The organism is Pseudomonas paraversuta (assembly GCF_904067025.1).
In the GTDB taxonomy this organism is placed as follows: Bacteria; Pseudomonadota; Gammaproteobacteria; order Pseudomonadales; family Pseudomonadaceae; genus Aquipseudomonas; species Aquipseudomonas paraversuta.
Window position 1 is genome coordinate 1303398 of the sequence record NZ_CAJFDA010000001.1, and the last position, 55235, is coordinate 1358632.

The following is a 55235-nucleotide window of genomic DNA, read 5'->3' on the forward strand; positions in this document are numbered from 1 at the left end:
TTGCCCTTTGGCGTCTGTGGCTGGCCGAAGGCGGCAAGCGTCCGGATTATGTTGCCGGTCACAGCCTGGGTGAATACAGCGCCCTGGTGGCTGCCGGCTGTCTGAGCCTGGCGGATGCGGTCAGGCTGGTTGAGCGTCGCGGGCAACTGATGCAGGAAGCTGTTCCGGCCGGTCAGGGCGCCATGGCGGCGATTCTGGGGCTCGAAGACGCCGTTGTGCTGCAAGCCTGTGCTGAAGCTGCCCAGGGTGAAGTGGTCAGCGCGGTTAACTTCAACTCGCCGGGTCAGGTTGTAATTGCCGGTTCCAAGGCTGCCGTCGAGCGTGCCATGGAGCTGTGCAAGGCCGCCGGAGCCAAGCGTGCGCTGCCATTGCCGGTCAGCGTACCTTCGCATTGTGAGTTGATGCGTCCTGCCGCAGAGCGCTTCGCCGAGTCGATTCAGGCGATTGATTGGCAGGCGCCACAGATTCCTCTGGTGCAGAACGTCAGTGCGGCCATTGTGCAAGATCTGGAAACCCTCAAGCGCGATCTGCTCGAGCAGCTGTACAAGCCGGTGCGCTGGGTTGAATCGGTACAGGCGCTTGCAGCCAGCGGTCCGGTTGACTTGGTTGAGTGCGGTCCGGGCAAAGTCCTGGTAGGCATCAGCAAACGTTGCGCAGAAGGCGTAACCACTCACAACTTGAATACCCCAGATGCCTTCGCCGCTGCGCGTACGGCACTGGCTTGAATTAGGAGAAGCCTGCATGAGCTTGCAAGGTAAAGTTGCACTGGTAACCGGCGCCAGCCGTGGTATTGGCCAGGCTATTGCCCTGGAATTGGGTCGTCAGGGCGCCGTTGTAATCGGCACTGCTACGTCGCAAGCCGGTGCCGAGCGCATCGCTGCCACCCTGAAAGAACACGGTGTTCAGGGTACCGGCATGGAACTTAATGTTACCAGCGATGAATCAGTTGCCGCGGTGCTGAACAGCATTCAGGAACAGTTCGGTGCGCCGGCGATCCTGGTCAATAATGCCGGCATCACCCGCGATAACCTGATGATGCGGATGAAAAATGACGAATGGCATGACGTCGTCGATACCAACTTGAACAGTCTGTTTCGCCTGTCCAAGGGTGTTTTGCGCGGCATGACCAAGGCCCGTTGGGGACGAATTATCAGTATTGGCTCTGTTGTGGGTGCCATGGGCAACGCAGGCCAAGTAAACTATGCCGCCGCCAAGGCTGGCCTGGAAGGTTTCAGCCGTGCGCTGGCACGTGAAGTGGGCTCGCGCTCGATCACTGTGAACTCGGTAGCGCCAGGGTTTATCGATACCGATATGACCCGCGAGTTGCCGCAGGCACAGCGTGAAGCCTTGCTGACACAGATTCCGCTGGGCCGTTTGGGTCAGGCACAAGAGATCGCAAACGTGGTTTCTTTTCTGGCCTCTGACGGTGCAGCCTACGTGACCGGAGCTACAATCCCGGTCAACGGCGGGATGTACATGAGTTAAATGTGACGGATTGCTTCAAAAAAATGTCATACGAGCTGTCTAAAATCCGTTATAAAGCTGCAATCTATTTATAGGCAGAGGGCCGTTGAGGGATGAGTGCAAAGCTTTCAGTTGAAAAACTGAAAAGTCTTTCGATACACTTGCCCGCTGGCCAGCTGCCTGAATTTGTCCATTAGGAGTGAAAACAAGGTATGAGCACCATCGAAGAGCGCGTCAAGAAAATCGTAGCCGAGCAACTGGGCGTTAAAGAAGAAGAAGTAGTAAACACTGCTTCCTTCGTTGAAGACCTGGGTGCCGACTCCCTTGACACCGTTGAGCTTGTGATGGCTCTTGAAGAGGAATTCGAGACTGAAATTCCTGACGAAGAAGCTGAAAAGATCACGACCGTACAAGCTGCTATCGATTACGTGACTAACCACCAGGCTTAATTGCTTGTAATCGTTGCTCGCTGTTATGGAAAAACCGCACTGCCGCTCTGGCGTGCGGTTTTTTCTTTAGGTGTGATGCAAAGTGTCGTCAATAGAATAAAGGAGAGTGCTGTGTCGCGTAGACGCGTCGTAGTCACCGGTATGGGGATGTTGTCGCCGCTGGGTGCAGATGTACCAAGCTCCTGGCAAGGCATTCTGGCAGGCCGAAGTGGCATTGGTCTGATCGAACACACGGATCTTTCTGCCTATTCCACCCGTTTTGGCGGCTCGGTACAGGGTTTTAACGTTGAGGATTACCTCTCCGTCAAAGAGTCCCGAAAACTTGACCTGTTTATTCAATACGGATTGGCAGCCGGATTTCAAGCTGTGCGTAATTCCGGCCTTGAAGTCACAGATGCCAATCGTGAGCGCATCGGTGTAGCAATGGGCTCCGGTATTGGTGGTCTGACCAATATCGAAGAAACCAGCCGTACCCTGCATGAGCAAGGCCCGCGACGGATCTCTCCGTTTTTCGTGCCTGGCTCGATCATCAATATGATTTCCGGCTTTCTGTCTATCCACCTGGGTACGCAGGGTCCGAACTACGCCATTGCCACAGCCTGTACCACGGGTACGCACTGCATCGGCATGGCGGCACGCAACATTGCTTACGGCGAAGCCGACGTAATGATTGCCGGCGGCGCCGAGATGGCCGCGTGCGGTCTGGGCATGGGCGGCTTTGGTGCCTCGCGTGCGTTGTCGACCCGTAACGACGACCCGACGCGTGCCAGCCGTCCCTGGGACAAAGGCCGTGACGGTTTTGTGCTTTCTGATGGTGCCGGTGCGCTGGTGCTTGAAGAGCTTGAGCATGCCAAGGCCCGTGGTGCGACCATCTATGCCGAACTGATAGGTTTTGGCATGAGCGGTGATGCTTATCACATGACCTCGCCTCCAGCTGACGGTGCGGGCGCTGCACGCTGCATCACCAACGCCTTGCGCGACGCCAGAATTAACGGCGATCAAGTGCAGTACATCAACGCCCATGGCACGTCGACGCCTGCGGGTGACCTGGCGGAAGTGTCGGCGATCAAGTCGGTGTTTGGCGAGCACGCCTACAACCTGGCGGTGAGCTCGACCAAATCCATGACCGGTCACTTGCTGGGTGCTGCAGGCGCGGTAGAGGCAATCTTCAGCGTGCTGGCGATCAACAGCCAGATAGCTCCGCCGACCATCAACCTCGATGAGCCGGATGAAGGCTGCGACCTCGACTTCGTGCCGCACAAGGCGCGGGAAATGCCGATCGATGTAGTGCTGTCCAACTCATTCGGTTTTGGCGGCACCAACGGCTCGTTGGTGTTCCGCCGGTTCACCGACTGATGCAAAGCTGGGTCGACGGCCAGCCAGCGAACGCCTTGGCGTCGCTTAAAGACCGTGGGCTGGCCTACGGTGATGGTCTGTTCGAGACCATTGCCGTCAAGGCCGGCAAACCGCAGCTGCTGGACCTGCACTTGCAGCGTCTGGCACTCGGTTGTACCCGACTGGCGATTGTTGCGGATCAGGCATTGATCCGCAGCGAATTGCTGGCGTATGCGCAGGCCATGGGGGAGGGCGTTCTCAAGCTCATCCTGACCCGTGGCGACAGTCTGCGCGGTTACAGCGCCAACCCCGAGGCGCAACCTCGAAGAATTCTTCAAGCCGGTCCTGCTGCTACTTACCCGCAGGCCCATGCCGAGCAGGGCATCCAGCTGTTTGACTGCGCCACCCGTCTGGCCGAGCAGCCGCTGTTGGCGGGGCTCAAGCACCTTAATCGCCTGGAACAGGTGATCGCCCGTTCTGAATGGCAAGACCCGGCCTACGCCGAGGGCTTGATGCGCGACACCTCGGGCCGGATCATCGAAGGTGTGTTCAGCAATCTGTTTCTGGTCCGCGACGGTGCCTTGCTCACCCCCGACCTGCAGCGTTGCGGTGTGGCCGGCGTGATGCGCGCAGCGCTACTGGCCGAGGTCGGACAGCTGGGCATCCCTTGTCATGTTTCTGACATCAGCCTGAAGCAATTGCAGCAGGCCGATGAACTCTTTCTCTGCAACAGCGTATATGGCATCTGGCCTGTTCGCGGGTTTGCAGAGCTGAGCTGGCCGGTGGGGCCGCTCACCCGTAAACTGCAAGGCATTGCTCGCACCCTATTGGATGTTTGATTCGTGAAACGTAAATTCTTGGTGCTGCTGGAGACAGGTCTGGTGCTGGCGGGATTGTTGCTGGGCGCTAGCGCCTGGAAGCTCAACTCGGCGCTGGAACAACCGCTTAACCTGACACAAGAGCAACTGCTCGACGTACCGGCTGGCGCCACGCCGACCGGCACCTTCAATCGGCTAGAGGCCGACGGCACGCTGGATGACGCTTTCTGGCTGCGCCTGTACTGGCGTTTCAACCTCGAGGGCCAGCCCCTGCACAGCGGTGAGTACCGCATGACTCCCGGCATGAGCGCCCAGGACCTGATTGGCCTGTGGCAGCGTGGTGAAGTGGTGCAGTACAGCTTGACCCTGGTCGAAGGCTGGAACTTCCGCCAGGTACGCAGCGCCCTGGCAAAACACGAAAAAATCGAGCAGACCCTAGACGGTTTGAGCGACAGCGAAGTCATGGCCAAACTCGGTCATCCCGGAGAATTCCCGGAAGGCCGGTTCTTTCCGGACACCTATCGCTTCGTGCGGGGCATGACTGACGCTCAATTGCTCGAAAAATCCTACAACCGTCTGGAGAAAGTGCTGGCCCAAGAGTGGGAGCAGCGAGACCCGGACGTACCCTATGCCGACCCTTACCAGGCGCTGATCATGGCCTCTCTGGTAGAGAAAGAAACCGGGGTGCCCCAGGAACGCGGGCAGATTGCCGGGGTATTCGTGCGCCGCATGAAAATCGGTATGCCGCTGCAAACCGATCCCACCGTGATCTACGGGCTGGGCGAGCGCTACAACGGCAAGCTCACCCGTAGCCATCTGCGTGAACCCACGCCGTACAACACCTACACCATTGCGGGTTTACCGCCGACACCGATTGCCATGGTCGGGCGTGAAGCGATTCATGCCGCCTTGCACCCGGTCAGTGGCAGCAGCCTGTATTTTGTTGCCAAGGGCGATGGCAGCCACACCTTTTCCGATGATCTGGATGCGCACAACAATGCCGTGCGCGAGTTCCAGATCAAGCGTCGTGCCGACTACCGTTCAAGTCCGGCGCCGACCCCGGCAGCGGAGCCGGTGAGCCCTGCGGCCGAGCCGCAAAGCCCGCAATGACATTGATTAAGGATTGCTGCCTGTGACTGGCTTGTTTATTACCCTGGAAGGCCCCGAAGGCGCGGGCAAAAGCACCAATCGCGAATACCTGGCCGAGCGCCTGCGCAGCGCCGGTATCGACGTGGTTCTGACCCGCGAGCCCGGCGGCACGCCATTGGCCGAGCGAATTCGCGAGCTGTTGCTGGCACCCAGCGATGAAGCCATGTGCGCCGACACCGAGCTGCTGCTGGTGTTTGCCGCCCGTGCCCAGCATCTGGCCGAGGTGATTCGTCCGGCACTGGCCCGTGGCGCCGTGGTGTTGTGCGATCGCTTCACCGACGCCACTTATGCCTATCAAGGTGGCGGCCGCGGTTTGTCGCAAGAGCGTATCGCCAGCCTTGAAACCTTCGTGCAAGGTTCATTGCGCCCGGACCTGACCCTGGTGTTTGATCTGCCGATTGAAGTCGGCATGGCCCGGGCCAGCGCCCGTGGGCGGCTTGACCGCTTCGAGCAGGAAGGCCGGACATTCTTTGATGCGGTGCGCAGCACCTACCTCAAGCGTGCCGGGGCTGAGCCCGGGCGTTATCGTCTGGTGGATGCCGCCCAGTCACTGGAAAACGTACAAGTGCAGCTGGATGCCTTGTTGCCAGAACTGCTGGAACTGCACCGTGGCTGAGGCTTATCCGTGGCAGGACGGCCTGTGGCAGCAAATGGCCGGGCGTGCCCAGCATGCTCACGCCTATCTGTTGCACGGGCCGGCGGGCATCGGCAAGCGCGCGCTGGCCGAACGCCTGATGGCCAGCCTGTTGTGCAAGCAGCCGGTCGGGCTGGAGGCCTGCGGGGCGTGCAAGTCCTGCTCGTTACTGGCTGCGGGCAGTCATCCCGACAACTACATCCTGGAACCCGAAGAAGCCGACAAGGCGATCAAGGTTGACCAGGTACGGGATCTGGTCAGCTTTGTGGTGCAAACCGCGCAGCTGGGCGGGCGCAAGGTGGTGCTGGTCGAGCCGGTTGAATCGATGAACATCAACGCTGCCAACGCCCTGCTCAAAAGCCTTGAAGAACCGTCCGGCAATACCATTTTGTTGTTGGTCAGCCACCAGTCCAGTCGCCTGCTGCCGACCATCCGCAGTCGTTGTGTGCAACAAGCCTGCCCACTGCCGGGTGAGGCCCTGAGCCTGGAGTGGCTGGCCGGGGCATTGCCCGAGTGCAGCAGCGAAGAGCGGGCTGAATTGCTGACGCTGGCAGCGGGCTCGCCCCTGGCCGCGGTCAAGCTGCAGGCCCAGGGTGTGCGTGAACAGCGGGCTGCGGTAGTGGCCGGGGTAAAAAAACTGTTGAAGCGCGAGCTGTCAGCGACGCAACTGGCGGAAAGCTGGAATGCCATACCATTGCTGCTGCTGTTTGACTGGTTTTGCGACTGGTCGAGTTTGATCCTGCGTTATCAGTTGACCCAGGACGAGTCCGGTCTTGGTCTGGAAGACATGCGCAAAGTACTGCAGTACCTGGCGCAGAAAACCCCGCAGGACAAAGTCCTGAATATTCAGGACTGGATTCTCGCCCAACGGCAAAAAGTGCTGAGCAAAGCCAACCTCAACCGGGTGTTGTTGCTTGAGGCACTCTTGGTGCAGTGGGCGGGTCTGCCCGGCCAGCGCTGATTTGATTGAATTGTGAAACAGGTGATTTTTGTATGCTCGTAGATTCCCATTGCCACCTCGATCGCCTTGATCTGAGTGCCCATGACGGTTCGCTGGACGCCGCCCTTGAAGCGGCACGCCAGCGCGGTGTCGGGCACTTTCTGTGCATTGGCGTGAGTGCCGACAATGCGGGCGATGTCAAAGCCCTGGCGGATCGCTATGCCGATGTCGATTGCTCGGTGGGTGTCCACCCGCTGGATGTTCAGCCAGGGGCCGCGCCAGCGCTGGACTGGTTGCTGAACGAGTTGAATCACCCGCGGGTGGTGGCCATTGGCGAGACGGGTCTGGACTATCACTACGAGCCGGAAGCCGCCGAGTTACAGCAACTGTCGTTTCGGGTTCACCTGGAGGCGGCGCAGCAGACCGGCAAACCTGTGGTGATCCATACCCGTGGAGCTCGCGCCGATACCCTGGCCATGCTGCGTGAAGCGGCGCTGCCCAATGCCGGCGTGTTGCATTGCTTCACCGAAGACTGGGACATGGCCAGGGCTGCGCTGGACATGGGCTATTACATTTCGTTGTCGGGGATTGTCACCTTCCGTAATGCCGACGCCCTGCGCGATGTGGCCAGCAAAGTCCCGGCGGATCGCCTGCTGGTTGAGACCGACTCGCCGTATCTGGCGCCGATTCCCTATCGTGGCAAGCCGAACCTGCCGCAATACGTGCGCGAAGTCGCCGAATTTCTGGCCATGTTGCGCGGCGAGTCCTACGAGCGTTTTGCCGAGCAGACCACCGAAAACTTCAAGCGCCTGTTCCCCCTGGCCCGGGTTCAGGGCTAGCCCCCAACGCCTTGCGGGAGCGAGTGGGTGAGTGGCAAAAAAAAACCCGGACTCTGGGGAATCCGGGTTAAGACCATTAGGAGTAAAACAAAGGCCTACATTCCATTGTCGCCTTGATCGGCGAAACACTTGGGGGGGATGCTGCGCCGACTCCTTAAGTATTGGTCAGCTTTGTTGAACGTCCAGTCTCTGTTGGTCATTTTTTAAACAGATTTGGAATACGCGTGATTCGTTTGAGTGCTCATAGTGTTTATATGAAATTCTCGGTAAACGTCTATACGCAGGATGGTCCGTGCAATTTAGCGTGACTAATGCATAATACTCCGCTTCGATTTTGACCCGAACAGACCTTTTCTTATGCACAAAGAACCCCGTAAGGTCCGTGAGTTTCGTCGCCGCGAGCAAGAAATTCTCGATACCGCGCTCAAGCTGTTCCTCGAACTTGGTGAAGACAGCGTCACCGTCGAGATGATTGCTGATGCCGTAGGTATCGGCAAAGGCACGATTTACAAGCACTTCAAGTCCAAGGCCGAGATCTATTTGCGCCTGATGCTCGACTACGAGCGCGATTTGAATGAATTGCTGCAATCCGCTGACGTTGATAAAGACAAAGAGGCGCTGTCGCGCGCCTACTTTGAATTTCGCATGCGTGATCCCCAGCGCTACCGCTTGTTTGACCGCCTCGAAGAAAAGGTCGTCAAAGGTAATCAGGTGCCTGAACTGGTTGAAGAGCTGCACAAGATCCGTGCTTCCAACTTCGAACGCCTGACCTTGCTGATCAAGGGTCGCATCAGCGAAGGCAAGCTCGAAGACGTGCCACCTTACTTCCACTATTGCGCGGCCTGGGCGCTGGTGCACGGCGCCGTGGCGCTGTACCACTCGCCGTTCTGGAGCAACGTGCTGGAAGACCAGGAAGGGTTCTTCCAGTTCCTGATGGACATCGGCGTGCGCATGGGCAACAAGCGCAAGCGTGATACGGACACCCCGGCTGTCGAGTAAGGCTGCAAGGCATATACTTGGATCTGGGTCTTGCCAAAACTTGATTTCTAAGTCAAGTTTTGGCGCGCTCTATATTCCCCGTGCCGGAGTCATCCATGATTGTTGATCGCCAAGGCAGACGTTTTCGCAATTTGCGTATCAGTCTGACCTCTGCCTGCAACTACGCCTGTACCTACTGCGTGCCCAACGGCAAGCGACTGGTCGCAGCGCAGGATGAACTGTCGGCCGAGGCCATGGTGCGCGGGGTGGCCTACCTGATCGAAGCCGCAGGCATCGAGCGCTTGCGTATTACCGGCGGCGAACCGCTGGTCAGTCCCAAGCTCGAAACCTTTATGCGTGAAGTTGGCCAGTTGGGCCTGGGTGATATCAGCCTGACCACCAACGGCCAACTGCTTGCGCGAAAATTGCCGCTGCTGGTGGACGCCGGTATTCGCCGCCTCAACGTATCCCTCGATACCCTTGATCCTGTTGCGTTTCGCACCATTGCCAGGGGCGGCGATCTGCCGACCGTCCTCGACGGCATGCAACAGGCCAGCGCCGCGGGGATGAAAATCAAGGTCAACATGGTGCCGTTGCGCGGGCAGAACCTGGATCAGGTCATGCCGCTGCTGGAGTACTGCCTTGAGCGCGGCTATGAGCTGCGCTTTATCGAACTGATGCGCATGGGGCATCTGGCCAGTGATGGCAACGCCTTCCTGCAACAGTTCGTCAGCCTGCAACAACTGTTGTCGCTGATTGGCGAGCGCTATGAATACCTGCAGGCCGATGCACCGGTGGATGCCACGGCGGTGCGCTACCAGATCCCGGGGTTCGGTCACTTCGGTGTGATCGCCAACGAAAGCGTCCCGTTCTGCCGTACCTGCTCGCGGTTGCGGCTGTCGTCCACGGGCTGGCTGCATGGCTGTCTTTCGTCGAGCAATCGCCACTATGTCGGCGACCTCCTGAACAAACCCCGCCACCAGGCCCTGCCAGCCCTGCAAAGCTTGTTGATGAAAGCCCTGGGCGACAAGCAGGACGTTGCCTTCTCGGGCGGCGCCACTGTGATGAAAATCATCGGCGGCTAAGCCCCCTGCGTATCAATGCCCGCAGGCGCGAGTCCTTGAACGGCCCGTGAGCCAGTTCTTACATCTAATCCCTGTATATGGGATGCAAAATTATATATTGAGACTTTTCCGTTTCCGGGTTTATAGTCGGCAGCAGCTCAACGCACTCACACTAAAAAAATAAAACAGGTGAAGTGATGCCCAGATATCCCAGGATTCCCCTGCGCGCCCGTGCGACTCCCCCATTTCCCAGATTTCTCGGCCGGCCATCGACAGATGTCCGGTTTTCGTCGTGCTTTCATTTTGGAGTCCTGATCCATGGCTGAAGCCCTTTCACTGCCGCCGGCAGTCGAGCCGCCCCGTGGCGAGCGCCTTAAAAACAAGGTGGTGCTACTGACCGGCGCCGCTCAGGGTATCGGCGAGGCCATTGTTGCCAGCTTCGTCTCGCAACAGGCGAAAATGGTCATCAGCGATATCCAGGCCGAGAAGGTCGAGAAAGTCGCAGCCCGTTGGCGTGAGCAAGGGGGCGACGTGCAGGCCATCAAGGCCGATGTGTCCTGCCAGGCCGACCTGTATGCCATGGTCGCGCTGGCCATGGAACTGCATGGCCGGGTCGATGTGTTGGTCAATTGCGCCGGGGTCAACGTGTTCCGCGATCCGTTGGAAATGACCGAGCAAGACTGGCGTCGCTGTTTCGCCATCGATCTGGACGGCGCCTGGTATGGCTGCAAGGCGGTATTGCCGCAAATGATTGCGCAGGGCATCGGCAGCATCATCAACATTGCCTCCACCCATTCGAGCCACATTATTCCGGGCTGCTTTCCGTACCCCGTGGCCAAGCATGGCCTGCTGGGGCTTACCCGCGCGCTGGGCATCGAGTACGCCGCCAAAGGCATCCGCGTCAATGCCATCGCCCCCGGTTACATCGAGACCCAGTTGAACGTCGATTACTGGAACGGTTTCGCCGACCCCCATGCCGAGCGCCAGCGCGCCCTTGATCTGCATCCGCCGCGGCGTATCGGCCAGCCGCTGGAAGTGGCAATGACGGCTGTATTCCTGGCCAGCGATGAGGCGCCGTTCATCAACGCCTCCTGCATCACCATCGATGGCGGGCGCTCGGTGCTTTACCACGACTGATCCCGCATCCGGACCTGTCAGGCTTTCAAACACCTCAAAAATAACAACAAGGAGTTTGCCATGTACCGTCGTCCCTTCATTCGTACCCTGTGCTGCGCGGCCCTGGCGGCCAGCGCATTGAGTCTGAGCAGTGCCTTGCTGGCTGGCGATCCGGTAAAGATCGGTTTTCTGGTCAAACAGGCGGAAGAACCCTGGTTCCAGACCGAATGGGTGTTCGCAGAAAAGGCCGCCAAGGACAAAGGCTTCGAGCTGATCAAAATTGCTGTGCCGGATGGTGAAAAGACCCTGTCGGCCATCGACAGCCTGGCAGCCAACGGCGCCCAGGGCTTTGTCATCTGCCCGCCGGATGTCGGTCTGGGCCCGGCGATCATGGCCAAGGCCAAGGCCAACGGTTTGAAAGTCATCGCTGTCGATGACCGCTTTGTCGATGCCAACGGCAAGTTTATGGAAGAGGTGCCGTACCTGGGAATGGCAGCCTTCGAAGTCGGCCAGAAACAGGGCAATGCGATGGTCGCCGAAGCAAAAAAACGCAACTGGGACTGGAACGACACCTACGCCGTAATCAACACCTTCAATGAACTGGACACCGGTAAGAAACGCACCGACGGCTCGGTCAAATCCCTCAAGGACGCGGGCCTTGCCGATGATCATATCCTGTACTCGGCGCTTAAAACCCTCGATGTCCCCGGCAGCATGGATGCCACCAACTCGGCACTGGTCAAACTGCCCGGCGGCGCGAAAAACCTGATTATTGGCGGCATGAACGACAGCACCGTGCTCGGCGGGGTACGGGCCACGGAAAGCGCCGGTTTCGCCGCCGCCAACGTCATCGGGATCGGCATCAACGGTACCGACGCCATTGGCGAACTGAAAAAGGCCAACAGCGGTTTCTACGGCTCCATGCTGCCGAGCCCGCATATCGAAGGCTACAAGACCGCAACCATGATGTTTGAGTGGATCACCGAAGGCAAAGAGCCGCCTCTGTACACCGCCATGGACGAAGTAACGCTGATCACCCGGGACAACTTCCAGGAAGAGCTGACCAAGATCGGTTTGTGGAATTGAGTCGAGGTCACTATGCCGCAGCCATTAGCCACTCAAGCACTGACAAGCAATACCGACAGCCTGCGCTTCAACGGCATCGGCAAGCATTTCCCCGGGGTCCAGGCGCTGGCCAATATCAGCTTTGTCGCCCATCCCGGCCAGGTGCATGCACTGATGGGCGAGAACGGTGCCGGTAAATCCACCCTGCTGAAAATCCTTGGCGGTGCCTACGCGCCAAGCAGCGGCAACCTGCAGATCGGTGAGCAGTCGCTGGTCTTCAGATCCACCGCTGAAAGCATCGCCAACCGGGTCGCGGTGATCCATCAGGAACTGCATCTGGTACCGGAAATGAGCGTGGCCGAGAACCTGTTTCTCGGCCATCTGCCGGCGCGCTTTGGTCTGATCAAGCGCGGCGAATTGCGGCACCAGGCCCTGCAGTTGCTCAAGGGGCTGGCCGATGAAATCGATCCGCAAGAGAAGGTTGCCCGCTTGTCCCTGGGCCAGCGGCAACTGGTGGAAATCGCCAAGGCGCTGTCCCGCGGGGCTCATGTCATTGCCTTCGATGAGCCCAGCAGCAGCCTCTCGGCGCGGGAAATCGATCGCCTGATGACCATCATCGGGCGCCTGCGGGATGAGGGCAAAGTGGTGCTCTACGTGTCCCACCGCATGGAAGAAGTATTCCGCATCTGCAACGCGGTCACGGTGTTCAAGGATGGCCGCTATGTTCGCACCTTCGAGCAGATGAGCGAGCTGAGCCACGACCAGCTGGTGACCTGCATGGTCGGCCGTGACATTCAGGACATCTATGACTACCGCCCCCGTGAGTGTGGTGAAGTGGTGCTCAAGGTCGACCGCCTGCTCGGGCCGGGGTTGCGCGAGCCGGTGAGTTTTGCAGTGCGCAAGGGCGAGATTCTCGGCCTGTTCGGGCTGGTGGGCGCCGGGCGTACCGAGCTGTTGCGCCTGCTCGGCGGGCTGGCCCGTCACAGTGGCGGCCAGGTAGAACTGCAAGGCGTTGCGCTCAAGCTGCGCTCGCCCCGGGATGCGATTGCTGCCGGGGTGCTGCTGTGCCCGGAGGATCGGAAAAAGGAAGGCATCATTCCTTTGGCCAGCGTCGCGGAGAACATCAACATCAGTGCCCGCGGCGCCCATTCCACCCTGGGTTGCCTGTTGCGCAGGGTATGGGAGCGCGACAACGCCGACCGGCAGATCCATGCCCTGAATGTGAAGACTCCGACGGCGTCGCAGAAAATCATGTTCCTGTCCGGCGGCAATCAGCAAAAAGCCATTCTCGGGCGCTGGCTGTCGATGCCGATGAAAGTGCTGCTGCTTGACGAGCCGACCCGGGGCATCGATATCGGCGCCAAGGCCGAGATCTACCAGATCATCCATCGTCTGGCCGCCAGCGGAATTGCGGTGATAGTGGTGTCCAGCGACCTGATGGAAGTGCTGGGGATCAGCGACCGCATTCTGGTTTTGTGCGAAGGCGTGGTCAGCGGTGAGCTGCCAAGAGCCCAGGCCAATGAATCGAACCTGTTGCAAATGGCCTTGCCCCGCCAGCGCGGCTAACGGCGTGACCCACTGAGAGGTTTGTATGACAACCCAAGATTCGACACTGGCGACACCCCGTAAAAAACTCGACATGCGCCGCTTCCTCGACGATTGGGTCATGTTGCTGGCAGCGTTTGCGATTTTCCTCCTCTGCACCTTGCTGATCGACAACTTCCTGTCGCCGCTCAACATGCGCGGCCTGGGCCTGGCCATCTCCACCACCGGGATTGCTGCCTGCACCATGCTCTATTGCCTGGCGTCGGGGCATTTCGATCTGTCCGTGGGATCGGTGATTGCCTGCTCCGGAGTCGTTGCCGCGGTGGTCATGCGTGACACCGACAGTGTGTTCCTGGGTGTCTGCGCGGCGCTGGGCATGGGCCTGATTGTCGGTCTGATCAACGGCATCGTTATCGCCAAGTTGCGGGTCAACGCGCTGATCACCACCCTGGCCACCATGCAGATCGTGCGCGGACTGGCGTATATCTTTGCCAATGGCAAGGCGGTGGGGGTGTCCCAGGAAGCGTTTTACGTCTTTGGTAACGGCCAGGTGTTCGGCGTGCCGGTGCCGATCCTGATCACCATCGTCTGCTTCCTGTTCTTTGGCTGGCTGCTCAACTACACCACCTATGGCCGCAACACCATGGCCATAGGCGGCAATCAGGAAGCGGCGCTGCTGGCCGGGGTCAATGTCGACCGCACCAAAATCATCATCTTCGCCGTACACGGGCTGATTGGCGCGCTGGCCGGGGTGATCCTGGCTTCGCGCATGACCTCGGGCCAACCCATGATCGGGCAGGGCTTCGCGCATGACCTCGGGCCAACCCATGATCGGGCAGGGCTTCGAGCTGACCGTGATCTCGGCCTGTGTACTGGGCGGGGTGTCATTGAGCGGCGGGGTGGGGATGATCCGGCATGTGATCGCCGGGGTGCTGATTCTGGCGATTATCGAGAATGCGATGAACCTGAAGAACATCGACACGTTCTACCAGTACGTGATTCGCGGTTCGATCCTGTTGCTGGCGGTGGTGATCGACCGCTTGAAGCAGCGCTGACTCTGAATACCGGCTGCCACAGGTTTTGCGCCATGGCATGCAGCAAACTGGCGCGCAAACTGCATTACGCGACTATTCGCCGGTTTTCTGTCACCGGCCATCGGGAGATCAGGATGCGTAGTCTGTTTGTGGTGCTGTCGGCGCTGGCGCTGGGTGGCTGTATGACGGTCAGCGATCTGGGGGAGGGCGCACGTTATCAAATGAGCGACGCCGGTCTGCTCGATCACAGCAATACCCGGCGCAGCAATTCACTGCGCATCCAGCCGGACTCCTATATCTACATTGCCCAGGGGCCATTCGCTCCCGTAGGCGATCCTTATGTACGGCCCAATGTGGTGGCTGAAGAAGCCTATAACGGCTTTATCGAATACTTCCCCATGGTGCGCCGCGCCAAAGCGCCGCTGGGGCTTGACCAGGCCATGACTGAAGCCCGTGGCTATGGAGCGCATTACTTGCTCTACACTCGCTTTGCACGGGCCGACGACCGTATCGGCAACAGTGACGAATGGCTGGATCAGGAAGAAATCAGCCGCCTGGGGGTTGATGGCGGCGTGATCCAGGTGATGTTGATCGAGACCAGCACCCAGTACCTGATCGATACCGCGACCATTCGCAGCCGTGGCGGCTTGCTGACGTTCCATGAGCAAAAGCCGGCGGACCTGATCGGGCCGCCGCTCGCCAAGTACGCGCGCAGCTTGATAGGCTTGAGCGACCAATAAGACCAGGAGAGCAGCATGAGTGAGCCGGTAGACGTCAGTAACCTGTTGGCGCAAATTCCCAAAGCCGACAAAGGCCTGCCTCCGGTTCATCTATGGGATACGGCATTCTGCGGTGATATCGACATGCGTATCGCCCGTGACGGCACCTGGTACTACATGGGCACGCCGATTGGCCGCAAGCCCATGGTCAAACTGTTCTCGACCATCATTCGCCGCGACGGCGATGATTATTTCCTGATCACCCCGGTGGAAAAGGTCGGGATCAAGGTCGATGACGCGCCGTTTGTGGCGGTCACGCTTGAGGTTCAAGGGCAGGGCGAGCAGCAGGTACTGCGCTTTACCACCAATGTTGAAGAACAGATCACCGCCGGCAGCGAACATCCGCTACGCATCGTGATTGACCCCGCCACCCAGGAACCCGCGCCCTACCTGCTGGTGCGGCGCAACCTTGAAGCGCTGATCCACCGCAATGTGTTCTACCAACTGATCGAGCTGGCGGTTGCCCGGCCCATCGACGGCCAGAGCTGGCTGGGGGTCTGGAGCAGCGGCGTGTTCTTCCCTATAGGCCCCGAGCCGGTCTGAATCCCTGCGCCACACCTGTAACAACCTGTGGGAGCCGGCTTGCCGGCGATTGCCTGTGCGCGGTGAACCAGACCTGCGCACTGTTGCATCGCCGGCAAGCCGGCTCCCACAAGGATTTTACTGATACATTGTCATCCCTATATATGGGAGTGCAATTTATATATTGAGATTTGGCCGCCCCAAGGTTTATAGTCGCCTGCACTGATTCACAGCATTCACTGCTAAAAACAAAACAGGTGAAGCGATGCAGGCGCAATTGATCGCCCTCGATTGGGGGACAACTTCCCTTCGTGCGTATTTACTCGGATCCACCGGCCAGGTGCTGAAAGTGCGCACCCTGGCCTGCGGCATCATGCAGTTGCCCGGCACTGCCCGACTGGTCGCAGGCCAGTGGTGCGCTGACGGCTTTGAGCTGGCGTTCGACGATGCCTGCGGCGACTGGCTGGATGCCAACCCGGGAGTGCCGGTGATTGCCTGTGGCATGGTCGGCAGTGCCCAGGGCTGGTGCGAAGCGCCTTACCGGGAAACCCCGGCCAGCCTCAATGCCCTGGGCACGGCCTTGCAGAGGGTACGCAGCGTGCGCGGTGTCGACCTGCATATCGTGCCGGGTGTCATCCAGCGTTCAGCCTTGCCCAATGTGATGCGCGGCGAAGAAACCCAGGTGCTGGGGGTAGTGCAAAGTTTCCCGCAACTCAACGACTGCTTGATCGGCTTGCCCGGCAGCCACTCCAAATGGGTGCAGGTGCAGGACGGCAATCTTGTGCACTTCGATACCTTCATGACCGGCGAGCTTTACGCCGCCGTCTGTGAACACACAATTCTGGGGCGCACCCAACAGCGCTCCGAGCAGTTTGATCCAGCAGCCTTTGATCGCGGAGTGCAGGTGGCCTTGTCACCCGACGGCAGGCTCGGGCCGCTGTCGACCCTGTTCAGCGCCCGTACTCTGGGGCTGACCGGGCAGTTGAGCCCCACCCAGCAACCCGACTATGTGTCTGGCCTGTTGATTGGCCACGAGCTGTCAGCGTTGGGCGGCGCAGTACGTGAGCGCCGAGGCGCAGCGCCGATGCCCGCGATCATCCTGATTGGCAATTCCCGACTCTGTGAACGCTACCAGCGGGCCCTGGCCGCCTGCGGGTTCGCGGATGTGCGCCTGGCTGAACAGGCCACCGAGCAAGGTTTATGGCACCTGGCCCAAGCCGCCGGGTTACTCCGTCACACGCAACTGGAGGGCTGAGATGCTCAAGCAAGCACTGGCAAAAAACGGACTGATCGCCATTCTTCGTGGGCTGCGTCCACAAGAGGCGCAGGCCATCGGCAAGGTGCTGTATGACGCGGGTTTTCGTACCCTCGAAGTGCCACTTAATTCCCCCGAGCCGTACGAAAGTATCCGCATTTTGCGCAGTACCCTGCCTGCCGACTGCCTGGTCGGTGCCGGCACGGTGCTGACCCCGGCCCAGGTCGAGCTGGTCAAGGCGGCGGGCGGGCAGGTGATTGTGATGCCCCACAGTGACCCGCAAGTGTTGCGTGCGGCCAAGGCGGCCGGTCTGTACCTGTCACCGGGAGTCGCGACACCGACCGAAGCCTTTGCTGCACTGGCCGAAGGTGCCGATGTACTGAAAATGTTCCCGGCCGAGCAAATGGGCCCGGCTGTGGTCAAGGCCTGGCTGGCGGTGTTGCCTGCAGGAACTTTGCTGATCCCGGTCGGCGGGATTACCCCGGACAACATGCAGGTATTCCTTGATGCCGGGGTGTCCGGTTTCGGGCTGGGTTCGGGGCTGTTCAAGCCCGGCATGAGTGCCGAGGACGTGGCGGTTACCGCCAAAGCTTATGTGCAGGCCTGGAATGCCCGGCGCAAGGCTGACTGAAAGGCGCTTGCGCCCCATCGAACAAGAGAGACAAGACGATGAAAATTACCAAACTGACTACCTATCTGGTCCCGCCGCGCTGGCTGTTCCTGAAAATCGAGACCGACGAAGGCGTCACCGGCTGGGGCGAGCCCGTAGTCGAAGGCCGGGCCCACACCGTGGCGACTGCGGTGGATGAATTGTCGGATTACCTGATCGGCAAAGACCCGCGCAATATCGAAGACATCTGGACAGTGCTCTATCGCGGCGGTTTTTACCGTGGCGGCGCGGTGCACATGAGCGCACTGGCCGGTATCGACCAGGCGCTGTGGGACATCAAGGGCAAGGCGCTGGGAGTGTCGGTCAGCGACCTGCTGGGCGGCCAGGTGCGGGACAAGATCCGTGTGTATTCGTGGATCGGCGGTGACCGTCCGGCCGACACGGCCAGGGCCGCCAAAGAAGCGGTCAGCCGCGGCTTTACGGCGATAAAGATGAACGGCACCGAAGAGCTGCAGTTTGTCGACAGCTTTGAAAAGGTCGATCTGGCGCTGGCCAACGTGGCCGCGGTGCGGGATGCCGTGGGCCCTAACGTGGGGATCGGCGTGGACTTCCATGGCCGGGTGCACAAGCCCATGGCCAAGGTGCTGATGAAGGAACTGGACCCGTACAAACTGATGTTTATCGAAGAGCCGGTGCTCAGCGAAAACTACGAGGCCCTCAAAGAGCTGGCGCCGTTGACCAGCACCCCGATTGCCCTGGGCGAGCGGCTGTTCTCGCGCTGGGACTTCAAGCGCGTGCTCAGTGAAGGCTATGTCGACATCATTCAGCCCGATGCTTCCCACGCCGGCGGTATTACCGAAACCCGCAAAATCGCCAACATGGCGGAAGCCTACGATGTAGCGCTGGCCTTGCACTGCCCGCTGGGGCCGATTGCGCTGGCCGCGTGCCTGCAGCTGGATGCGGTTTGCTACAACGCGTTTATCCAGGAGCAAAGCCTGGGCATCCACTACAACGAAAGCAACGACCTGCTGGATTACGTCAAGGATCCGGCGGTGTTCGACTACGACAAAGGCTTCGTCAAAATCCCCAATGGGCCGGGCCTGGGTATCGAGATCAACGAAGAATACGTGCGCGAGCGCGCGCTGGTTGGCCACCGCTGGCGCAACCCGATCTGGCGCCATGCCGATGGCAGCTTTGCCGAGTGGTAAGTCCCTGATCTGATGCAATACCTGTGGGAGCTGGCAAGCCAGCTCCCACAGGGGTGTCGGACCCTGTATTTGAAACGACCTCAATAACCATAAAAAAGAGGCATGCCCATGTCATCTTCAAGCACTGTCGCGCCTGCGTCTTTGGTGACGCCGAGCCGCAAGCGTTTTTTCATCATGGTCCTGCTGTTCATTACCGTGGTGATCAACTATCTGGACCGCAGCAACCTGTCGATTGCCGCGCCGGCACTGACCACCGATCTGGGGCTGGATCCGGTACATGTCGGGCTGATTTTTTCGGCCTTCGGCTGGACCTATGCGGCCATGCAAATCCCCGGTGGCTGGCTGGTAGACCGGGTGCCGCCGCGCATCCTGTACAGCGTGGCGCTGCTGCTGTGGTCGGTGGCCACGGTGATGCTCGGTTTCGCTGCCAGTTTTATCGCACTGTTCGTATTGCGCATGGCGGTGGGCGCCCTGGAAGCGCCGGCGTATCCGATCAACAGCCGGGTGGTGACCACCTGGTTCCCCGAGCGCGAGCGCGCCACGGCCATCGGCTTCTACACCTCGGGGCAGTTTGTCGGGCTGGCGTTCCTGACTCCGGTACTGGCCTGGCTGCAGCATCAGTGGGGTTGGCACATGGTGTTTGTCAGCACCGGTGTGGTGGGGATTATCTGGGCCGTGATCTGGTACGCGGTGTACCGCGAGCCGCGGGATTTCAAGGGTGTCAATCAGGCTGAGATCGAGCTGATCAGTGAGGGTGGCGGGCTGGTGGATATCCAGAGCCAGACCGCCAAGCGCAAGGCACCGTTCAGTTGGCTGGACCTGGGCATCGTGCTCAGCAAGCGCAAGCTGTGGGGGATTTATCTGGGGCAGTTTTGCCTGAACTCGACGCTGTGGTTTTTCCTGACCTGGTTTCCCACTTACCTGGTGAAATATCGCGGCATGGACTTTATCAAGTCCGGCTTGCTGGCTTCCTTGCCGTTTCTGGCAGCGTTTGTGGGCGTGCTGTGTTCAGGGTTCTTCTCCGACTGGCTGATTCGTCGCGGCTACTCCGTGGGCTTTGCCCGCAAGCTGCCGATCATTGGCGGGCTGCTGATTTCAACGTCAATCATCGGCGCCAACTTTGTCGACTCGACGCCGCTGGTGATTGCGTTTCTGGCGCTGGCGTTTTTCGGTAACGGCCTGGCATCGATTACCTGGTCGCTGGTTTCGACCCTGGCCCCGGCCCGCCTGCTGGGACTGACCGGCGGGGTGTTCAATTTCATCGGCAACCTGTCGGCCATCACTACCCCGATCGTGATCGGTTTTCTGGCCACCGGCGACTCGTTTGCCCCGGCCATCACCTACATCTCGGTGCTGGCGTTGCTGGGTGCGCTGTCCTACATCCTGCTGGTAGGCAAAGTTGAGCGGATCGAACTGTAGGGGCGGGGCCACAGGCAAACCTCAACGGACCCTAGCCGTCAGACAACCGGGCGACCATAATGCCGCCCGGTTCTTCTCCTTAAAGCAAAGGCTGGCTATGCAGGACGACTCCCCGAAAGTTGCACCCACCGGCACGCAAACCTTACTTCGCGGTCTGGCGGTGGTACACGCCGTGGCCAATGGTGCGCGCGACCTCAAAGACATCGCCCGGGCGATTGGCACGACGCGCAGCACGACCCATCGCCTGGCCAGTTGCCTGGTGGACGAGCGTTACCTGCGGGTGTTGCCGCAAGTGGGTTATCTGCTCGGGCCCAAGTTGATCGAACTGGGGTTTCAGGCGCGGGAAGAGGTGCCGCTGGTGACGCTGGCCGGGCCGTACCTGGATGAGTTGTCGTTGCTGACCGGCGATACCATCCATTTGGCGGTGCGCGAAGGCGACGAGGTGCTGTACCTGCATAAAAATCCGGGGCGCAATGGCCCGGAGATGCGCTCGCGGGTAGGGCACCGCATGCCGCTGGCACGTACCGGGATCGGCAAGGCGATGTTGCTGGATGCGCCGTTGGGAGAGTGGCGACGCCTGTACGAAGCCAGCCATCCTGCCGATGGCAAAAACCCGTTGTGGCCGGAACATCAGGAAGTGTCGTGGGAACAGTTTGAACAGCGCATGCGCAGTTATGTGGCGGGGGGCTATGCGTTTGACCTGGAAGACAACGAGCCTTCGATCCGTTGTGTAGCTGCACCGATACGCGATGCCAGCCGCAAAATCGTGGCTGCCATCAGTATCGCCAGCACCGTGCCGTATATGTCACTGGAGAAAATGACCGGCTTGATCCCGGTCGTTACCCAGGCCGCGCAGCAGATATCGGCGGAGCTCGGGGCTGTCGGCTGACCCGATCCCCACTGCAGCAACCGGCTTGCCAGCGATGGCAAGCCGGTTTTCTACAGACAGAAGGTGAGTCTTAAGCCTTCAGGGTTTTCATGTCGATCACGAAACGGTATTTCACGTCGCCTTTAACCACGCGTTCAAAGGCTTCGTTGATGTTTTTGATATCGAGCATTTCGATGTCGCAGGTGATGCCGTGTTCGGCACTGAAATCGAGCATTTCCTGGGTTTCAGCAATGCCGCCGATCAGGGAGCCGGCCAGTACGCGGCGCTTGAACACCAGGTTGAACGCATTCAGGGCTGGCTCAACAGGTTCGATCAGACCGACCAGAATGTGTACCCCGTCAAAGCGCAGGGTTTCCAGGTACGGGTTCAGATCGTGTGGCACCGGAATGGTGTCCAGCAGGAAGTCGAAGCTGTCAGCCGCCGCTTTCATCTGCTGCGGGTCGGTGGACACGATCACGTGGTCGGCACCTTGACGGTAGGCCTCTGCAGCCTTGGCTTCAGAACGGGTGAACAGGGTGACTTCGGCGCCCATGGCTTTGGCGAACTTGATGCCCATGTGGCCCAGGCCGCCCATGCCCAGAATGCCGACTTTATCGCCAGCTTCGACACCGTAGTGCTGCAGCGGCGAATAGGTGGTGATACCGGCGCACAACAGTGGGGCCGCGCTGGCCAGGTCGAGTTTTTCCGGGATGCGCACCACGAAGTGTTCGCTGACCACGATGCTGTCGGAGTAGCCGCCCATGGTGTTGCTGCCATCCACCCGATCGGGGGTGCAGTAGGTCATGGTCGCGCCTTCAAGGCAGTATTGTTCCAGGTCTTCTTTGCACGCTGAACACTCGCGGCACGAATCAACCATGCAGCCCACGCCGACCAGATCGCCGACCTTGTGTTTGGTGACCTTGTCGCCTACAGCCGTAACTTTGCCGACAATTTCATGGCCCGGCATTACCGGGTACACAGCAAAGCCCCAGTCGTTGCGTGCCTGGTGAATGTCGGAGTGACAAACACCGCAATACAGGATTTCGATGGCCACATCATCCGGCCGCGGATCGCGGCGGGTGAACTTCATGGGGGTCAGGGGAGCGGTAGGTGTCTGTGTGGCATAACCGATGGCGTTGTACATGGGGAACCTCGAAAAGCGTTAACGGTGAACAGGGGGCAATTTTGCGCTTACAAATCTTGCAGGACTATGACGATTCCTCCGTCTGTCATGCCTATTCCTCCGGCGACGCGGATGAACTGTCGCTTTAATGACCAGTTCTGCGAAGATGCGGGTGTCTATTCCTCTTGTGAACTTATTTCATGTTTCTGACTCGTCACCGCGATGAGAACGCCGTGCTGGTATCGCTTATCAAGCCTCTGGCGACCCGGCTGGGTTTTGTCCATACCTTGATGCCTGAGGTGAGGGTGGTCTCGGCGTGTAATACCGTGGCCCGGATGCCGCAGATCTATGAGCCTAGTCTAATGGTGATCGCCCAAGGCAGTAAGTTGGCCTATCTGGGGCAACGCACCCTGGAGTACGGTGCCGGCCACTACCTGGTACAGGCGCTGTCGGTGCCTTTCGAGTGTGAAACCTTCGCCTCCGAGGACATGCCATTGCTGGGGGTGGCGATCAGTATTGATCGTGCGGTATTGGGCGAACTGGTGCTGGCCATGGGTCTGGACCCTGAGCGCAGTTCGGTGGCGCAGACTCCGGAGTCCATGACCTCGGCAGTGCTGGATGAGGAAATGCGCCAGGCTGTGGAGCGCTTGTTGCGGTGTCTGCATGACCCGCTTGAGTGCCGGATCATGGGTCGTGCGCGATTGCGCGAGGTGCTGTTTGCCGCCTTGCGCGGTCCCCAGGCCGGAGTGTTGCGGGCGCTGGTCGAGCAACAGGGGCAATTCGCCCGTGTGGCCGCTTCGCTGAGCCACTTGCACGAGCACTTTGCCGAACCGTTGAATGTCGAGACGCTGGCCCGCTGCGCCAATATGAGCGCGTCCACCTTTCATGAGCATTTCAAGCGCAGTACCTTGCTGTCGCCGGTGCAGTACCTCAAACGCCTGCGCCTGTTGCGGGCCCAGCAGTTGCTGCTGAGCGAAGGGCTGGGAGTGGCACAGGTAGCAGAGAGGGTTGGCTATCAAAGCACCTCGCAGTTCAGTCGCGAGTACAAACGCTACTTCGAGCGCAGCCCGGGGCATGAAGGCGCGGGCTGCTGACGCGCAACTGCATATTCCTCTGTAGGAGCGAGCTTGCTCGCGAGCTCTTCCACGCCTTCAAAGCTCGCGAGACAAGCTCGCTCCTACAGGGGGGAGGGTGTCGGTTTTGATTTGTGTGGTGTTGCAGGTGGTCGAGCGGGCATGAAGATGTGGGGAGCTAAAGCGCATCTGCACATTCCTCTGTAGGAGCGAGCTTGTCTCGCGAGCTCTTCCACGCCTTCAAAGCTCGCGAGACAAGCTCGCTCCTACAGGGGGGGGCGTCGATTTTGATTTGTGTGGTGTTGCAGGTGGTCGAGCGGGCATGAAGATGTGGGGAGCTAAAGCGCATCTGCACATTCCTCTGTAGGAGCGAGCTTGCTCGCGAGCTCTTCGGCGCCCTCAAAGCTCGCTCCTACAGGGTTTTTGCTGTTTATCGCCCACTAAAAAGGCTCCCGGGGGAGCCTTTTTAGTGGGCGATAAACGACTTACATGTTCGGGTAAGTCGGGCCGCCGCCACCTTCCGGGGTGACCCAGGTGATGTTCTGCGACGGGTCTTTGATGTCGCAGGTTTTACAGTGCACACAGTTTTGCGCGTTGATCTGAAAACGCTTCTCGCCGCTTTCCTGGGTGATCACTTCATACACCCCGGCCGGGCAGTAACGCTGGGCAGGCTCGTCGTAGAGCGGCAGGTTGACGTTGATCGGAATGCTCGCATCGCGCAACTTGAGGTGGCACGGCTGCTCTTCCTCATGGTTGGTGCTGGAGATAAACACCGAGCTGAGTTTGTCGAAGCTGAGTTTGCCGTCCGGTTTCGGGTATGCGATCTGCTTGCAGTCTTTGGCCAGCTTCAGGCAGGCATAGTCCGGCTTGGTGTCGTGCAGGGTAAACGGCAGTTTGCCGCCGAAGATGTTCTGGTCGAGCCAGTTGAAACCACCCCCCACAATAGGGCCGAACTTGTGCAGTGCCGGGCCAAAGTTACGGCTGGCGAACAGTTCGTCGAACAACCAGCTGGCTTTGAAGGCTTCAACATAAGTGTTGAGTGCATCACCGCCCTCGGAGCCACCGAGCAGGGAGTCAGCCACCGCCTCGGCTGCGAGCATGCCGGACTTCATTGCGGTGTGGCTGCCCTTGATCTTGGAGAAGTTCAGGGTGCCCAGATCGCAACCAATCAGTGCGCCACCGTCAAAGACCATTTTTGGCAGCGAGTTCAGGCCGCCTTTGCAGATGGCGCGGGCGCCGTAGCTGATGCGCTTGCCGCCTTCCAGATACTGCTTGAGTACCGGGTGATGCTTGAGGCGCTGGAACTCATCGAACGGCGACAGGAAGGTGTTGCTGTAGGACAGGTCTACGATCAGACCCACCACTACTTGGTTGTTTTCCAGGTGGTACAGGAACGAACCCCCGGTGTTTTCGCTGCTGATAATGTCCAGCGGCCAGCCGGCAGTGTGAACCACCAGGCCTGGCTGGTGCTTGGCCGGGTCGATTTCCCAGATTTCCTTGAGGCCGATGCCGTAGTGCTGGGTATCGGCTTCGCTGTCGAGCTTGTAGCGCTCGATCAGTTGCTTGCCCAGGTGGCCGCGGCAGCCTTCCGCGAACAGGGTGTACTTGCCGCGCAGTTCCATGCCGGGGGTGTACAGGCCTTCTTTCGGGTTGCCTTCACGGTCAACACCCAGGTCACCGGTGATAATCCCGCGAACTACGTTGTTCTCATCGAACAGGACTTCCTGGGCAGCGAAGCCCGGGTAGATTTCCACACCCAGGTTCTCGGCTTGTTGTGCCATCCAGCGGCACAGGTTGCCCAGGGAAATAATGTAGTTGCCTTCGTTGTGCATGGTTTTAGGCACAAACAGGTCAGGCACCTTGGTTGCGGTGCTGTCACTGCGCAGTACATAAATATCGTCGCGGGTGACCGCGGTGTTGAGAGGAGCGCCCAGTTCTTTCCAGTCCGGGAACAATTCGTTCAGGGCACGGGGTTCGAACACTGCACCGGACAGAATGTGAGCACCGACTTCGGAGCCTTTTTCAACCACGCAGACGCTTATTTCTTTACCGGCTTCGGCGGCCTTCTGCTTTAAACGGCAGGCGGCGGACAAACCGGCAGGGCCGGCGCCGACGATGACCACGTCGAATTCCATGTATTCGCGTTCCACAGGTTCTCTCCTACTCAAGGCTCAACGGTATTTTTCTAATTGGAGGTTTGGCACTTCATCCATTATTCCCTGCGCCGCGTGCGGAAGAAGCAATGGATGACGCGCCGCTCTCTCTAGGGGCGGCATTATATCTACACCACTAGCAGGGTCCAATACAAACGTTTGTTTGAATCTGCTGCAGGCCAGACAAATCAAAGAAGCACGGCTCAAAAGTGGCGGATTTGCTGTATTGACCGCAAAAGGCGTTCCGGTCAAGATACGGTCGGTTTTGCGCTCGCCGTAGGCTGATTATTGGTTTCAAGAGCACCTCTAAAGACAGGGCCAGGCACGAGCCTGTAGGAGCCTGCCATTTTTTGAGCGGAGTTTACACGTCCTTTTGGTGGATGACTTGCTAGTCACCCCGCAGAGACGCTCGCAAGGGAAGAATTTGGCGCTCGTCATTCTTTCTATAAGAAGGGCACAGCAACGATCTTTGGAGGTGCCCAGGGTCTGTTGACGCTTCGTTGTGAACTATCGTCGTGGCCACAACGAAGCTTCAGCAGAACCTATGCGATGAGCATCAACCGCCAGGTTCGCCTAGGCGACTTTCTTTTCACCGGAGAGTAACGAGGAATCCATGAAGGTTCTTGTAGCTGTCAAACGAGTGGTCGATTACAACGTCAAGGTTCGCGTCAAAGCGGACAACTCCGGCGTTGACCTCGCCAACGTCAAGATGTCGATGAACCCCTTCTGCGAAATCGCTGTGGAAGAAGCCGTGCGCCTGAAAGAGAAAGGCGTTGCGACTGAAATCGTCGTCGTCTCCATCGGCCCGACCACGGCTCAGGAACAGCTGCGTACCGCGCTGGCTCTGGGTGCCGATCGCGCCATCCTCGTCGAATCTGCCGAAGACCTGACCTCGCTGGCCGTGGCCAAGTTGCTCAAGGCCGTGGTCGACAAGGAACAGCCGCAACTGGTGATCCTGGGCAAACAGGCCATCGACAGCGACAACAACCAGACCGGCCAGATGCTGGCTGCGTTGACCGGCTACGGTCAGGGCACCTTCGCTTCCAAAGTTGAAGTGGCGGGCGACAAGGTTGCCGTTACCCGTGAAGTTGACGGCGGCGCGCAAACTGTTTCGCTGAGCTTGCCGGCCATCGTCACCACCGACCTGCGTTTGAACGAGCCGCGTTATGCGTCCCTGCCAAACATCATGAAGGCCAAGAAGAAGCCGCTTGAAGTGCTGACGCCAGAGGCGTTGGGCGTTTCGACCGCTTCGACCAACAAGACCCTGAAAGTTGAAGCGCCGGCGGCACGCAGCGCCGGCATCAAGGTCAAGTCGGTGGCTGAACTGGTCGAGAAACTGAAAAACGAAGCGAAGGTAATCTAATCATGACTATCTTGGTAATCGCAGAACATGATGGCAAGGCGCTGGCTCCGGCCACGCTGAACACCGTGGCCGCTGCCGCAAAAATCGGTGGCGAGATCAACGTTCTGGTTGCAGGCCAGGGCATTGGTGCTGTGGCTGAAGCTGCTGCGCAAATCGCTGGTGTGGCTAAAGTGCTGGTGGCTGACAACGCGGCTTACGCCCATCAGTTGCCGGAAAACGTTGCTCCGCTGGTAGCCGAGCTGGGCAAGGGCTACAGCCACATCCTGGCTGGCGCTACTTCCAACGGTAAAAACATCCTGCCGCGTGTTGCTGCGCAGCTGGACGTTGACCAGATCTCCGAGATCATCTCGGTTGAAAGCGCTGACACCTTCACCCGTCCGATCTATGCCGGTAACGCCATTGCCACCGTGCAGTCCACTGCGCCAGTCAAGGTGATCACCGTGCGTGCCACCGGTTTCGACCCGGTTGCGGCCCAGGGTGGTTCGGCAGCCGTTGAAGCGGTTGCAGCAGTGCACGATGCAGGCATTTCGTCGTTCGTTGGTGAAGAGCTTGCCAAGTCGGATCGTCCGGAACTGACAGCTGCCAAAATCGTCGTTTCCGGCGGTCGTGGCATGCAGAACGGCGACAACTTCAAACTGCTGTACACCCTGGCTGACAAGCTGGGCGCTGCAGTGGGCGCTTCCCGCGCGGCAGTTGACGCAGGTTTCGTACCGAACGACATGCAGGTCGGCCAGACCGGCAAAATCGTTGCGCCACAGCTGTACATCGCGGTCGGTATCTCCGGCGCGATCCAGCATCTGGCCGGTATGAAAGACTCCAAAGTGATCGTTGCGATCAACAAGGACGAAGAAGCGCCGATCTTCCAGGTGGCCGATTACGGTCTGGTTGCGGACTTGTTCGAAGCAGTACCTGAGCTGGAGAAGCTGGTTTAATCCAGTTGCTTCACTTATAAAGAGCCCGGTCACGCGGGCTGCGGGGAAGGGCCAAGCACGCTGTGTTTGCCTGTTCTTTGCAGTCCGTGTGATCGGGTTTTTTTATGCGTCAGAATTGAGTGCGTGGAGTGCAGGGTTATGGATGTGCGTCAGATCCGCAGGTTGTTGCTCGGGTTGGTATTGTTGCCCCTGCTGTCTGAGGCCGCGGGCAAGTGTGAACGCCTGATCGTGACCGGCAGCCCGGATGCGCCGCCTTATCTGTGGCGTGATCCTGGCAACCCGGCGCACTTGATCGGTGCCAGTGCCGACCTGATGGTGCAAGCGGGCCAGGAGCTGGGGATCAAGGTTGAAGTGCTGTATGGCGGCAAGCGTTCCCAGGCTCAGGACGAAGTCAAAACCGGGCGTATGGACATGCTGCTGGATGCGCCGCTGACAGTGGCCGGGCTCTCTTCACTCGACTACATCCACCCGCCACTGATGCGTAACGATTATTTGGTCTGGACCCGTAAAGATTCGGCGCTGGCCTACGAAACGCCGGCAGACCTGAGCGGACATGCAGGGGCCATTTCGGAAAAAGCCCGTACCACAGAGGCCTTTGATACATTTGCCCTGCACCAGTTAACCCTCAAGCCCGAGCCCGGACTGACGGCGGCTTTCCAGAAGCTGCTGCTCGGGCAGGTCGAGTATGTGCTGGCCGGTCGCTATGCCGGTATGGCTACGGCTCAAACCCTGGGCATTGCCGATGACGTGATGGCGCACCCACAGCCGATCGATCAGCCGGGACTGTTTTTGGCGATATCCCATGACTCTGCCTGCAATGACCCATGGTTGCGCGGACAGCTCGCCAAAAAGATGACAGAATTGCCCGCCTCCGGCCTGGCCGAGGCTGCGCTGCAACGCAATCTGGAGCGGTGGAAAGCCCAGCTGCAACAACCGCTTAGCGCCCCAAAACAGTAGGAATTCTTAGTGACATTGCGACCTTTTTTCGTCGCCCTGGCCGTTACGGCTTTGGCGGGTTGTGCAGCCGATCCGGTGCCGAATGAACAATTGCGTCTGACCGAGCAAGCCCTTGAACAAGCCAGGGCAGTGGGGGTCAGCGCCGACGATACAGCTGAACTCAAACAGGCCGAAAGCAAGTTGGCTCAGGCCCGGGCAGACATGCTCGATGGGTCCTACAAAGATGCGCGCATGCAGGCTGAACAGGCCGAGCTTGATGCGCGATTGGCCGAAGCCCGCGTTCTGACGCAAAAAAGCCAGGAGCAGTTGAACGTGCTCAACACCCGTATCGCGCGTTTACGCAAGCAACTGGCGGAGGCCCAATGAGTCTCAAGTCCGCAGTTTTCAGTGGTGTGTTGTTGTCGGGTAGCATGGCTCTGGCCGGTTGCGCCGGGCATCACAACAGTGATCAGGCCCTGCAACAGGCCGCCAGCGATTTTCAGACAGTCAAAGAAGACAGCAACGTGCTGCGCATTGCACCCAAAGATGTGATTCGGGCCGGCGAGTCCCTGGCGCGGGCGGATCGTTTGTCTTCTTACTGGGGCAGTGGTGACGATGTGGAGCATTACGCCTACCTGAGCCAGCGTTACAGTGAAATCGCCCGCGAGCATACCCAGCAAGTACTCAACGAAGAGCGGGCTGCCAAGCTGGAACTGGAACGCCAGCGTCTGCAACTGGCACTGCGTGAGGCCAAGCTGTTGAGTGTCCAGCAGCAGGGGCAGTGGCTGGAAGAACAGATCATCAGCCTGGCCACGACTCAGACTGACCGTGGGTTGGTGATGACCCTGGGCGACGTGTTGTTCGATACCGGCGAAGCCGACCTGAAAAATTCGGCGAACCGTACAGTGCTCAAACTGGTGCAGTTTCTGCAACTGAACCCCAAGCGCGTCGTACGTATCGAGGGCTACACCGACAGCACGGGCGGCCGGGACGACAATCTCAAATTGTCCCTGGCACGGGCACAGGCGGTGGCGGATGTATTGATCGACCTGGGGATCGACGACAAACGTATCCAGGTGGAAGGCTACGGCGATCAGTATCCGGTGGACGTGAACGCCACCGAACGTGGTCGTGCACAAAATCGTCGGGTTGAAATCGTCTTCTCTGACGAAAAAGGTCAACTTGGCGCTGCCCGCTAATTCCCCGCATACCCGCTAGCCGTTGCCGCAGGCTGCGACGGCCTGCGTGGCAGCCCTGATCCTGAGGGGCCTGCGGGCCCTGTCGCAGTCCACTGCAGTGGCGAGCAATGCGATCGCACCTCCTTTCCCTTCGTCAACCTGTACCCATACAGTTAAGCCTTTAGCCCACTGTACTGCTGAGGTGGGTGACAACTGTGCCCGTACACTTCTAAACTGTTTCGGTTATTGCTCTCAAGAACATGCTCTTCATAAAAATAATGCCTGAACATCGAGTGCTGCGACATGACCAACCTTTTGCTCTATCAACGTATCGCTCAGCAGTTGGCTGAAGATATTCGGCGCGGCGTGTATCAGCCGGGCGAACGAGTACCTTCGGTGCGCAAGATGAGTTCGCAGCTCAATGTCAGTCACGCGACGGTGTTGCAGGCTTACGCCAACCTTGAAGATCAGGGCTTGATCAGGGCGCGTCCGCAATCCGGCTATTACGTACACCAGACTCCCGCCTTGACGGCGCCTACCCCCGATATAGCCCGGGTCGAACGTCCGGGGCTGGTGACGCGCAGCAGCATCATTCAGCAAGTGCTGGTCGAATCACGTCGCGAAGGGGTGTTTCCACTGGGGGCCGCGGTACCGAGTGTCGACTACTTGCCGGTACGGGCATTGCATCAGCAACTGGCCAAGGTCACGCGTTTCCACAGCCCTCGGGCGTTCAGCTACATGTTCAGTCCGGGCTTTGAGCCGCTGCGCCGCCAGGTCGCGATCCGCATGCGCGACGCCGGGGTGGTGGTTGACCCCTCGGAGGTGATCATCACCCACGGTTGTGTCGATGCCCTGCAAATGTCGCTGCGCACGCTGACCCGCCCGGGGGACCTGATTGCGGCCGAGTCACCGACCTATTACGGCTTGCTGCAGCTTGCCGATCTTTTGGGTCTGAAGGTCATCGAAATACCCAGCGATCCGGCCACCGGCATGAGCCTCGAAGCTCTGCAGCTGGCGGCCAATCAATGGTCGATCAAGGCTCTGGTCCTGACCACGCGCCTGAGCAACCCGCTGGGTGGCACCATGCCCGAAGAGCGGCAGAAGCAGTTGCTGCGCCTGGCCTCGGATTTTGATATTCAGATTGTTGAAGATGATATTTATGGCGAACTGATGTTTGAAGTCGGTCGCACCAAAGCCTTGAAGGCCTACGACCGTCTGGATCGGGTGATTTACTGCTCCAGTTTCTCTAAAACCCTGTCGCCGGGTGTGAGAATCGGCTGGATGATCGCCGGCAAATATCAACAGGAAATCCAGCGCCTGCAAACCTTCACCACTCATTCGGCGTGCAGTGTCACGCAGATGGGGGTAGCGGCCTATCTTGAAAACGGCGGTTACGATCGCCATTTGCGGTTTATCCGCCAGGAATACCGTAAGAACCTCAGCGCGTTCCAGTTGGCCGTTCAGCAGCACTTTCCGGAAGGAACACAAATGTCGCGCCCCAGTGGCGGCTTCATTTTGTGGGTCAGCTTGCCGGGCCGGGTCAATACCCAGGAGCTGCATGTCCGGGCGTTGCAACAGGGCATCAGTATTGCCCCGGGGCTGATATTCAGTAATACCGAGCAGTTCAATCACTGTATACGTCTGAACTGCGCCATACCTTGGAACCGCGAGGCCGAGCGGGCGCTGATGACCCTGGGCATGCTTGCCAGCCAGCTTTGCCTGGAAACGGCAAGCCTCTACTGAGGAGCTGAGCGACGGCGGATACAACCATTGGGATACTTTGGACTTGTCACTCTGGTGCTAAAGCGCCAGCATATGCGCCTAAACCGTTAAAGCTGTGGAGTTATGAAAGCGACATTCTGTGTGGGGCTTATATTGATGGGTGTGCTGACGGCGTTCAATGCTGGCGCTGCTACAGCCGTTCAGTCGCAGCCAGAAACAGTCACTGCCAAGTCGCACACTGCCAGTTCCAGGGAAAAACCTGTGGCTGCCAGGCAAGCTCCGGCAAAGAAACGCGCGCCCATCGCGAGCAAATCCAGCTCTGCCCACGAGATTGCGAAAAAGCCTCTGCCCTCTGCCAAACTTGACTTGAGCTTGCCTCCCGAGATGGTCCGCCAGCTGCGGCCTCTGGGTACCATTGCAATGCCTGCGCACAAGCCGCTGCTGCCGAACATGTTTGGCGAAAAGCCGGAACAGGAAAGCCCTTTTCAATTGAACGGGCGCTTGCTCAGCAATGAAATGGGTCTGCAATTGCGCAACGAAGCGCGGCAGAGCGAGATTGAGGGCGCGGCGCTGGATTTTGAATTCAAACAATAAGTGCCTGCAGCTCAACCTTCCATTCCATTGCGGCCGGCTTGCAAACTGACTGCCCGGTCACAGCCATTTCTGCTGAACGGTCAATTTCAAACGCCCGTTCCAGCGAGTAATATCCCTTGTCATCAACACACTTTGCCCCGAATCAGGAGCTACTGTCATGAACTGCCGTGAAGGCTGTGGCGCTTGCTGCATCGCCCCCTCCATCAGTACTCCGCTGCCCGGCATGCCCCATGGCAAACCTGCGGGGGAACGCTGTCTGCATCTTTCTGTCGACTACTTGTGCGGTTTGTTCGGCCAGCCCGAACGTCCGGCCGTATGTGGCGCTTTTCAGGCCGACATCGAGGTGTGTGGCAGCAATCGGGAAGAAGCGATCAAGCTGATCGGTTGGTGGGAGCGCATGACAGCGGCTTAGTGTGTTTTTGTTCAGTGAACAGACCTTCAACAATAAGGAATAAGACAATGGGTTCGTTGCATAGAGTGGCATTGGCATGCGGTTTGACTGTTTTGCTGGCGGGCGTGGCCCAGGCAGAAGACTGGAAGGTGGCGAAAAATGAAGACGGGATCAAGGTCTCGCTGAGTGAAGTTCCCGGGTCTCAATACAAGGCCTACCAAGGGGTAACCACCATCAAGGCGCCACTTGCCAAAATCAGTGCTTTGCAAGAAGACGTGGCCAGTGCCTGTGCCTGGATTCACGAGTGTAAAACGCAAAAGCTGCTCAAGCATGAGGGCGATCAGAGCTGGACCTATACCCAGTTCAATACCCCCTGGCCCGTGACCCCCCGTGACTCGGTACTGCTGGTGACCACGAATGTGGCAGCGGATGGCACCTTGACCCGCACCCTGAAGGGCTTGCCGAAGTACATTCCTGAAGAAAAGGGCTTTGTTCGGGTCGCTCAGGTCGACGGTTTCTGGAAATTGGTACCCAAAGGCGACAATCTGACAGAAGTCACCTATCAGGTGCACACCGAGCCGGGCGGCAGCGTGCCTTCATGGCTGGCCAACAAGTTTGTGGTCGATGCCCCGTTCAATACCCTCAAGGCGCTGCGTGAGCGTGCAGAGAAGTAATCAGCACTCTGATATCTGTTTGGCCCGGCATCTGGACAGCGCATCTGTCCAGCTACCGGGCCAGGTCACGCAAGTCTTTGGCAGACAAAAAAAATCTCCGATTTCACGGCTTCCCTCTTGGCAGTCATTGCGCGCTGGGGCTACTCTGCATCCAGACCAGCGAAGTAATCGACTGGCTCTGATCTTGTTCGCTACATGCTTAACACTCTCTGTCATGGCCAACCTGTTGCCGGTCAGGGAGCGCTGAATGTCTATCCATTGCGAGGAGGACGTTTCATGAGCACAGCCCATCAAGAAGACCTCAGCAGCTATGTGCTGCGCCGCATGAAAGAAGGCGGTTTTGATTTTTCCCGCATCCATCCCATCGAGTTCTACGCCATTTTCCCGGACGAGGAGCGGGCGCGCAGAGCGGCAGGCAAATTTTGTGGTGAATCCCTGAATGCCCAGATCAACGTGCGGGATGACGGTGCCTGGCATCTGGAATTGAGCAAAGTGATGTACGCCACCTATGGTGGCATTGGTGATTTTGAGCAGGACTTCGAAGCAGTGGTTGTCCCCCTGGGCGGGATCATTGAAGGCTGGGGCGTCAAGCAGGAGGTGCGTGGCCTGCTCAATTGAATCAAGTTGAAAGAGTCAACGGCTGGCCTCAGGGCCGGCCGTTCTGGTTTTTGCAGACTGTATATTCCCGGTCAGGCCTGGCCATTCACCTTGCGCGTAGCCATATGCTGCAAATAGCGGATCAACATGTCCAGCTCACTGTCGGGTAACACACTGGCCGAAAATCCGTGCATGCGTGCCTGTGGCCAGTGCCGCAGGCTTTGCGGATCGCGGATGTAGCGCTTGAGAAAGTCTGCTGCGAAGTACTCGGTGGGGTTGTACGGAATGTTCAGGTCGGGGCCGAATTGGGCATCGCCCGCGCCATTTAGACGATGGCACGCCAGGCAGTTTTTTTGAAACAGTGCAAACCCCTGATTGATCGGAGAGTCCGTGGGCAGTGCCGGGTCTGGCAGCAGGGCCGCAAAGCGTTCGGCAACCGGCGGTTGGCGTTTGAAACTGGCCACTTGAAAAGGCCATTGTTCGGGGCTGATATGGCTGGCCTGAGGGTCGGTCCATACCAGATAGAACGGTCCCGCACTCGGTTTGTCCTTACCCAGCGGTGGCCAGGGCTGAGCCGGATCTTCAATTGCCAGCCAGGCTCTGGCGCCGCTGCGGCTTAGCAGCGGTCCGGCGGCCAGCTCCGCAGCAAACCCGTCCAGAGCGATCGCTTGCAGGTGGTCATCAGGCTTGATGCCTTGGAGCAGGGTGGCCAGGGGAATAGCGCGGTAGGTCATGTTGCGTCTGTATGCAACATCATCAGTGATATGCAGGGTTTGCGTCGCCGGATGCTGCAACAGCTCGGCGGTTTGCCAGCTGCGGCTGGTGTTGCCCAGGTCGAGTGTGAGTTGGGCAGCGCCAGCCGGCAGGCTGAGTAAGTAAACCAGGAAGAGAGTCAGTAATTTCAATGGGGATGCTGTTCTGTGGTGATCGATGGCCTGGGTGCCACTGGCCCGAACTGAAGGCGATACCTTAGCCGATTACCCTGGTGAGATTGGGTAAAATCAAGAGTAAGGTCGTGGCAAAGAGAATAAGTCCGGCCTGACGTACTTTCGTATATTTAAACATGGCGGTCTGCCTTTTTTTGTTATTCCTGAGCGGCAATGTTGAAAGACCACGGCGCAAGTGCTGAACAAGGCGCCGTATCCCTCGACTGAGTTAACCTTAGAGTCCACATAACATATGGCTTAGAACCCTTTCACATCATCCAAGTGCATTAGGTTTCTAAAACGCTATTAGGCTTGCCGTACCCTCTCTGTCAGCCCATGGCTAGACGCAATGGCCCCTTGAGGCCCACTAATTATTAGTGCCCTACCGTTCGTCAGGGAGGTTGTCGGTGGCCCTATCGCTGCGCAGATTCGGCTCCGGTTTGCAGGGCGGCAGCTTTCCGGTAGTTAGCCCGCGTTCAGGGCTTGCCTTGAAATACCCTTTCAAGGCAGGCTCTATCGAGTTGCCATCACCTCTATTGCCTTTATCGTGCCAGGTACTTTTATGTCGCTACGCATCTGCATTCTGGAAACCGACATTCTGCGTCCAGAGTTTGTTGATCAATATCAAGGCTATGGGCAGATGTTCAAACACCTGTTCTCGCAACAGCCCATTGCTGCGCAATTCAGTATTTTTAACGTGATGAATGGCCAATATCCGTCTGACGATCAAAGCTTTGATGCCTATCTGGTTACCGGCAGCAAGGCGGATTCATTCGGCACCGATCCCTGGATCCAGACACTGAAAAGCTATTTGCTGAGCCGTTATGAGCGTGGCGATAAATTGCTCGGCGTCTGTTTCGGTCACCAACTGCTGGCGTTGCTGCTGGGCGGCAAGAGCGAGCGGGCCACCCAGGGCTGGGGAGTTGGCACCCATCAGTACAAGCTGGCGGCCAAAGCACCGTGGATGAGCCCGGTTGTCGAAGACCTCACATTGCTGATCAGCCATCAGGATCAGGTCACGGCCTTGCCGGAGAACGCCACGGTAATCGCCTCCAGCGATTTTTGCCCGTTTGCCGCCTATCACATCAACGATCAGGTGTTGTGCTTCCAGGGGCATCCCGAGTTCATACATGACTACTCGCGGGCATTGCTCAACTTGCGCCAGGAGAGCCTGGGCGAGCAGATCTACAGCAGCGGAATCAGCAGCCTGGAACAAGAGCATCATGGCCGAACGGTTGCCGAGTGGATGATGCGATTTGTTTCGCACAACTCTCAGGCCCAGGTGTAAACACTTGCAGGGGCGAGCCTCTCTCGCTCCTGCAGTTCAGCTCGTCTTACAGCCAGCCAGAACGCTTGAAGCTCGTCCACAGCCCTGCAACGCCCAGGGTGATAAACCCCAACACGCCGAAATAACCGTAGTGCCAGCTCAGCTCCGGCATGTTCTGGAAGTTCATCCCGTAGATACCTGCCACTGCTGTCGGGAAGGCCAGAATGGCTGCCCAGGCGGCAAATTTGCGCTGCACGATACTTTGCCGTGAAGACTCCAGCAGTACGACAATTTCAATGGTTTGTGTGGCGATGTCGTGCAGGGTGGTCAGGTCTTCCATTTGCCGGGTAACGTGGATCTGCACATCGCGAAAGTACGGACGCATGTTCTTGTCGATAAACGGAAAGGTCAGGCGCTGTAACTCTTCACTGATTTCGACCATGGGCGCCACATAGCGGCGTAAGCGCAGAACATCGCGGCGCAGTGCATGCAAATGCAGGATATCGGCTTCGTTGAGTGCATTGCCCAGGATGTTGCGTTCGAGCTGATCGATTTCAGCGTGAATGGCTTCACTGACGGGCTGATAGCTTTCAGTAACGAAATCGAGCAGGGCATACAACACAAAATCTTCGCCATGATCCAGCAGCAGCGGGCGGGCCTCACAGCGCTGGCGTACCGCCCGATAAGACGCGGAGTGACCATTGCGGCAGGTAATGATGTAGCCATTGCCGGCAAAGATATGGGTTTCGACGAAGTCCAGTTTGCCTTCATGGCGAATCGGCGAGTAGATGACGATGAACAGCGCATCGCCAAAGGTCTCTAGCTTGGGCCGACTGTGTTGTTCCAGGGCGTCTTCAATGGCCAGTTCATGCAGATGAAACTGGCGCTGCAAGTTACTCAGCTCTTGCGCGTCCGGTTGCTCAAGGCCGATCCAGACGAAGTGACCGGGCTTTTCAGCCCAGCCGCTGCCTTCGTCCAGAGTGATGTCGGTGACTTTTTTGCCTGCGCTGTAAACCGCGGCAGCAACAACTCTCCCCATAGTTCTTATCGCTTCTTCTTCAAAGGGTTATGGCACGAAGATGCAGCTTAGCGTGCAATGCCCTGCTTTGAGGCCTGAAACGTTCAGAGGTTCGGGTTGGATGCCGGTGTTTTACCCCCGGCCATGGGTGGCAGGCGGTGGTTTTGCTGTGCCAGCAGTTCACGGTCCATCGCTTCAATGCACTCGCGCATTTGTTCGCGGCACTGTTCCATCAGGGCCGGCATGTCTTCCAGGGTCAGCCCGGCAGTTGGAATCGGGGGCAATGAACGGATCTCAATATCGGCACTGTGCCAGCGATTGAGCTTCAAGTGCTGGCTATAAGTGCTGACGCACACCGGCACAATTGGCACGCCGGCACTGATCGCCATCTGGAACGCGCCTTTTTTGAAGGGCAGCAGGGCTTTGCCGAAGTTGCGCGTACCCTCTGCAAAGACCCAGATCGAAGTGTCTTTTTCTTGCAGGGTGCGGGTGGTGGTGAGCATGGACTGACGGGCTTTTTGTGCATTGCCCCGATCAATCAATACATTGCCCGCCAGCCAGAACAACTGGCCGAACAGAGGCACCCATTTCAGATTTTTTTTACCGATGCACACAGTACGCTTCGGCACCACATTGCCGAACACGAACAAGTCATAGTTGGACTGGTGGTTGGCCACTATCACGCAGCTCTGGGGTTTGTCCATCAATGGGCCAACCTCGGCCTTGAGCCTGTAGCCCAGGATCCATTTCGAAGGCCACGCATAAAGACGCGCGCACAACCGACTGTTGTCCGGGTTGAACGGGCGACAGATTCCGAGCAATACACCGAGCACGCCAGCGATCATAAAATGCAGGCTCATCAACAACATACGTATCGAAAGTAGCATTTACAGGCTCGCTAAAACAAAATTTGGCGCAGTGTACGGATGTGCACTGTATTCGGCAATTACCCCGATACACCTGGGAGATTGCTGATGTTTAAGTATTTGTTTCAGCGAGAGGGCTCAGGCGCGGGCCAGAGGTGTTGACGGGTTTTAGCGGGGGAGCCATCCCGACTGCTGGCTGCAATCGGGACCGGATTACCGGGGCAGGGTCAGAGGGGGTGAAGCTGATCTTCTTCGATCGCCTTGTCCAGAGTCTCCAGCAGTTCTTTGCGCACTTTGAGCTTGGTGTTCTTGTGCGCCTTCATGTTGATCTTCTTCAGCTGGCGCGCCATTTCCAGGGCGGCGGTCCTCAGTTCTTCGGGCTTGACTACCTGATCGAGGAAGCCTGCGTCTACCGCACTGTGGGGATTGAACATCTCACCGTTGATCACCGAACGATGGAATGCCGATTTGCGCAACCGGTCGCGTGCCAGTTCAATGCCGGCGTGATGCATGGTCATGCCGATTTGCACTTCATTCAGGCCAATGCTGAACGGGCCTTCGACGCCGATCCGGTAATCAACCGACAACAACACAAATGCGCCTTTGGCCACCGCATGGCCCGGGCAGGCAGCAATGACCGGGAAGGGATGCGCCAGTAAGCGGCGAGCCAGGGTCGAGCCCTGTCTAACCAGCTCAATCGCCTGCTCGGGGCTGGCGGTCATGACCTTCAAGTCATAGCCGGCCGACAGAATGCCCGGCTGCCCGGTAATAATCACCACTGCGCGATCCAGCTCGGCCTGATCCAGTGCCGCATTGAACGCAGTGATCACGTCCGGGGAAATAGCATTCACCTTGCCATTGCTCAAGGTCAGGGTGGCGATACCGTCTTCCAGGTGATACGAGATCAAGTCACTCATGGCGCAATTCCTTGTATAGAAGTTGGCAGACGTTACCCAGCCCCAAGGCGCAGGTAAAGCCTTGTGACTGACTGGTGAGTCAGGCAAATGGTGTGCGCCTTCTATATAGAGGGCGGCGCGCCTGTCGAACAGCCGTGGCCTGGCAAAGCTCCGGGGCCGGAATTTGCCAGATGCAGCCGGTCTGCCCGGACCTGAAAAACAGCGAATCCCGTAAGCGCATGAAAATTCTGAAAAAAACATTTGTCATATCGAAAGCTTTCGACTACATTAGCGCGCCTCGACAGACAGAACTTGTTTGAAGAGATACGGTGAAGTGTCCGAGTGGCTTAAGGAGCACGCCTGGAAAGTGTGTATACAAGAAATTGTATCGAGAGTTCGAATCTCTCCTTCACCGCCACATTAAGTAAACACAAACCCCTGATTTTCCTAGAGAAAGTCGGGGGTTTGTGGTTTCTGGCGTGTGCAAAAAGGCGATATGGAAACGAGATGGAAAGGGTAGGGGATTTTCTGTTTTTTGCGGCTGCGTGAGCATCGTCACCGGCAAGGGGGTCTACAAAGCCCGGGATATGGCCCGGGCCGAGGTCTAGGGTAGACGGGTAGTCCAGAAAACTTGACGCCGTGTCCGGAGTTAGTTGGCCACTACACAGCAACCTCTGCGCGTTACCTGAATCTCTTGATATCGAGCCGGCTTTTCTTTACGCAGTTCCTCCAGCATTGGCAGGGCTGCAGTGGGGTCATTCAGCGGCAAGTCTCGCAGAGAGTCGATCTCACAATCCCACCACTTGCTATTCAGCAATTGCGAAATCATTTCTGGTGTATGCCTGTATTTGACTACTTTCGCAGGTAAACCTGCGACTACTGCATAGGGCGGGACATCATGAGCAACCACTGACCGGGTGGCAATTATCGCTCCGGTGCCAACTGTTACGCCTTCCATGATCATCGCACTGTGACCAATCCAGACATCATGGCCAATGGTCACGTCGGATATTTCAGGATCGTAGGTCAATCCTGTGTTGGTGTACTGGAATGGATGAGAGCTGAGCCAGGTGGAAGGATGCCCGCCCTTTTCTTGCCCGATGACACACCCCGTTCCGATAGAGCAGAACCGGCCTATTGAGGAAACCGCGGTAAGGACACAATCACTTCGGATATAGGTGTGGGCGCCGATCTTCAGGTTTTTAGGCTCAATGATCATATGCCCCAGAGATACGCCTTCCTCCAGACGCAAGGTGCTTCTTTTGTGCAGTGAATGCAGGCCGCCAGAAACTTTGCATTTGTGCTTGCGAATCCAGTTCTTCCAATATCGGTTTCTGATGTAATTAATAATTATTTTCATGGCAGTGATCGCTGGCTTCTAATGCAGGACGTGTCTCACTGTGCATTTGTTTCAATGTGTTACGCAATGGAGGTAGTGATTTTTTGTCCCCGTCACGGGGCATTCAACCTCTAGGTCGGTGAAGGTATCGAATATCTGGGCAGTGTCATTGATGGGGGTCAAAAGGGGCGTAGTTGATCCTGCGCGATGCCAGTAGTGCCCGTCGGTCAGAAAAAAAGCCTTTATCTAAACCTTTGTGGTCATGGGCCTTCAGATTCAGTGCAGGGAATAAACCTGCCTTTTTCTGGAGGACGTTATGAAACACCTGATTGGCCCTAAACGCTTCGTCGCAGGCTGTGCCCTTGCATGTGCCCTGGTGGTGGCGGGTACCGCTGTAGCAGCCAGTCCGGCCAACTTCGTGGATGAGGCATCTGCGGCCGGGATAGCCGAGATTGAAACCAGCCGTATGGCGATTGGCAAAACGTCTTCAACGGATATAGAGAGCTACGCCGTGGAGATGATCAAGGACCATACGGATGCCAACCGGGACTTGAAAGAACTCGCGCAAAAGCACGATCTGCAAGTCTCGACCGACGAGCAAATCCTGGGTAAGGCCAAGAAGCTGATGCTGCAAATACAGGAAGGCGACTCATTTGATGCCGCCTATGCCGCCAATCAGGTCAAGGCCCATGAAGAGGCCATTGAGTTGTTCGAGCAGCAGATCAAGAACCCTGACTCTCCCGAATTGAAGGCTTTCGCCGAAAAATACCTGCCCAAACTCGAGATGCACCTGGTGATGGCCAAGAAGCTGGTGGACGCCCATCACAAATCTTGAGCCGCACTCCCTGAATCTTGCAAAACCCTGTGGGAGTCTGGCTTTGCAGCGATGCGGGCAACAGGTTTTGCCTGAGCCCGCGGGGTGAACCCGTCGCGGGAAAGCCAGCTCCTACAAGACCTGCTGCTGGCAATGGAGGTTCAGGGTTTTGGTGTGGTTGGCGGCGCAACCGGGTCACTGCCAATCGGGCCATTGCCATCAGTATTCATCCCGCCCTGACGTCCGGGGTCATCGCCCTGCACCCGTGGGTCAACTGATGGATGGTTAGGCACGTCGGCGTCGTTATGGATCTTGGAGTCGAGATTGATGGTGGGCTTGACGTCCTGGCCTGAGGGCGGCTCGGTCGGTTGTATCGGCACGGTCGGGCCAGTGGAGGAGTCGGCCAGGCTGGTGGCGGATACCACACAGAGTGCGGCGGCCAGCGACAGGATTTTGATCGATGAGCTAATCATGGTTGCGTCTCCAGACAGTTGGGAGTCGTACCTGATATTGGTGTGCTGGCGCGGGGGATTAGTGCGATGCAAGCGACGAGCGGTGACGGGGTGACCCTGCACCGCTGGCGAGGCTCTCAGACTGCGATGTCATTCAAGCCGCAGTATTCTTCCCAGCTCATCTCCAGGGCTTCGGCCACTTCTTGATGGACTTCAAGGCGCATGGCTTCGAGCTCCTGCGGCGAGCGGGCGATCAGTTGCAGTGCCAGCTCCCAGGCTTCAATACCCAGATCGTCGGCGGCGCTCTCGAATGCCCAGAGAATTTGTTGCTGTCGATCTTCAGCGCTGAGTTCTTTCATCTCCTCGAGCAGCTCGGGGTGCGCTTTGATGAAAGTGTCCAGGGCCAGTTCGTTACGGGATTCTTTAGGGATCATGCGGCGTCTCGAAGCAGTAAGACGGCCCGCGTGGGCGGACCGTTTTCAGGTGGGATACGCATCCTAGCGAGTTCGCCCGGTGATGAAAAGTGCCGCAACCACCCTTAGGCGACGGGCTGCAGCCTGCTTTCCTGCTGCAAGGCATAGCCCCATACCGCCAGTGCCAGAGTTGCCACCGCCGCGCCGACGATCACAATGCCGTTCCAGCCATAGACCGGATAGGTCTGCGCGCCTACCAGAGAGCCCAGTGCGCCACCAATGAAATAGCAGGTGATGTAGCCGGCGTTGAGGCGATTGCGGGCGGCCGGGCGGACTTTAAACACCGCATTCTGGTTGCTTACGTGCACCAGTTGCACGGCAAAATCGAGCACCAGTACACCAATCAGCAGTGCAAGCAATGAGTGGCCGGCAAACGCCATGGGCAACCAGCACGCCAGCAGGGCCAGCAAGCCGACGGTGGTGGCCAGTTGGCCTTTGCCGCGATCGGCCATGCGCCCGGCCCAGTTGGCGGCCACCGCCCCGACAGCGCCTGCCAGGCCGAACAGGCCAATGATCGCGTCCGAGTAGCTGTAGGGCGGCACGGCCAGCAAAAAGGCCAGCGGAGTCCAGAACAGGGCGAACAGCGAGAAGGTCAACAGCCCCAGGATCGAGCGCAGGCGCAGCACCGGTTCTTCGACAAACAGCTTGAACACCGACCCCAGCAGTTTCGGGTAGCTCAGGCCTGCGCTCTGGTGATGGTTGGGCAGCGCGCAAAACAGGGCGATGGCGCTGACTGTCATCAAGGCTGCAGCCACCAGATAAATGGTCCGCCAGTCACCCGCCGAAGACAGCGCCCCTGCTACGGTTCGGGCCAGCAATATCCCCAGCAGCAGGCCGCTCATCAAAGTACCCACTACCCGGCCCCGGCTCTGCGGGTCTGTCAGGCTGGCGGCCATTGGCACCAGCACCTGGGCGGAAACCGAAAACAGGCCGGTCATCGCCGTGCCGACCAGAAGCCAGGGCAGCGAAGGTGCGAATGCACTCAATAACAGGCCCAGGGCGCTGAGCACGGTCATGCTGACGATCAGGCGGCGTTGTTCGAACAGGTCGCCCAGCGGCACCAGCAACAACAGGCCGGCACCGTAGCTGAGTTGCGCGGTGATCACCACGGTGCCGGCGCTGCTCATGCTCAAGCCCAGTTGCTGGGCGATGGTGTGCAGCAAGGGCTGGGCGTAATAGTTACTGGCGACAGCCAGGCCGGTGGCGGTTGCCATCAACAGGATCAGGGCAGTGCTTAAAGGTTTGGTAGCAGCAGAAGAAGCGGACATTGACTGTCTCGTTGGCATGGGAAGACGATCAAGTATCGGGACTGCCTGTCATGGATGTCACTGAATATGTCCAGGATTTTGATTTTTAAACGACAAGGCACCTCAGTGAGGCAATGCTGTTCACTTCAAAAGCTGCTCTCTCAACTGCAGAAGCGAGCTTGCCTCGCGATGGTCTCGAAAGCGCCGTGTTTAACCGCTAAACACGCATTCCCGTTAACAATCATCGCGCGACAAGCTCGCTCCTGCACAGACAGGCGCCCCCTGAGGGGCTTGGTAGTTAGTTGCGACGGCCCAGCAGCAGGCCGACCACCAGCCCGAAGCCGGCCGAGATGGCCACGGTCTGCCACGGATGGCCGCCAATGTAATTTTCGGTGGCATCGACCACAGGTTTGGTGCGTTCACGCACGTTGCTCACCGAGTCGAGCGCCTGCTTGAGCTTGAGACCTACCTGGGCACGCAGGGTTTCGCCTTCCTCGCCGAGCAGGGACGCACTGTCCTTGAGCAGCTTTTCAGATTCGGTAATCAACAGTTGCAGCTCACTGAATGCCTGATCCTTGATTTGATCTTCAGCGGCTTGTACGGCGTTTTTTCGAGCCATTGCGGTACTCCTTGCAGGTGAAAAGAGAGATGAATAATGGAGTCAACCCAATGCTAAAAAGTTGCATCTGTTTTGGGGCCGATTGTGTGTCCGAGGTGAGAGCGTAGTCAAAAACCGGAGTAAGGCACTGCTTTGGAGGGTGTAAGATGTCGTCTAATTTACGCCGCAGGAAATTCCCATGAGCTTCAACCTCGCCAACAAACCCCTCGCTGAGCGTGCTGCGCTTGAAGATGAAAAGTCCCGTCTGTATGACCTTTGGCAGAGCAATCTGGGCAAGGCCAAAGGGGATGCGGCGCGTTTGTTCGGCGAGCGCGCCAAGCGCAAGGGCAAATGGGCTGAGTGGGTGCGTTCGGAGCTGGACGCGATGTCCCCGCCGGAATACGCCAACATGGTGCGCAGCGAAGTCAATCGCCTGATGGCCGCCAAGTAACGCCCGGCCGGGCTTTTGATCTTGATCTGCCGGCACCGCCACCCGGCCTCCCGTGACGGGCACCCGCGTCTCTGCGGATATCGAGTGGCAACAGTGCGGCGCTGCCTACTCGACCTCGCAGACAGTAAAGCCCTGGCTGACGCCGGCTATGTTGATGAGCACCTCATCCTCCGGCTGCTTGCCCAGCAACGCCGCGCCCAGCGGCGAGCGCGGGGTGATGACGGTAACGGTTTGCCCGTCCTGGACAAGCTTGAGCCCCGCGGCATCCGGAGCGAGAAATAGCCATTGCCCGCTGCCGTTCCCGGCCTCCAGATTGACCAGCGCCCCCACTTCAATCCCTTGTGCGGGATTGAATGGCGCGAGCACCATCGCCTGGCAGTTTTTCAACGCCTGGCGGATTTCTTCAACCCGGCGCGCCTGGCCTGTCGCCAGATAGGACGCTTCAAGCCCCAGGGTGTCGTACTTGTTCTCGGCGATATTTTCCGCGTGGGTGGCGGCTTCATAGGCGGTTTGCGCTGCCCGCTGGAGCACATCAAGATCGATTTCGAGCTTTTCCAGCATCAACAGGTACACAGCGTTCTTGTTCATAAGGGGCGGTTTTTCACGGGGGTCATGACGGCAATCGGCGATTGTCGCACGAGTACCCGGCAGATTAATCCGCCTTAAGCCTTCTGTACGCGTCGAATAATGCGGACAATCAGCCCTTTGAATGTTGGAGCCCGGAATGAAAGCCTCCTGGGATATTTTTTGCAGTGTGGTCGATAACTACGGCGACATTGGGGTGACCTGGCGTCTGGCCCGGCAATTGGTGGCCGAACATCAGCAGTCGGTGCGGCTGTGGGTCGATGATCTGTCGGCATTCGTGCCGCTGTGCCCCGAGGCCGACGCCACGGCGGCGCAACAGATGCAGCAGGGGGTCGAGGTGCTTCAGTGGCCCGCGCAATGGCAGTCGGTGGACGTCGCCGATGTGGTGCTGGAGGCCTTTGCCTGCAAGCTGCCTGAAGACTATTTGCAGGCCATGAAAGCGCGGAAAAAGCCGGCGTTGTGGATCAATCTGGAGTATTTGAGCGCGGAAGACTGGGTCAGCGGCTGTCACGGTTTACCCTCCCTGCGCCCGGATGGCTTGAAACGGATGTTCTTTTTCCCCGGGTTTGGTGAAGGTACCGGCGGTCTGTTGCGTGAGGCCGATTTGCTCGCCCGCCGGCGCGCCTTTGAGCAGGACCCCCAGGCCAGACGGGCATTTTTGCAAGGGCTGGGGGTGTTTCCTGAAAGTAGCGCGCGGCTGGTTTCTTTGTTCGCCTATGAAAATGCCGGGCTGGCCAGTTGGCTGGACGCCATGGCCGCGGGCAGTGTGCCGACCCACCTGCTGGTGCCCCAGGGGCGAATCATGGGGGATTTGCTGCGCTGGCTCGAGGTCAATGAGCTGGCACCGGGCAGGGTCGAGCAGCGGGGAGCACTGAAAGTCCAGAGCTTGCCGTTCGTACGCCAGCAGGATTACGACCACCTGTTATGGAGTTGTGATTTCAATGCGGTGCGCGGTGAAGACTCGTTCGTCCGCGCGCAATGGGCCGGGCGGCCGCTGCTTTGGCATATCTATGAACAGGAAGAAGACGCGCACTGGGTCAAGCTCAATGCCTTTCTGGACCTGTATGTAAAAGATCTTTCTGCGCCCGCCGCTCAAGCCTTTACCGGCTTGTGGCACGCCTGGAATGCCGGTTCAGACATGGCGCAAAGCTGGAATTTGCTGCTTGAACACTGGCCCGAGATCACTGCGCACGCTGAACGATGGTGTCTGCAACAGTCATTGCAAGCAGATCTTGCGCAAGCGCTAGTACTGTTTTATAGAAATTGGATATGATACGCGGCCTAGATTTTTGTAAATCTCATTCCAAATTCGGATACTCGCAATGAAAACTGGTAAAGAGCTTAAACCCGGTACAGTCATCAAGCTCGAAAACGACCCTTGGTTGGTTCAGAAAGCTGAATTCACCAAGTCCGGTCGTAACAGCGCAATCATGAAGACCAAGCTGAAAAACCTGCTGACCGGCTACAAGACTGAAATCGTATACAGCGCTGACGACAAGCTCGAAGACGTGATCCTGGATCGCAAAGAAGCGACCCTGTCCTTCATCAGCGGCGACACCTACACGTTCATGGACACCACTGACTACACCATGTACGAGCTGAACGCTGAAGACATCGAAGCCGTTCTGCCGTTCATCGAAGAAGGCATGACCGACGTTTGCGAAGCGATCTTCTTCGAAGAGCGTCTGGTTTCCGTAGAGCTGCCGACCACTATCGTGCGTCAGGTTGACTACACCGAAGGTTCCGCTCGCGGCGACACTTCGGGCAAGGTGATGAAGCCTGCCAAACTGAAAAACGGTACCGAACTGAGCGTTGCAGATTTCGTTGAAATCGGCGACTGGATCGAGATCGACACCCGTGACGGTGGCTCCTACAAGGGCCGCGCCAAGGTTTAAACCTGGCGTCAACCGTACGATGATAAAGCCCGGCCCCATGGCCGGGTTTTTTTTGGCCGGTCAAAAGCCCCGGTTTAGAGCTTTGCCGCGTGCAGGGGACTGGTTAGCATGGGCGCTTCTGAAGAGGGACCATAATGCTGACCGATTTTGCAATGTATACAGCCCTGGGTATTGCTCTGGGGGCGATGGGCGGGTTGTTCGGAATTGGCGGCGGCCTGATCGCAATTCCGGTTCTGGGCTTGTGGTTCGGCCTGGATCAGCAAATCGCGCAAGGCACCGCTTTGGTCATGTCGGTGCCCAATGTGTTTCTCGCGCTGTACCGTTATCACCAGCGCAATAAAATCGATCTGCGCCAGGCGTTGCCGTTGGTGTTGATGAGTTTTTGCTTCGCCTGGCTGGGCGCCATGCTCGCCGTTGGAGTGGATGCGCGGGTTATTCGCTGGGGGTTTATCGCCTTCTTGCTGGCAATTACCCTCTACAACCTGATCAAGCTGTATCGCTTGCCTGTAAAGCCGGTTGCCCGCTCAGGCCGTGGCTGGCCCTGGTTCGGAGTGCTGGGTGCGGTGGCGGGCACTACCGGGGGCTTGTTTGGGGTTGGCGGCGCAGTGGTGGCTGCGCCGGTTCTGACCAGCGTCTTTGGCACATCGCAAGTGGTGGCCCAGGGCTTGTCGCTGGCCTTGGCAGCGCCAAGTACCGCCGTTACGCTGTTGACCTACGCGGTGCATGACGAGGTCAACTGGATCATGGGTCTGCCGATGGCTGTGGGCGGGCTGTTGAGTATCAGCTGGGGAGTCAGGCTGGCTCACGCTCTGCCGGAACGCATGCTGCGCGGTTTGTACTGCGCCTTTTTGCTGCTGTGCGCGGGGCTGCTGGCGATTAAAGCTTAAAGCCTTCGACGATGTATTCGGCAAAGCACTCGATGATGGGCGAGGTCACGCTGTTGGGCTTGCGCAACAGCACAATGCTGGCAGAGGGCAATAGCGGCAGGTTTTCGGCCTCGCCAATAATCCGCAGATCGGGGGTCAGCAGGCTTTGCAACTGGGCGGTCACCGCCAGTCCGGTACTGACCACCGCGTTGATCGCTGCCAGGCTGGCGCTGGTATAGGCCACCCGGTATTCACGCTGCATGATATCCAGCGCATTGCAGGCCCAGGTCCGGCAGAAGCAGTCGGTATTGAACATTGCCAGTGGCAGCGGCGTTTGCTCGTGGGGCGAGAAGCCCTGGGCCACCATCCATACGAAGCGCTCCTGCCGCAGGATCTGGCCCACTTCGGTGCCGGGTTCGCGGGTGACGATAGTCAGGTCCAGATCATTGCGTTGCAGCAGTTGCACTGAGGGTTCGCAATGCACCTCGACGTTGATCAGCGGGTAATCCTGGGCAAAGCGCGACAGCACGCCGGGCAGAAAGCGCATGACGTAATCATCGGGTGAACCGATTTTGACCGTGCCCACCATATGCGGCTGACGCAGGGTATTGAACACCTCGCTGTGCAGTTTAAGGATTCGCCGTGCATAGCCGAGCAGTACATGGCCTTCGGGAGTGAGGCTGACATTGCGCCCGTCGCGCTGGAACAACGCGCATTTGAGCACGTCGTCTTCGAGCCGTTTCATCTGCATGCTGACCGCCGACTGCGTGCGATTGACCACTTCGGCGGCGCGAGTAAAACCGCCGTGATCGGCAATGGCGGCAAAGGTACGCAACAGGTCGGTATCGATACTGGGGAATTCGGCCATTGATCAATCTCACAGATGTATCGCATAAGAAACATTCGTTGGATTGATCTTAAGCCCGGGCAGAAACTTGAGCCATCCCTACGGAGGTCTCAAGTGATGAAAGGTCAAAAAGGTTTTGTCTGGATCGCCCGGCCAGTCAGTCAGAAGTCCTGGGCGCAAAAGGTGATGGCTGTGATTGCCCGCTGGTACCAGCTGTCGCGCCAAAGGGCGCATCTGCGGCGGATCAGTGATGCGACGCTTAAAGATCTGGGGCTGAGCCGGGCGGATATTGAATCCGAAAGTCATCGGGCTTTTTGGGATGACCCGTTCAACAAATAAGCTTGCCGGTAAAGGTGCAGAGCCCCTGCGGGAGCCGGCAAGCCGGCGCCCGCAGTTCGTGCACAAGTCAGGCGGTTCAGCGTTTGACCTGTTTCAGCGTTTCGGCAATCAGGAACGCCAGTTCCAGCGACTGGTCGGCGTTCATGCGCGGGTCGCAGTGGGTGTGGTAGCGGTCCGACAAACCGTCTTCGGTGATGGGCTTGGCCCCGCCAATGCACTCGGTGACGTTTTGCCCGGTCATCTCGATATGAATCCCGCCGGCATAGCTGCCTTCGGCTTCATGGACCTGGAAGAACTGCTTCACTTCGCCAAGAATCTGCGCAAAGTCGCGGGTCTTGTAGCCGCTGCTGGCCTTGATGGTGTTGGCGTGCATCGGGTCGCAACTCCACAGCACTTTCTTGCCTTCGCCTTCAACCGCACGGATCAGCTGCGGCAGGTGGTCGCCAACCTTGTTGGCGCCCATGCGCACGATCAGGTTGAGGCGGCCCGGGTCGTTGTCGGGGTTGAGGATGTCGATCAGGCGCAGCAGTTCTTCGGTATTCATGCTCGGGCCGACCTTGACCCCGATCGGGTTGTTGACCCCGCGCAGGAACTCGACGTGGGCACCGTCGAGCTGGCGCGTGCGGTCGCCGATCCACAGCATGTGCGCCGAGCAGTCGTAGTAATCGTTGGTCAGGCTGTCGCGCCGCACGAAGGCTTCTTCGTAGTTCAGCAACAGCGCTTCGTGGGCCGTAAAGAAGCTGGTTTCGCGCAGTTGCGGCGAGCTGTCCATGCCGCAGGCGCGCATAAAGGCCAGGGTTTCGTCGATGCGGTTGGCCAACTGGCTGTATTTTTCCGCCAGTGCCGAGTTGGCGATGAAGTCCAGGTTCCACTTGTGGACCTGATGCAGATCGGCAAACCCGCCCTGGGCAAAGGCGCGCAGCAGGTTCAGGGTGGCCGTGGACTGGTGGTAGGACTGCAGCAGGCGCTCCGGGTCGGGTACGCGGCTTTTTTCATCGAAGCCGATGCCGTTGACGATGTCGCCGCGATAGGCCGGCAGGGTCACGCCATTGATCGTTTCATCGTTGGCCGAGCGCGGTTTGGCGAATTGCCCTGCCATGCGCCCGACCTTGACCACCGGGCAGCCAGCAGCGAAGGTCATGACGATGGCCATCTGCAGCAGCACTTTGAAGGTGTCGCGAATCTTGGCCGCCGAAAACTCGGCAAAGCTTTCTGCGCAATCGCCACCCTGTAACAGGAACGCCCGACCTTCAGTGACCTCGGCAAACTGGCGGCGCAGTTCACGGGCTTCACCGGCAAACACCAGTGGCGGATAACTCGCCAGGCTTTGCTCCACGCGCAGCAGGTGAGCGGCGTCAGGGTAGCGGGGTTGTTGCTGGATCGGCAGGGCGCGCCAGCTGTCAGGGCTCCAGGGTTGGCTCATTGCAGACTCTAGTATTGGAAGGGGATGGCCCATGTTAGCAGCAATTAGTGCGTGACCTGTTGCGCCGCAATGGCCGACAATCGGCGCTTTCTGCTCGGCGCCGAGTGGTTGTTTTTTAGAGCGATGCCCGGGTTGTGCCGGGACGCGGCAAGGAGAGGAAATGTCTGAGGAGCGCGTTGAGCGTCTGCTCGCTGAAGTTCATGATGACTTCGGCATGATTCGGGTACTGGAGGTAGCCGACTACCGCTTCCTCGAGTTTGGCGATGCGATCGAGCAAAGCTGTGTTTTTACCGCTGACCCCAGCTGGCTGGAATACGACTACACCCGCGCCATGCTGATCGGCGCGTTGTGTCATGAGGCGCCTGAAAGCGCGCTGTTTCTGGGGCTTGGCGCCGGAACCCTGACCCAGGCCTGTCTCAAGTTTTTGCCCCTTGAAGATGTTGAAGCCATCGAGCTACGACCGGATGTACCGCGCCTGGCCATTGAATACCTGGGGCTGGACGATGACCCGCGGCTGTATATCCGCATCGGAGATGCCCTGGAGCTGCTGGACAGCGCGGAGCCTGCGGACCTGGTTTTCGTCGACCTCTACAACGATCTGGGGCCGGCTACCGGTCACCTGGCCTGGAAGTTTCTTGAAGACTGTCAGAAAAAACTGTCCGCCAATGGCTGGCTGGTGATCAATCAATGGGCGACCGATGACGGCAAGCCGCTGGGGGCCGCCTTGCTGCGCGGTTTGTATCACCGCCATTATTGGGAGCTGCCGGTGAAGGAGGGCAACGTCATCCTGCTGGTGCCGTCCGATCTGGATCAGACTCTGGATATCGACGCGCTCACCGCCCGGGCCCAGGCCCTGGCTCCGCGTCTGGGCTACTCGCTGGACTCGCTGATCAAGGCGATTCGCCCGGCCACCTGAGGTCCGGCGATGAAACGTTTTAGCGTTTGCCCCAGAAGGGGCAGGCGCCAGGGGATTTCACAAAGGCGAAAATATTGCCAAAGCCCGGTATGCAGAGGCATACAGACGAGTTGGTCTTAAAAAAACACTTCTTTTTTTTGATAAATCCGGTATAGTGCGCGCCGGCCTTTAGCCGGGCCACGTTTAGGTGTCGCATTTCCCGAAGCACGCTTCGGCTGCTCGTCCGTTTCGCGGACAACCCTGAACGCTCCATTCATTTAACGTTTTCGCAAATCCCCGCCGACAAAGCAGCCAGGGCGACTCTTGAGTCTTACACGGCATGCGCAGCTTTGGAGCATGGGTCTTTGCGGATGCACTTAGAGGCAGACCCATGACCCAGGAAACCGGCGGCTTCGCCGCTTTTAATCTTAATCCGAACATTCTTGCAGCTGTCATTGCGACTGGCTACGAAGAACCTTCGGCTATTCAGCAGCAATCGATCCCGATCATTATGGCCGGTCACGACATGATTGGTCAGGCGCAAACCGGTACGGGTAAAACCGCCGCGTTCGCCCTGCCGATCCTGCATCGCATCGATCCTGCTAAGCGCGAGCCGCAAGCCCTGATCCTGGCGCCAACCCGTGAGTTGGCGCTGCAAGTAGCAACCGCTTTCGAAACTTATGCCAAGCAAATGCCTGGCGTTACCGTTGTGGCCGTTTACGGCGGCGCCCCTATGGGTCCACAACTGAAAGCAATCCGTAATGGCGCACAGATTGTTGTCGCCACTCCGGGCCGTCTGTGCGACCACTTGCGTCGTGACGAAAAAGTATTGGCAACCGTGAACCATCTGGTTCTCGACGAAGCTGACGAAATGCTCAAGCTGGGCTTCATGGATGACCTTGAAGCGATCTTCAAGGCTTTGCCTGCTACCCGTCAGACCGTATTGTTCTCGGCTACCCTGCCGCAGTCGATCCGTGCCATTGCCGAACGCCATCTGCGCGATCCGCAACACGTAAAAATCCAGACCAAGACTCAGACCGTTACCGCGATCGAACAGGCTCACCTGTTGGTTCACGCTGACCAGAAGACCTCGGCTGTATTGAGCCTGCTGGAAGTCGAAGATTTCGACGCCCTGATCATGTTCGTACGTACCAAGCAAGCGACCCTGGATCTGGCAAGTGCCCTGGAAGCCAAAGGCTATAAAGCTGCTGCGCTGAACGGTGACATTGCTCAGAACCAACGTGAGCGCGTTATCGAATCCCTCAAGGATGGCCGTCTGGACATCGTTGTAGCGACCGACGTAGCGGCTCGTGGTCTTGATGTTCCACGTATCACTCACGTGTTCAACGTTGACATGCCTTACGATCCAGAGTCCTACGTTCACCGTATCGGCCGTACTGGCCGTGCAGGTCGCGAAGGTCGCGCGCTGTTGCTGGTAACTCCGCGTGAGCGCCGCATGCTGCAAGTGATCGAGCGTGTAACCGGTCAAAAGGTTGCTGAAGTCCGCCTGCCGGATGCTCAAGCTGTTCTCGATGCCCGCATCAAGAAGTTGACCAACAGCCTGACGCCACTGGTTGCTGACGCTGAATCGACCCACGGTGATCTGCTGGATCGCCTGATTGCCGATATCGGTTGCAGCCCGCGTGCTCTGGCCGCTGCCCTGTTGCGCAAAGCTACCAACGGTCAGGCTCTGACTTTGGCTGCGATCGAGCGTGACCGTCCACTGGTGCCGAACAGCGCACCGCGTGAGCGTTCGTCCGAGCGTACTGGCGACCGTCCGGATCGTGGTGATCGTGAGCGTCGTGCTCCGGTTCCATTGGCCGAAGGTCGTGCCCGTTGCCGTACTGCGCTGGGTGCGCGTGACGGTATCGCTGCCAAGAACCTGCTGGGCGCTATCCTCAACGAGGGTGGTCTGGCACGTGAAGCAATCGGTCGCATCCAGGTGCGTGACAGCTTCAGCCTGGTAGAACTGCCGGAAGTTGGTCTGGAAAGCTTGCTGGCCAAGCTCAAAGACACCCGCGTTGCCGGCAAGCAGCTCAAGCTGCGTCGCTACCGCGAAGATTAATCACTGCCTGGCTGTGATTGATCGCTAAAAAAATCCCCGACTGGTTCGGGGATTTTTTTTGCCTGCAAATTGAGGCGCGGGCGACATAAAACTCTATGGGCGGGTATGCGTGGCCTCACCCGAACCGGTAAATATCCATCCCCAGTGCGCCCAGCGTCCAGCCCTGGTGGGCAATGCTGAAAGAGCCGCCTGCGCCGCGGGCGAAGTACAGCGGCAGAAGATGTTCGTCACTGGGATGATTTTTGGCGGCAAAAGGCGCCAGTTGCCGGTACTGGTGCAGGGCCGGTTGGTCATCGGCGGCAAGTTTTTCGATCATCCAGTCGCGAAAGGATTTGGCCCAGGGCTTTATGCTTTCCGGGCCCGCGTGCCAGTCCAGTTCGCGCAGGTTGTGGGTGATGCTGCCAGAGCCAATGATCAGGATGCCTTCGCTGCGCAAGGTTGCCAGTGCGCGGCCGATTTCAGTCAGGCCCCCAGGCCCGGGCTGACCGGGCAATGAAACCTGAACCACGGGAATATCGGCCTGCGGGTACATCAACGACAGCGGCACCCAGGCGCCATGGTCAAAGGGCCGCTGGGCGTCCAGCCGGGCAGGCAGGCCGTGCCCGGCGAGCAGTTCAACAATGCGTGCGGCCAGGGCGGGGTCGCCGGGGGCCGGGTATTGCACGGCATACAGTTCAGGCGGGAAACCACCGAAGTCATGCCATGTTTCGGGCGCAGGGTGGCTGGCTACCCTCAGGTCGCTGGTTTCCCAGTGTGCAGACACCAGAACAATGGCTTTGGGGCGGGGGAGTCCGGCTGCCAGACGTTTGAGTGCCGGGCCACTGGCGCCAGGCTCGAGTGCCAGCATGGGAGAGCCGTGGGAGATAAACAGGCTGGGCAGCATGGCAGGGGTCCTCAGGGTTAAGATGAACCATCTTCAACCTGGTATTGATCTAAATCCAATATAAGTTTTAGTGCTTATTGATCGAATTTAAAGGTGAATCATGCAGCCCGAATTTTGGCACGACCGCTGGCAGCGTAATCAGATCGGTTTCCATCAGGAGCAAGTCAATTCCTACCTGCAGCGGCTGTGGCCCCGGCTTGAATTGCCCCGGGGCGCCCGGGTGCTGGTGCCTTTGTGCGGTAAAAGCCTGGATTTGAACTGGCTGGCGGCCAGTGGTTTCGAGGTTCTGGGTGTAGAGCTGTCGCAAACGGCCGTGGAGCAGTTTTTCAGCGAGCAGAGGGTCACGCCACAGATCAGGCAGCAAGGCGGCTTCAAGGTGTACGAGGCTGGCCCGGTGACTCTCTGGTGTGGCGACTTCTTTGCCTTGAGTGCGGCAGACGTGGCTGAGTGTGCGGGGTTGTATGACCGTGCGGCGATCATTGCCTTGCCGGCTGAAATGCGTGAGGCCTATGCCCGGCATCTGACGCAAATCCTGCCCCGGGGCTGCGAGGGACTGCTGATCAGCCTCGATTATCCCCAGGGAGAAATGCAGGGGCCGCCGTTCTCGGTGCCGGATGTCGAGATTCAGCAATTGCTGGTGCCTGCCTGGGACTTGCAGGTTATCGAGCAGTCCGATGTTCTGGAGCAGAACGGCAAGTTTCTCAAGGCCGGTGTTACCCGTCTGGTGGAGCGGGTCTACCGGCTACGCAAGAACGCTTGAATGGCGGGCACAAAAAAGGGCGACTCAAGTCGCCCTTTTTCGTATTGCCGTGCTGTCAGCCGCGACGACGCAGAGCATCGATACGTTCTTCCAGTGGCGGATGGCTCATGAACATCCGCGCCAGGCCTTGCTTGAGGCCGCCGTTAATGCCAAAAGCCGCCATGGTGTCAGGCATGTGTACCGGCAGTCCCTGCTCGGAGCGAAGGCGCTGCAGGGCACTGATCATGGCCGCCGTGCCTGCCAGTTGTGCACCGGCTTCGTCTGCCCGGAATTCACGCTTGCGCGAGAACCACATGACGATGGCGCTGGCAAGGAAGCCCAGTACCAGTTCAGCGAAGATGGTCGCGACGTAGTAGGCAATGCCGCGACCTTCGTCGTTCTTGAATACCACTTTGTCGACAAAGTTACCGATGATACGGGCGAAGAACATGACGAAGGTGTTCACCACGCCCTGCACCAATGCCAGGGTCACCATGTCGCCATTGGCGACGTGGCCGATTTCG

58 protein-coding genes, 1 tRNA gene and 1 pseudogene (2 of these 60 cut by a window edge) are annotated in these 55235 nt (G+C 58.5%); 44 read left to right on the forward strand and 16 right to left on the reverse strand.

The annotated features are described in order from the left end of the window. The 22 genes and pseudogenes from fabD to JQ848_RS06335 all read left to right on the forward strand — a co-directional run. Positions 1 to 725: the 3' portion of an ACP S-malonyltransferase gene (gene fabD / locus JQ848_RS06230; protein WP_029612305.1), read on the forward strand. It extends 214 nt beyond the left edge of the window; only the last 725 of its 939 coding nucleotides appear in the window; the start codon falls outside the window, past its left edge; the stop codon is at positions 723 to 725. A gap of 16 nt (positions 726 to 741) precedes the next feature. Then, the gene (fabG, locus tag JQ848_RS06235; RefSeq protein WP_010655790.1) at positions 742 to 1485 is read left to right on the forward strand and encodes a 3-oxoacyl-ACP reductase FabG; all 744 of its coding nucleotides are present in this window, start codon (positions 742 to 744) and stop codon (positions 1483 to 1485) included. A 191-nt stretch (positions 1486 to 1676) separates the two neighbouring features. Continuing rightward, positions 1677 to 1913 (forward strand): acyl carrier protein, encoded by a 237-nt coding sequence (gene acpP / locus JQ848_RS06240; protein WP_003442511.1) that lies wholly within the window; start codon positions 1677 to 1679, stop codon positions 1911 to 1913. Positions 1914 to 2024: 111 nt separating this feature from the next. Beyond that, the gene (fabF, locus tag JQ848_RS06245) at positions 2025 to 3269 is read left to right on the forward strand and encodes a beta-ketoacyl-ACP synthase II (RefSeq protein WP_010655791.1); all 1245 of its coding nucleotides are present in this window, start codon (positions 2025 to 2027) and stop codon (positions 3267 to 3269) included. Next, positions 3269 to 4087, forward strand: coding sequence for an aminodeoxychorismate lyase (pabC, locus tag JQ848_RS06250; protein WP_202210366.1), 819 nt, complete (start codon positions 3269 to 3271; stop codon positions 4085 to 4087). Before fabF ends, pabC begins: the two co-directional genes overlap by 1 nt. Positions 4088 to 4090: 3 nt before the next feature. Beyond that, a complete protein-coding gene (gene mltG, locus JQ848_RS06255; protein WP_202210367.1) occupies positions 4091 to 5176 on the forward strand; it encodes an endolytic transglycosylase MltG in 1086 nt (361 codons plus the stop codon). Between the two features lie 22 nt (positions 5177 to 5198). Continuing rightward, positions 5199 to 5831, forward strand: coding sequence for a dTMP kinase (gene tmk / locus JQ848_RS06260; RefSeq protein WP_003442480.1), 633 nt, complete (start codon positions 5199 to 5201; stop codon positions 5829 to 5831). Continuing rightward, positions 5824 to 6810: a DNA polymerase III subunit delta' gene (locus tag JQ848_RS06265; protein ID WP_160626956.1), complete on the forward strand. Its 987-nt coding sequence runs from the start codon at positions 5824 to 5826 to the stop codon at positions 6808 to 6810. The genes tmk and JQ848_RS06265 overlap by 8 nt, the downstream gene beginning before the upstream one ends. Before the next feature lie 32 nt (positions 6811 to 6842). Further along, positions 6843 to 7628 (forward strand): TatD family hydrolase, encoded by a 786-nt coding sequence (locus JQ848_RS06270; protein WP_003442476.1) that lies wholly within the window; start codon positions 6843 to 6845, stop codon positions 7626 to 7628. A gap of 357 nt (positions 7629 to 7985) precedes the next feature. Further along, positions 7986 to 8627, forward strand: a complete 642-nt coding sequence (locus JQ848_RS06275; RefSeq protein WP_003442473.1) for a TetR/AcrR family transcriptional regulator — start codon at positions 7986 to 7988, stop codon at positions 8625 to 8627. A 95-nt stretch (positions 8628 to 8722) separates the two neighbouring features. Continuing rightward, positions 8723 to 9691, forward strand: a complete 969-nt coding sequence (locus tag JQ848_RS06280) for a GTP 3',8-cyclase MoaA (protein WP_060781734.1) — start codon at positions 8723 to 8725, stop codon at positions 9689 to 9691. Between the two features lie 297 nt (positions 9692 to 9988). Further along, on the forward strand, positions 9989 to 10807 hold the full coding sequence (locus JQ848_RS06285; RefSeq protein ID WP_202210368.1) for an SDR family oxidoreductase: 819 nt from the start codon (positions 9989 to 9991) through the stop codon (positions 10805 to 10807). A gap of 60 nt (positions 10808 to 10867) precedes the next feature. Beyond that, the gene (locus JQ848_RS06290) at positions 10868 to 11872 is read left to right on the forward strand and encodes a substrate-binding domain-containing protein (protein WP_010655797.1); all 1005 of its coding nucleotides are present in this window, start codon (positions 10868 to 10870) and stop codon (positions 11870 to 11872) included. Positions 11873 to 11884: 12 nt separating this feature from the next. Further along, positions 11885 to 13417, forward strand: a complete 1533-nt coding sequence (araG, locus tag JQ848_RS06295) for an L-arabinose ABC transporter ATP-binding protein AraG (RefSeq protein WP_202210369.1) — start codon at positions 11885 to 11887, stop codon at positions 13415 to 13417. A gap of 25 nt (positions 13418 to 13442) precedes the next feature. After that, a pseudogene (araH, locus tag JQ848_RS06300) lies at positions 13443 to 14451 on the forward strand (L-arabinose ABC transporter permease AraH). Between the two features lie 113 nt (positions 14452 to 14564). Beyond that, positions 14565 to 15170 (forward strand): DUF4823 domain-containing protein, encoded by a 606-nt coding sequence (locus JQ848_RS06305; protein ID WP_003442451.1) that lies wholly within the window; start codon positions 14565 to 14567, stop codon positions 15168 to 15170. Positions 15171 to 15185: 15 nt separating this feature from the next. Then, the gene (locus JQ848_RS06310; RefSeq protein ID WP_202210370.1) at positions 15186 to 15752 is read left to right on the forward strand and encodes a DUF1285 domain-containing protein; all 567 of its coding nucleotides are present in this window, start codon (positions 15186 to 15188) and stop codon (positions 15750 to 15752) included. Positions 15753 to 15996: 244 nt separating this feature from the next. Further along, complete coding sequence (locus JQ848_RS06315) at positions 15997 to 16986, forward strand: 2-dehydro-3-deoxygalactonokinase (RefSeq protein WP_003442448.1); 990 nt, start codon at positions 15997 to 15999, stop codon at positions 16984 to 16986. Position 16987: 1 nt separating this feature from the next. After that, positions 16988 to 17617 carry a 2-dehydro-3-deoxy-6-phosphogalactonate aldolase gene (locus JQ848_RS06320; protein ID WP_003442445.1) on the forward strand — a complete coding sequence of 210 codons (630 nt, stop codon included), beginning with the start codon at positions 16988 to 16990 and terminating at the stop codon, positions 17615 to 17617. 38 nt (positions 17618 to 17655) lie between these two features. Continuing rightward, entirely contained in the window at positions 17656 to 18804 is a 1149-nt protein-coding gene (dgoD, locus tag JQ848_RS06325) for a galactonate dehydratase (RefSeq protein WP_003442443.1), read from the forward strand. A gap of 108 nt (positions 18805 to 18912) precedes the next feature. After that, the gene (locus tag JQ848_RS06330; protein WP_003442438.1) at positions 18913 to 20223 is read left to right on the forward strand and encodes an MFS transporter; all 1311 of its coding nucleotides are present in this window, start codon (positions 18913 to 18915) and stop codon (positions 20221 to 20223) included. Between the two features lie 97 nt (positions 20224 to 20320). Continuing rightward, on the forward strand, positions 20321 to 21112 hold the full coding sequence (locus JQ848_RS06335) for an IclR family transcriptional regulator (protein ID WP_003442435.1): 792 nt from the start codon (positions 20321 to 20323) through the stop codon (positions 21110 to 21112). A gap of 70 nt (positions 21113 to 21182) precedes the next feature. Here the strand turns inward: JQ848_RS06335 and calA are convergent, their stop codons facing one another. Further along, the gene (gene calA, locus JQ848_RS06340; RefSeq protein ID WP_003442432.1) at positions 21183 to 22235 is read right to left on the reverse strand and encodes a vanillin reductase; all 1053 of its coding nucleotides are present in this window, start codon (positions 22233 to 22235) and stop codon (positions 21183 to 21185) included. 179 nt (positions 22236 to 22414) lie between these two features. Here calA and JQ848_RS06345 point away from each other — a divergent pair, with 179 nt between their 5' ends. Continuing rightward, a complete protein-coding gene (locus tag JQ848_RS06345; RefSeq protein WP_003442430.1) occupies positions 22415 to 23308 on the forward strand; it encodes an AraC family transcriptional regulator in 894 nt (297 codons plus the stop codon). A 464-nt stretch (positions 23309 to 23772) separates the two neighbouring features. Here JQ848_RS06345 and JQ848_RS06350 read toward each other — a convergent pair whose 3' ends face one another. Beyond that, positions 23773 to 25437, reverse strand: coding sequence for an electron transfer flavoprotein-ubiquinone oxidoreductase (locus JQ848_RS06350; protein ID WP_003442427.1), 1665 nt, complete (start codon positions 25435 to 25437; stop codon positions 23773 to 23775). A 616-nt stretch (positions 25438 to 26053) separates the two neighbouring features. On the opposite strand from JQ848_RS06350, the gene JQ848_RS06355 reads away from it, so the two are divergent. The 10 genes from JQ848_RS06355 (at position 26054) to JQ848_RS06400 (ending at position 33848) form a co-directional block, all read left to right on the forward strand. After that, complete coding sequence (locus JQ848_RS06355; RefSeq protein ID WP_060781735.1) at positions 26054 to 26803, forward strand: electron transfer flavoprotein subunit beta/FixA family protein; 750 nt, start codon at positions 26054 to 26056, stop codon at positions 26801 to 26803. A 2-nt stretch (positions 26804 to 26805) separates the two neighbouring features. Then, positions 26806 to 27735 carry an electron transfer flavoprotein subunit alpha/FixB family protein gene (locus JQ848_RS06360; protein ID WP_202210371.1) on the forward strand — a complete coding sequence of 310 codons (930 nt, stop codon included), beginning with the start codon at positions 26806 to 26808 and terminating at the stop codon, positions 27733 to 27735. Positions 27736 to 27873: 138 nt separating this feature from the next. Further along, the gene (locus JQ848_RS06365) at positions 27874 to 28692 is read left to right on the forward strand and encodes a substrate-binding periplasmic protein (protein WP_003446496.1); all 819 of its coding nucleotides are present in this window, start codon (positions 27874 to 27876) and stop codon (positions 28690 to 28692) included. A gap of 9 nt (positions 28693 to 28701) precedes the next feature. After that, a complete protein-coding gene (locus JQ848_RS06370) occupies positions 28702 to 29058 on the forward strand; it encodes a DUF4398 domain-containing protein (protein ID WP_003446498.1) in 357 nt (118 codons plus the stop codon). Further along, positions 29055 to 29870, forward strand: coding sequence for an OmpA family protein (locus tag JQ848_RS06375; RefSeq protein WP_003446500.1), 816 nt, complete (start codon positions 29055 to 29057; stop codon positions 29868 to 29870). The genes JQ848_RS06370 and JQ848_RS06375 overlap by 4 nt, the downstream gene beginning before the upstream one ends. Positions 29871 to 30152: 282 nt before the next feature. Then, a complete protein-coding gene (locus JQ848_RS06380; RefSeq protein ID WP_003446502.1) occupies positions 30153 to 31592 on the forward strand; it encodes an aminotransferase-like domain-containing protein in 1440 nt (479 codons plus the stop codon). 102 nt (positions 31593 to 31694) lie between these two features. Beyond that, positions 31695 to 32165, forward strand: a complete 471-nt coding sequence (locus JQ848_RS06385; RefSeq protein ID WP_272481838.1) for a translation initiation factor 2 — start codon at positions 31695 to 31697, stop codon at positions 32163 to 32165. Positions 32166 to 32322: 157 nt separating this feature from the next. Beyond that, positions 32323 to 32577, forward strand: coding sequence for a YkgJ family cysteine cluster protein (locus JQ848_RS06390; RefSeq protein WP_003446506.1), 255 nt, complete (start codon positions 32323 to 32325; stop codon positions 32575 to 32577). Positions 32578 to 32624: 47 nt separating this feature from the next. Continuing rightward, on the forward strand, positions 32625 to 33230 hold the full coding sequence (locus JQ848_RS06395) for an START domain-containing protein (RefSeq protein WP_003446508.1): 606 nt from the start codon (positions 32625 to 32627) through the stop codon (positions 33228 to 33230). A gap of 276 nt (positions 33231 to 33506) precedes the next feature. Continuing rightward, positions 33507 to 33848: a ribonuclease E inhibitor RraB gene (locus JQ848_RS06400; RefSeq protein WP_003446510.1), complete on the forward strand. Its 342-nt coding sequence runs from the start codon at positions 33507 to 33509 to the stop codon at positions 33846 to 33848. Between the two features lie 71 nt (positions 33849 to 33919). Here JQ848_RS06400 and JQ848_RS06405 read toward each other — a convergent pair whose 3' ends face one another. After that, on the reverse strand, positions 33920 to 34732 hold the full coding sequence (locus JQ848_RS06405) for a c-type cytochrome (RefSeq protein WP_161720038.1): 813 nt from the start codon (positions 34730 to 34732) through the stop codon (positions 33920 to 33922). Positions 34733 to 35315: 583 nt separating this feature from the next. Here JQ848_RS06405 and JQ848_RS06410 point away from each other — a divergent pair. Next, positions 35316 to 36041, forward strand: a complete 726-nt coding sequence (locus JQ848_RS06410) for an amidotransferase (protein WP_010656833.1) — start codon at positions 35316 to 35318, stop codon at positions 36039 to 36041. Positions 36042 to 36087: 46 nt separating this feature from the next. Here JQ848_RS06410 and JQ848_RS06415 read toward each other — a convergent pair whose 3' ends face one another. The 3 genes from JQ848_RS06415 to JQ848_RS06425 form a co-directional block, all read right to left on the reverse strand. Beyond that, complete coding sequence (locus tag JQ848_RS06415; protein ID WP_003446522.1) at positions 36088 to 37059, reverse strand: magnesium and cobalt transport protein CorA; 972 nt, start codon at positions 37057 to 37059, stop codon at positions 36088 to 36090. A gap of 83 nt (positions 37060 to 37142) precedes the next feature. Continuing rightward, entirely contained in the window at positions 37143 to 37925 is a 783-nt protein-coding gene (locus tag JQ848_RS06420) for a lysophospholipid acyltransferase family protein (RefSeq protein WP_003446523.1), read from the reverse strand. 206 nt (positions 37926 to 38131) lie between these two features. After that, positions 38132 to 38821, reverse strand: a complete 690-nt coding sequence (locus JQ848_RS06425; RefSeq protein WP_127195772.1) for a crotonase/enoyl-CoA hydratase family protein — start codon at positions 38819 to 38821, stop codon at positions 38132 to 38134. A 307-nt stretch (positions 38822 to 39128) separates the two neighbouring features. Between JQ848_RS06425 and JQ848_RS06430 the strand changes: the two genes are divergently transcribed. Beyond that, positions 39129 to 39218 (forward strand) — tRNA-Ser (locus tag JQ848_RS06430). 231 nt (positions 39219 to 39449) lie between these two features. Here the strand turns inward: JQ848_RS06430 and JQ848_RS06435 are convergent. After that, positions 39450 to 40160, reverse strand: coding sequence for a CatB-related O-acetyltransferase (locus JQ848_RS06435; RefSeq protein ID WP_158525117.1), 711 nt, complete (start codon positions 40158 to 40160; stop codon positions 39450 to 39452). A gap of 295 nt (positions 40161 to 40455) precedes the next feature. Between JQ848_RS06435 and JQ848_RS06440 the strand changes: the two genes are divergently transcribed. Continuing rightward, a complete protein-coding gene (locus JQ848_RS06440; protein ID WP_003446544.1) occupies positions 40456 to 40974 on the forward strand; it encodes a DUF4142 domain-containing protein in 519 nt (172 codons plus the stop codon). A 140-nt stretch (positions 40975 to 41114) separates the two neighbouring features. Here JQ848_RS06440 and JQ848_RS06445 read toward each other — a convergent pair whose 3' ends face one another. The 4 genes from JQ848_RS06445 to JQ848_RS06460 all read right to left on the reverse strand — a co-directional run bounded on the left by JQ848_RS06445 (position 41115) and on the right by JQ848_RS06460 (position 43744). After that, positions 41115 to 41426, reverse strand: coding sequence for a hypothetical protein (locus tag JQ848_RS06445; protein WP_003446546.1), 312 nt, complete (start codon positions 41424 to 41426; stop codon positions 41115 to 41117). Positions 41427 to 41542: 116 nt separating this feature from the next. Beyond that, positions 41543 to 41839, reverse strand: a complete 297-nt coding sequence (locus JQ848_RS06450; protein WP_003446549.1) for a DUF6388 family protein — start codon at positions 41837 to 41839, stop codon at positions 41543 to 41545. A gap of 104 nt (positions 41840 to 41943) precedes the next feature. Beyond that, on the reverse strand, positions 41944 to 43146 hold the full coding sequence (locus JQ848_RS06455; protein WP_003446551.1) for an MFS transporter: 1203 nt from the start codon (positions 43144 to 43146) through the stop codon (positions 41944 to 41946). Positions 43147 to 43423: 277 nt separating this feature from the next. Next, on the reverse strand, positions 43424 to 43744 hold the full coding sequence (locus tag JQ848_RS06460) for an ElaB/YgaM/YqjD family protein (RefSeq protein ID WP_003446552.1): 321 nt from the start codon (positions 43742 to 43744) through the stop codon (positions 43424 to 43426). A 178-nt stretch (positions 43745 to 43922) separates the two neighbouring features. Here JQ848_RS06460 and JQ848_RS06465 point away from each other — a divergent pair, with 178 nt between their 5' ends. Next, positions 43923 to 44174: a hypothetical protein gene (locus tag JQ848_RS06465; RefSeq protein WP_003446553.1), complete on the forward strand. Its 252-nt coding sequence runs from the start codon at positions 43923 to 43925 to the stop codon at positions 44172 to 44174. 105 nt (positions 44175 to 44279) lie between these two features. Here JQ848_RS06465 and JQ848_RS06470 read toward each other — a convergent pair whose 3' ends face one another. Next, a complete protein-coding gene (locus JQ848_RS06470; protein ID WP_003446554.1) occupies positions 44280 to 44762 on the reverse strand; it encodes a GreA/GreB family elongation factor in 483 nt (160 codons plus the stop codon). 136 nt (positions 44763 to 44898) lie between these two features. On the opposite strand from JQ848_RS06470, the gene earP reads away from it, so the two are divergent. The 3 genes from earP to JQ848_RS06485 all read left to right on the forward strand — a co-directional run bounded on the left by earP (position 44899) and on the right by JQ848_RS06485 (position 47541). Continuing rightward, positions 44899 to 46032: an elongation factor P maturation arginine rhamnosyltransferase EarP gene (earP, locus tag JQ848_RS06475; RefSeq protein WP_160626984.1), complete on the forward strand. Its 1134-nt coding sequence runs from the start codon at positions 44899 to 44901 to the stop codon at positions 46030 to 46032. Positions 46033 to 46081: 49 nt separating this feature from the next. After that, entirely contained in the window at positions 46082 to 46654 is a 573-nt protein-coding gene (locus JQ848_RS06480) for an elongation factor P (RefSeq protein ID WP_003446557.1), read from the forward strand. 134 nt (positions 46655 to 46788) lie between these two features. After that, positions 46789 to 47541, forward strand: a complete 753-nt coding sequence (locus JQ848_RS06485; protein ID WP_003446559.1) for a sulfite exporter TauE/SafE family protein — start codon at positions 46789 to 46791, stop codon at positions 47539 to 47541. Here JQ848_RS06485 and JQ848_RS06490 read toward each other — a convergent pair. Next, the gene (locus JQ848_RS06490) at positions 47531 to 48388 is read right to left on the reverse strand and encodes a LysR family transcriptional regulator (RefSeq protein WP_003446564.1); all 858 of its coding nucleotides are present in this window, start codon (positions 48386 to 48388) and stop codon (positions 47531 to 47533) included. The genes JQ848_RS06485 and JQ848_RS06490 overlap by 11 nt on opposite strands. Before the next feature lie 96 nt (positions 48389 to 48484). Here JQ848_RS06490 and JQ848_RS06495 point away from each other — a divergent pair, with 96 nt between their 5' ends. Then, the gene (locus JQ848_RS06495) at positions 48485 to 48706 is read left to right on the forward strand and encodes a DUF1127 domain-containing protein (protein ID WP_010656831.1); all 222 of its coding nucleotides are present in this window, start codon (positions 48485 to 48487) and stop codon (positions 48704 to 48706) included. Positions 48707 to 48782: 76 nt separating this feature from the next. Here the strand turns inward: JQ848_RS06495 and JQ848_RS06500 are convergent, their stop codons facing one another. Beyond that, complete coding sequence (locus JQ848_RS06500) at positions 48783 to 50129, reverse strand: class II 3-deoxy-7-phosphoheptulonate synthase (RefSeq protein WP_003446569.1); 1347 nt, start codon at positions 50127 to 50129, stop codon at positions 48783 to 48785. Positions 50130 to 50289: 160 nt separating this feature from the next. Between JQ848_RS06500 and JQ848_RS06505 the strand changes: the two genes are divergently transcribed. Both JQ848_RS06505 and JQ848_RS06510 read left to right on the forward strand, forming a co-directional pair. After that, positions 50290 to 51045 (forward strand): spermidine synthase, encoded by a 756-nt coding sequence (locus JQ848_RS06505; RefSeq protein WP_127195833.1) that lies wholly within the window; start codon positions 50290 to 50292, stop codon positions 51043 to 51045. Positions 51046 to 51415: 370 nt separating this feature from the next. Further along, positions 51416 to 53089, forward strand: a complete 1674-nt coding sequence (locus JQ848_RS06510) for a DEAD/DEAH box helicase (RefSeq protein ID WP_003446572.1) — start codon at positions 51416 to 51418, stop codon at positions 53087 to 53089. Positions 53090 to 53204: 115 nt separating this feature from the next. Here the strand turns inward: JQ848_RS06510 and JQ848_RS06515 are convergent, their stop codons facing one another. Further along, the gene (locus JQ848_RS06515) at positions 53205 to 53972 is read right to left on the reverse strand and encodes a DODA-type extradiol aromatic ring-opening family dioxygenase (protein ID WP_010656830.1); all 768 of its coding nucleotides are present in this window, start codon (positions 53970 to 53972) and stop codon (positions 53205 to 53207) included. Positions 53973 to 54072: 100 nt separating this feature from the next. Here JQ848_RS06515 and JQ848_RS06520 point away from each other — a divergent pair, with 100 nt between their 5' ends. Then, positions 54073 to 54732, forward strand: coding sequence for a thiopurine S-methyltransferase (locus JQ848_RS06520; protein ID WP_202210372.1), 660 nt, complete (start codon positions 54073 to 54075; stop codon positions 54730 to 54732). Positions 54733 to 54787: 55 nt separating this feature from the next. Here the strand turns inward: JQ848_RS06520 and htpX are convergent, their stop codons facing one another. Beyond that, positions 54788 to 55235, reverse strand: the 3' portion of a protein-coding gene (htpX, locus tag JQ848_RS06525) for a protease HtpX (RefSeq protein WP_003446575.1). 440 nt of this gene lie beyond the right edge of the window; the window shows 448 of its 888 coding nt (coding positions 441–888); the start codon falls outside the window, past its right edge; the stop codon is at positions 54788 to 54790.

What these genes read in the sequence shown, in the direction of transcription:
- JQ848_RS06440 (WP_003446544.1), top strand. Translation starts at nt 40,456, where the DNA reads ATGAAACACCTGATTGGCCCTAAACGCTTCGTCGCAGGCTGTGCCCTT.
- JQ848_RS06410 (WP_010656833.1), top strand. Translation starts at nt 35,316, where the DNA reads ATGTCGCTACGCATCTGCATTCTGGAAACCGACATTCTGCGTCCAGAG.
- JQ848_RS06420 (WP_003446523.1), bottom strand. Translation starts at nt 37,925, where the DNA reads ATGCTACTTTCGATACGTATGTTGTTGATGAGCCTGCATTTTATGATC.
- JQ848_RS06480 (WP_003446557.1), top strand. Translation starts at nt 46,082, where the DNA reads ATGAAAACTGGTAAAGAGCTTAAACCCGGTACAGTCATCAAGCTCGAA.
- JQ848_RS06470 (WP_003446554.1), bottom strand. Translation starts at nt 44,762, where the DNA reads ATGAACAAGAACGCTGTGTACCTGTTGATGCTGGAAAAGCTCGAAATC.
- JQ848_RS06345 (WP_003442430.1), top strand. Translation starts at nt 22,415, where the DNA reads ATGTTTCTGACTCGTCACCGCGATGAGAACGCCGTGCTGGTATCGCTT.
- JQ848_RS06455 (WP_003446551.1), bottom strand. Translation starts at nt 43,146, where the DNA reads ATGTCCGCTTCTTCTGCTGCTACCAAACCTTTAAGCACTGCCCTGATC.
- JQ848_RS06320 (WP_003442445.1), top strand. Translation starts at nt 16,988, where the DNA reads ATGCTCAAGCAAGCACTGGCAAAAAACGGACTGATCGCCATTCTTCGT.
- JQ848_RS06305 (WP_003442451.1), top strand. Translation starts at nt 14,565, where the DNA reads ATGCGTAGTCTGTTTGTGGTGCTGTCGGCGCTGGCGCTGGGTGGCTGT.
- JQ848_RS06290 (WP_010655797.1), top strand. Translation starts at nt 10,868, where the DNA reads ATGTACCGTCGTCCCTTCATTCGTACCCTGTGCTGCGCGGCCCTGGCG.
- JQ848_RS06365 (WP_003446496.1), top strand. Translation starts at nt 27,874, where the DNA reads ATGGATGTGCGTCAGATCCGCAGGTTGTTGCTCGGGTTGGTATTGTTG.
- JQ848_RS06435 (WP_158525117.1), bottom strand. Translation starts at nt 40,160, where the DNA reads ATGAAAATAATTATTAATTACATCAGAAACCGATATTGGAAGAACTGG.
- JQ848_RS06465 (WP_003446553.1), top strand. Translation starts at nt 43,923, where the DNA reads ATGAGCTTCAACCTCGCCAACAAACCCCTCGCTGAGCGTGCTGCGCTT.
- JQ848_RS06380 (WP_003446502.1), top strand. Translation starts at nt 30,153, where the DNA reads ATGACCAACCTTTTGCTCTATCAACGTATCGCTCAGCAGTTGGCTGAA.
- JQ848_RS06395 (WP_003446508.1), top strand. Translation starts at nt 32,625, where the DNA reads ATGGGTTCGTTGCATAGAGTGGCATTGGCATGCGGTTTGACTGTTTTG.
- JQ848_RS06335 (WP_003442435.1), top strand. Translation starts at nt 20,321, where the DNA reads ATGCAGGACGACTCCCCGAAAGTTGCACCCACCGGCACGCAAACCTTA.
- JQ848_RS06425 (WP_127195772.1), bottom strand. Translation starts at nt 38,821, where the DNA reads ATGAGTGACTTGATCTCGTATCACCTGGAAGACGGTATCGCCACCCTG.
- araG (WP_202210369.1), top strand. Translation starts at nt 11,885, where the DNA reads ATGCCGCAGCCATTAGCCACTCAAGCACTGACAAGCAATACCGACAGC.
- earP (WP_160626984.1), top strand. Translation starts at nt 44,899, where the DNA reads ATGAAAGCCTCCTGGGATATTTTTTGCAGTGTGGTCGATAACTACGGC.
- JQ848_RS06315 (WP_003442448.1), top strand. Translation starts at nt 15,997, where the DNA reads ATGCAGGCGCAATTGATCGCCCTCGATTGGGGGACAACTTCCCTTCGT.
- dgoD (WP_003442443.1), top strand. Translation starts at nt 17,656, where the DNA reads ATGAAAATTACCAAACTGACTACCTATCTGGTCCCGCCGCGCTGGCTG.
- JQ848_RS06280 (WP_060781734.1), top strand. Translation starts at nt 8,723, where the DNA reads ATGATTGTTGATCGCCAAGGCAGACGTTTTCGCAATTTGCGTATCAGT.
- JQ848_RS06520 (WP_202210372.1), top strand. Translation starts at nt 54,073, where the DNA reads ATGCAGCCCGAATTTTGGCACGACCGCTGGCAGCGTAATCAGATCGGT.
- JQ848_RS06385 (WP_272481838.1), top strand. Translation starts at nt 31,695, where the DNA reads ATGAAAGCGACATTCTGTGTGGGGCTTATATTGATGGGTGTGCTGACG.
- JQ848_RS06450 (WP_003446549.1), bottom strand. Translation starts at nt 41,839, where the DNA reads ATGATCCCTAAAGAATCCCGTAACGAACTGGCCCTGGACACTTTCATC.
- JQ848_RS06400 (WP_003446510.1), top strand. Translation starts at nt 33,507, where the DNA reads ATGAGCACAGCCCATCAAGAAGACCTCAGCAGCTATGTGCTGCGCCGC.
- JQ848_RS06390 (WP_003446506.1), top strand. Translation starts at nt 32,323, where the DNA reads ATGAACTGCCGTGAAGGCTGTGGCGCTTGCTGCATCGCCCCCTCCATC.
- JQ848_RS06490 (WP_003446564.1), bottom strand. Translation starts at nt 48,388, where the DNA reads ATGGCCGAATTCCCCAGTATCGATACCGACCTGTTGCGTACCTTTGCC.
- JQ848_RS06505 (WP_127195833.1), top strand. Translation starts at nt 50,290, where the DNA reads ATGTCTGAGGAGCGCGTTGAGCGTCTGCTCGCTGAAGTTCATGATGAC.
- JQ848_RS06485 (WP_003446559.1), top strand. Translation starts at nt 46,789, where the DNA reads ATGCTGACCGATTTTGCAATGTATACAGCCCTGGGTATTGCTCTGGGG.
- JQ848_RS06270 (WP_003442476.1), top strand. Translation starts at nt 6,843, where the DNA reads ATGCTCGTAGATTCCCATTGCCACCTCGATCGCCTTGATCTGAGTGCC.
- JQ848_RS06495 (WP_010656831.1), top strand. Translation starts at nt 48,485, where the DNA reads ATGAAAGGTCAAAAAGGTTTTGTCTGGATCGCCCGGCCAGTCAGTCAG.
- JQ848_RS06360 (WP_202210371.1), top strand. Translation starts at nt 26,806, where the DNA reads ATGACTATCTTGGTAATCGCAGAACATGATGGCAAGGCGCTGGCTCCG.
- JQ848_RS06415 (WP_003446522.1), bottom strand. Translation starts at nt 37,059, where the DNA reads ATGGGGAGAGTTGTTGCTGCCGCGGTTTACAGCGCAGGCAAAAAAGTC.
- JQ848_RS06285 (WP_202210368.1), top strand. Translation starts at nt 9,989, where the DNA reads ATGGCTGAAGCCCTTTCACTGCCGCCGGCAGTCGAGCCGCCCCGTGGC.
- fabG (WP_010655790.1), top strand. Translation starts at nt 742, where the DNA reads ATGAGCTTGCAAGGTAAAGTTGCACTGGTAACCGGCGCCAGCCGTGGT.
- JQ848_RS06445 (WP_003446546.1), bottom strand. Translation starts at nt 41,426, where the DNA reads ATGATTAGCTCATCGATCAAAATCCTGTCGCTGGCCGCCGCACTCTGT.
- JQ848_RS06515 (WP_010656830.1), bottom strand. Translation starts at nt 53,972, where the DNA reads ATGCTGCCCAGCCTGTTTATCTCCCACGGCTCTCCCATGCTGGCACTC.
- JQ848_RS06510 (WP_003446572.1), top strand. Translation starts at nt 51,416, where the DNA reads ATGACCCAGGAAACCGGCGGCTTCGCCGCTTTTAATCTTAATCCGAAC.
- JQ848_RS06460 (WP_003446552.1), bottom strand. Translation starts at nt 43,744, where the DNA reads ATGGCTCGAAAAAACGCCGTACAAGCCGCTGAAGATCAAATCAAGGAT.
- JQ848_RS06375 (WP_003446500.1), top strand. Translation starts at nt 29,055, where the DNA reads ATGAGTCTCAAGTCCGCAGTTTTCAGTGGTGTGTTGTTGTCGGGTAGC.
- JQ848_RS06355 (WP_060781735.1), top strand. Translation starts at nt 26,054, where the DNA reads ATGAAGGTTCTTGTAGCTGTCAAACGAGTGGTCGATTACAACGTCAAG.
- acpP (WP_003442511.1), top strand. Translation starts at nt 1,677, where the DNA reads ATGAGCACCATCGAAGAGCGCGTCAAGAAAATCGTAGCCGAGCAACTG.
- pabC (WP_202210366.1), top strand. Translation starts at nt 3,269, where the DNA reads ATGCAAAGCTGGGTCGACGGCCAGCCAGCGAACGCCTTGGCGTCGCTT.
- JQ848_RS06275 (WP_003442473.1), top strand. Translation starts at nt 7,986, where the DNA reads ATGCACAAAGAACCCCGTAAGGTCCGTGAGTTTCGTCGCCGCGAGCAA.
- JQ848_RS06310 (WP_202210370.1), top strand. Translation starts at nt 15,186, where the DNA reads ATGAGTGAGCCGGTAGACGTCAGTAACCTGTTGGCGCAAATTCCCAAA.
- calA (WP_003442432.1), bottom strand. Translation starts at nt 22,235, where the DNA reads ATGTACAACGCCATCGGTTATGCCACACAGACACCTACCGCTCCCCTG.
- JQ848_RS06330 (WP_003442438.1), top strand. Translation starts at nt 18,913, where the DNA reads ATGTCATCTTCAAGCACTGTCGCGCCTGCGTCTTTGGTGACGCCGAGC.
- JQ848_RS06500 (WP_003446569.1), bottom strand. Translation starts at nt 50,129, where the DNA reads ATGAGCCAACCCTGGAGCCCTGACAGCTGGCGCGCCCTGCCGATCCAG.